The organism is Sphingobacterium hungaricum, assembly GCF_015210005.1.
Taxonomy (GTDB): Bacteria; Bacteroidota; Bacteroidia; order Sphingobacteriales; family Sphingobacteriaceae; genus Sphingobacterium; species Sphingobacterium hungaricum.
This window is the reverse complement of record NZ_MU158697.1, coordinates 346029-403699: the sequence shown is the minus strand read 5'-3', so window position 1 is coordinate 403699 and position 57671 is coordinate 346029. Positions and strand designations below refer to the sequence as shown.

Annotated in this window: 63 protein-coding genes (2 of these 63 cut by a window edge); 52 read left to right on the top strand and 11 right to left on the bottom strand. The window is 38.1% G+C overall.

Annotated elements, in window-relative coordinates; translation table 11 throughout:
* From pheS to groL, 15 genes are all read left to right on the top strand, one after another.
* Positions 1–471, top strand: partial view of a phenylalanine--tRNA ligase subunit alpha gene (gene pheS, locus C4F49_RS01720; RefSeq protein WP_196934098.1) — the 3' portion only. The gene continues 567 nt to the left of window position 1, outside the view; 471 of the gene's 1038 nt are visible here — the last part of the coding sequence; the start codon falls outside the window, past its left edge; it ends in the stop codon at positions 469–471.
* Complete coding sequence (locus tag C4F49_RS01715) at positions 471–893, top strand: hypothetical protein (protein WP_196934097.1); 423 nt, start codon at positions 471–473, stop codon at positions 891–893. Before pheS ends, C4F49_RS01715 begins: the two co-directional genes overlap by 1 nt.
* A 2-nt stretch (positions 894–895) precedes the next feature.
* Positions 896–1471: a TetR/AcrR family transcriptional regulator gene (locus tag C4F49_RS01710; RefSeq protein ID WP_196934096.1), complete on the top strand. Its 576-nt coding sequence runs from the start codon at positions 896–898 to the stop codon at positions 1469–1471.
* A 62-nt stretch (positions 1472–1533) separates the two neighbouring features.
* Positions 1534–2943 carry a 23S rRNA (uracil(1939)-C(5))-methyltransferase RlmD gene (gene rlmD / locus C4F49_RS01705; protein ID WP_196934095.1) on the top strand — a complete coding sequence of 470 codons (1410 nt, stop codon included), beginning with the start codon at positions 1534–1536 and terminating at the stop codon, positions 2941–2943.
* Between the two features lie 3 nt (positions 2944–2946).
* Positions 2947–3348, top strand: a complete 402-nt coding sequence (locus C4F49_RS01700; protein WP_196934094.1) for a hypothetical protein — start codon at positions 2947–2949, stop codon at positions 3346–3348.
* Between the two features lie 61 nt (positions 3349–3409).
* The gene (locus tag C4F49_RS01695) at positions 3410–4171 is read left to right on the top strand and encodes a hypothetical protein (RefSeq protein WP_196934093.1); all 762 of its coding nucleotides are present in this window, start codon (positions 3410–3412) and stop codon (positions 4169–4171) included.
* Between the two features lie 102 nt (positions 4172–4273).
* On the top strand, positions 4274–4966 hold the full coding sequence (locus C4F49_RS01690; protein WP_231388172.1) for a YiaD family glycine zipper/OmpA-like lipoprotein: 693 nt from the start codon (positions 4274–4276) through the stop codon (positions 4964–4966).
* Positions 4967–5166: 200 nt separating this feature from the next.
* Positions 5167–7677, top strand: coding sequence for a glutaminase family protein (locus C4F49_RS01685; protein ID WP_196934092.1), 2511 nt, complete (start codon positions 5167–5169; stop codon positions 7675–7677).
* Positions 7678–7853: 176 nt separating this feature from the next.
* Complete coding sequence (miaB, locus tag C4F49_RS01680; protein WP_196934091.1) at positions 7854–9278, top strand: tRNA (N6-isopentenyl adenosine(37)-C2)-methylthiotransferase MiaB; 1425 nt, start codon at positions 7854–7856, stop codon at positions 9276–9278.
* 15 nt (positions 9279–9293) lie between these two features.
* On the top strand, positions 9294–10562 hold the full coding sequence (locus C4F49_RS01675; RefSeq protein ID WP_196934090.1) for a sigma 54-interacting transcriptional regulator: 1269 nt from the start codon (positions 9294–9296) through the stop codon (positions 10560–10562).
* A gap of 10 nt (positions 10563–10572) precedes the next feature.
* A complete protein-coding gene (locus C4F49_RS01670) occupies positions 10573–11097 on the top strand; it encodes an LptE family protein (RefSeq protein WP_196934089.1) in 525 nt (174 codons plus the stop codon).
* A 10-nt stretch (positions 11098–11107) separates the two neighbouring features.
* Positions 11108–12127: a hypothetical protein gene (locus tag C4F49_RS01665; protein WP_196934088.1), complete on the top strand. Its 1020-nt coding sequence runs from the start codon at positions 11108–11110 to the stop codon at positions 12125–12127.
* Between the two features lie 15 nt (positions 12128–12142).
* Complete coding sequence (secG, locus tag C4F49_RS01660; protein ID WP_196934087.1) at positions 12143–12502, top strand: preprotein translocase subunit SecG; 360 nt, start codon at positions 12143–12145, stop codon at positions 12500–12502.
* 202 nt (positions 12503–12704) lie between these two features.
* The gene (locus tag C4F49_RS01655) at positions 12705–12980 is read left to right on the top strand and encodes a co-chaperone GroES (RefSeq protein WP_196934086.1); all 276 of its coding nucleotides are present in this window, start codon (positions 12705–12707) and stop codon (positions 12978–12980) included.
* A gap of 99 nt (positions 12981–13079) precedes the next feature.
* Positions 13080–14714: a chaperonin GroEL gene (gene groL, locus C4F49_RS01650; protein WP_196934085.1), complete on the top strand. Its 1635-nt coding sequence runs from the start codon at positions 13080–13082 to the stop codon at positions 14712–14714.
* A gap of 139 nt (positions 14715–14853) precedes the next feature.
* On the opposite strand, the gene C4F49_RS01645 is transcribed toward groL, so the two are convergent.
* Positions 14854–15573: a 3-keto-disaccharide hydrolase gene (locus C4F49_RS01645; RefSeq protein ID WP_196934084.1), complete on the bottom strand. Its 720-nt coding sequence runs from the start codon at positions 15571–15573 to the stop codon at positions 14854–14856.
* 98 nt (positions 15574–15671) lie between these two features.
* Between C4F49_RS01645 and C4F49_RS01640 the strand changes: the two genes are divergently transcribed.
* On the top strand, positions 15672–16502 hold the full coding sequence (locus C4F49_RS01640) for a UDP-2,3-diacylglucosamine diphosphatase (RefSeq protein ID WP_196934083.1): 831 nt from the start codon (positions 15672–15674) through the stop codon (positions 16500–16502).
* Here the strand turns inward: C4F49_RS01640 and C4F49_RS01635 are convergent.
* Complete coding sequence (locus tag C4F49_RS01635) at positions 16499–17020, bottom strand: NADPH-dependent FMN reductase (RefSeq protein ID WP_196934082.1); 522 nt, start codon at positions 17018–17020, stop codon at positions 16499–16501. The two genes, C4F49_RS01640 and C4F49_RS01635, sit on opposite strands and share 4 nt — an antisense overlap.
* Before the next feature lie 221 nt (positions 17021–17241).
* Between C4F49_RS01635 and C4F49_RS01630 the strand changes: the two genes are divergently transcribed.
* The 5 genes from C4F49_RS01630 to lepB all read left to right on the top strand — a co-directional run bounded on the left by C4F49_RS01630 (position 17242) and on the right by lepB (position 21986).
* A complete protein-coding gene (locus C4F49_RS01630; RefSeq protein WP_196934081.1) occupies positions 17242–18039 on the top strand; it encodes a ParA family protein in 798 nt (265 codons plus the stop codon).
* A gap of 2 nt (positions 18040–18041) precedes the next feature.
* Positions 18042–18974, top strand: a complete 933-nt coding sequence (locus C4F49_RS01625) for a ParB/RepB/Spo0J family partition protein (protein WP_196934080.1) — start codon at positions 18042–18044, stop codon at positions 18972–18974.
* A complete protein-coding gene (locus C4F49_RS01620; RefSeq protein WP_196934079.1) occupies positions 18974–19702 on the top strand; it encodes a DUF5683 domain-containing protein in 729 nt (242 codons plus the stop codon). Before C4F49_RS01625 ends, C4F49_RS01620 begins: the two co-directional genes overlap by 1 nt.
* A 49-nt stretch (positions 19703–19751) precedes the next feature.
* The gene (dapB, locus tag C4F49_RS01615) at positions 19752–20495 is read left to right on the top strand and encodes a 4-hydroxy-tetrahydrodipicolinate reductase (protein ID WP_196934078.1); all 744 of its coding nucleotides are present in this window, start codon (positions 19752–19754) and stop codon (positions 20493–20495) included.
* 84 nt (positions 20496–20579) lie between these two features.
* Positions 20580–21986, top strand: a complete 1407-nt coding sequence (lepB, locus tag C4F49_RS01610) for a signal peptidase I (RefSeq protein ID WP_196934077.1) — start codon at positions 20580–20582, stop codon at positions 21984–21986.
* Between the two features lie 134 nt (positions 21987–22120).
* Here the strand turns inward: lepB and C4F49_RS01605 are convergent, their stop codons facing one another.
* A complete protein-coding gene (locus C4F49_RS01605) occupies positions 22121–22837 on the bottom strand; it encodes a pyridoxine 5'-phosphate synthase (protein WP_196934076.1) in 717 nt (238 codons plus the stop codon).
* A 112-nt stretch (positions 22838–22949) separates the two neighbouring features.
* On the opposite strand from C4F49_RS01605, the gene cdaA reads away from it, so the two are divergent.
* From cdaA to C4F49_RS01585, 4 genes are all read left to right on the top strand, one after another.
* Positions 22950–23744, top strand: a complete 795-nt coding sequence (cdaA, locus tag C4F49_RS01600; RefSeq protein WP_196934075.1) for a diadenylate cyclase CdaA — start codon at positions 22950–22952, stop codon at positions 23742–23744.
* 122 nt (positions 23745–23866) lie between these two features.
* Entirely contained in the window at positions 23867–24775 is a 909-nt protein-coding gene (locus C4F49_RS01595) for a DUF1338 domain-containing protein (protein ID WP_196934074.1), read from the top strand.
* Positions 24776–24781: 6 nt separating this feature from the next.
* A complete protein-coding gene (locus C4F49_RS01590; protein ID WP_196934073.1) occupies positions 24782–27718 on the top strand; it encodes an FAD-binding and (Fe-S)-binding domain-containing protein in 2937 nt (978 codons plus the stop codon).
* Between the two features lie 123 nt (positions 27719–27841).
* On the top strand, positions 27842–28378 hold the full coding sequence (locus tag C4F49_RS01585) for a hypothetical protein (RefSeq protein ID WP_196934072.1): 537 nt from the start codon (positions 27842–27844) through the stop codon (positions 28376–28378).
* 171 nt (positions 28379–28549) lie between these two features.
* On the opposite strand, the gene C4F49_RS01580 is transcribed toward C4F49_RS01585, so the two are convergent.
* The 7 genes from C4F49_RS01580 to C4F49_RS01550 form a co-directional block, all read right to left on the bottom strand.
* Positions 28550–28870: a type II toxin-antitoxin system VapC family toxin gene (locus C4F49_RS01580; RefSeq protein ID WP_196934071.1), complete on the bottom strand. Its 321-nt coding sequence runs from the start codon at positions 28868–28870 to the stop codon at positions 28550–28552.
* The gene (locus tag C4F49_RS01575; RefSeq protein ID WP_196934070.1) at positions 28855–29070 is read right to left on the bottom strand and encodes a hypothetical protein; all 216 of its coding nucleotides are present in this window, start codon (positions 29068–29070) and stop codon (positions 28855–28857) included. The genes C4F49_RS01580 and C4F49_RS01575 overlap by 16 nt, the downstream gene beginning before the upstream one ends.
* 313 nt (positions 29071–29383) lie before the next feature.
* A complete protein-coding gene (locus tag C4F49_RS01570) occupies positions 29384–30229 on the bottom strand; it encodes a DUF2911 domain-containing protein (protein ID WP_196934069.1) in 846 nt (281 codons plus the stop codon).
* A 190-nt stretch (positions 30230–30419) separates the two neighbouring features.
* On the bottom strand, positions 30420–31700 hold the full coding sequence (locus tag C4F49_RS01565; protein WP_196934068.1) for a sugar MFS transporter: 1281 nt from the start codon (positions 31698–31700) through the stop codon (positions 30420–30422).
* Between the two features lie 277 nt (positions 31701–31977).
* Positions 31978–32394: a hotdog fold thioesterase gene (locus C4F49_RS01560; RefSeq protein WP_196934067.1), complete on the bottom strand. Its 417-nt coding sequence runs from the start codon at positions 32392–32394 to the stop codon at positions 31978–31980.
* Between the two features lies 1 nt (position 32395).
* Positions 32396–32920 carry a DinB family protein gene (locus tag C4F49_RS01555; RefSeq protein ID WP_196934066.1) on the bottom strand — a complete coding sequence of 175 codons (525 nt, stop codon included), beginning with the start codon at positions 32918–32920 and terminating at the stop codon, positions 32396–32398.
* Entirely contained in the window at positions 32901–34142 is a 1242-nt protein-coding gene (locus C4F49_RS01550; RefSeq protein ID WP_196934065.1) for a sensor histidine kinase, read from the bottom strand. The genes C4F49_RS01555 and C4F49_RS01550 overlap by 20 nt, the downstream gene beginning before the upstream one ends.
* 176 nt (positions 34143–34318) lie before the next feature.
* Here C4F49_RS01550 and gltX point away from each other — a divergent pair, with 176 nt between their 5' ends.
* Positions 34319–35845 (top strand): glutamate--tRNA ligase, encoded by a 1527-nt coding sequence (gene gltX / locus C4F49_RS01545; protein ID WP_196934064.1) that lies wholly within the window; start codon positions 34319–34321, stop codon positions 35843–35845.
* A 74-nt stretch (positions 35846–35919) separates the two neighbouring features.
* Positions 35920–36762: a sugar phosphate isomerase/epimerase family protein gene (locus C4F49_RS01540; protein WP_196934063.1), complete on the top strand. Its 843-nt coding sequence runs from the start codon at positions 35920–35922 to the stop codon at positions 36760–36762.
* Between the two features lie 700 nt (positions 36763–37462).
* Here the strand turns inward: C4F49_RS01540 and C4F49_RS01535 are convergent.
* The gene (locus tag C4F49_RS01535; RefSeq protein WP_196934062.1) at positions 37463–38704 is read right to left on the bottom strand and encodes an NAD(P)/FAD-dependent oxidoreductase; all 1242 of its coding nucleotides are present in this window, start codon (positions 38702–38704) and stop codon (positions 37463–37465) included.
* A 122-nt stretch (positions 38705–38826) separates the two neighbouring features.
* On the opposite strand from C4F49_RS01535, the gene flxA reads away from it, so the two are divergent.
* The 25 genes in view from flxA to C4F49_RS01410 are tightly spaced (at most 58 nt apart) and all read left to right on the top strand, a layout consistent with a single transcriptional unit that may run on beyond the window.
* On the top strand, positions 38827–40344 hold the full coding sequence (gene flxA / locus C4F49_RS01530; RefSeq protein ID WP_196934061.1) for a flexirubin biosynthesis tyrosine ammonia-lyase FlxA: 1518 nt from the start codon (positions 38827–38829) through the stop codon (positions 40342–40344).
* A 2-nt stretch (positions 40345–40346) separates the two neighbouring features.
* Positions 40347–41078 (top strand): flexirubin biosynthesis SDR family reductase FlxB, encoded by a 732-nt coding sequence (gene flxB, locus C4F49_RS01525; protein ID WP_196934060.1) that lies wholly within the window; start codon positions 40347–40349, stop codon positions 41076–41078.
* A gap of 5 nt (positions 41079–41083) precedes the next feature.
* A complete protein-coding gene (locus tag C4F49_RS01520; RefSeq protein ID WP_196934059.1) occupies positions 41084–42310 on the top strand; it encodes a beta-ketoacyl-[acyl-carrier-protein] synthase family protein in 1227 nt (408 codons plus the stop codon).
* Positions 42303–42554 carry a phosphopantetheine-binding protein gene (locus C4F49_RS01515; protein WP_196934058.1) on the top strand — a complete coding sequence of 84 codons (252 nt, stop codon included), beginning with the start codon at positions 42303–42305 and terminating at the stop codon, positions 42552–42554. The genes C4F49_RS01520 and C4F49_RS01515 overlap by 8 nt, the downstream gene beginning before the upstream one ends.
* Positions 42555–42559: 5 nt before the next feature.
* Complete coding sequence (locus C4F49_RS01510; protein ID WP_196934057.1) at positions 42560–43441, top strand: LpxL/LpxP family acyltransferase; 882 nt, start codon at positions 42560–42562, stop codon at positions 43439–43441.
* Between the two features lie 11 nt (positions 43442–43452).
* Positions 43453–44358: a flavodoxin family protein gene (locus C4F49_RS01505; protein ID WP_196934056.1), complete on the top strand. Its 906-nt coding sequence runs from the start codon at positions 43453–43455 to the stop codon at positions 44356–44358.
* Positions 44359–44361: 3 nt separating this feature from the next.
* Positions 44362–45495: a dialkylresorcinol biosynthesis protein DarB gene (darB, locus tag C4F49_RS01500; RefSeq protein WP_196934055.1), complete on the top strand. Its 1134-nt coding sequence runs from the start codon at positions 44362–44364 to the stop codon at positions 45493–45495.
* 6 nt (positions 45496–45501) lie between these two features.
* Positions 45502–45918, top strand: a complete 417-nt coding sequence (locus tag C4F49_RS01495; RefSeq protein ID WP_196934054.1) for a hotdog family protein — start codon at positions 45502–45504, stop codon at positions 45916–45918.
* Between the two features lie 2 nt (positions 45919–45920).
* On the top strand, positions 45921–46382 hold the full coding sequence (locus C4F49_RS01490) for a hotdog family protein (protein WP_196934053.1): 462 nt from the start codon (positions 45921–45923) through the stop codon (positions 46380–46382).
* Positions 46369–46773 carry a flexirubin biosynthesis protein DarG gene (gene DarG, locus C4F49_RS01485; protein WP_196934052.1) on the top strand — a complete coding sequence of 135 codons (405 nt, stop codon included), beginning with the start codon at positions 46369–46371 and terminating at the stop codon, positions 46771–46773. Before C4F49_RS01490 ends, DarG begins: the two co-directional genes overlap by 14 nt.
* Positions 46773–47768 (top strand): BtrH-related acyltransferase DarH, encoded by a 996-nt coding sequence (gene darH, locus C4F49_RS01480; RefSeq protein ID WP_196934051.1) that lies wholly within the window; start codon positions 46773–46775, stop codon positions 47766–47768. Before DarG ends, darH begins: the two co-directional genes overlap by 1 nt.
* 1 nt (position 47769) lies before the next feature.
* On the top strand, positions 47770–48522 hold the full coding sequence (locus tag C4F49_RS01475; RefSeq protein WP_196934050.1) for an ABC transporter ATP-binding protein: 753 nt from the start codon (positions 47770–47772) through the stop codon (positions 48520–48522).
* Complete coding sequence (locus C4F49_RS01470) at positions 48512–49795, top strand: ABC transporter permease (RefSeq protein WP_196934049.1); 1284 nt, start codon at positions 48512–48514, stop codon at positions 49793–49795. The genes C4F49_RS01475 and C4F49_RS01470 overlap by 11 nt, the downstream gene beginning before the upstream one ends.
* Positions 49770–50216: an acyl-CoA thioesterase gene (locus C4F49_RS01465; RefSeq protein WP_196934048.1), complete on the top strand. Its 447-nt coding sequence runs from the start codon at positions 49770–49772 to the stop codon at positions 50214–50216. Before C4F49_RS01470 ends, C4F49_RS01465 begins: the two co-directional genes overlap by 26 nt.
* Complete coding sequence (locus C4F49_RS01460; protein ID WP_196934047.1) at positions 50216–51325, top strand: beta-ketoacyl synthase N-terminal-like domain-containing protein; 1110 nt, start codon at positions 50216–50218, stop codon at positions 51323–51325. Before C4F49_RS01465 ends, C4F49_RS01460 begins: the two co-directional genes overlap by 1 nt.
* Positions 51326–51892 carry a hypothetical protein gene (locus C4F49_RS01455; RefSeq protein WP_196934046.1) on the top strand — a complete coding sequence of 189 codons (567 nt, stop codon included), beginning with the start codon at positions 51326–51328 and terminating at the stop codon, positions 51890–51892.
* Between the two features lie 58 nt (positions 51893–51950).
* Positions 51951–52535, top strand: coding sequence for a zeta toxin family protein (locus tag C4F49_RS01450; protein ID WP_231388171.1), 585 nt, complete (start codon positions 51951–51953; stop codon positions 52533–52535).
* Complete coding sequence (locus tag C4F49_RS01445) at positions 52522–52698, top strand: hypothetical protein (protein WP_196934045.1); 177 nt, start codon at positions 52522–52524, stop codon at positions 52696–52698. The genes C4F49_RS01450 and C4F49_RS01445 overlap by 14 nt, the downstream gene beginning before the upstream one ends.
* A gap of 50 nt (positions 52699–52748) precedes the next feature.
* Complete coding sequence (locus C4F49_RS01440) at positions 52749–53006, top strand: phosphopantetheine-binding protein (protein ID WP_196934044.1); 258 nt, start codon at positions 52749–52751, stop codon at positions 53004–53006.
* Between the two features lie 3 nt (positions 53007–53009).
* The gene (locus tag C4F49_RS01435) at positions 53010–54206 is read left to right on the top strand and encodes a beta-ketoacyl-[acyl-carrier-protein] synthase family protein (protein WP_196934043.1); all 1197 of its coding nucleotides are present in this window, start codon (positions 53010–53012) and stop codon (positions 54204–54206) included.
* Positions 54203–55270, top strand: coding sequence for a beta-ketoacyl synthase chain length factor (locus C4F49_RS01430; protein ID WP_196934042.1), 1068 nt, complete (start codon positions 54203–54205; stop codon positions 55268–55270). The genes C4F49_RS01435 and C4F49_RS01430 overlap by 4 nt, the downstream gene beginning before the upstream one ends.
* Positions 55221–56030: a polysaccharide deacetylase family protein gene (locus C4F49_RS01425; RefSeq protein ID WP_196934041.1), complete on the top strand. Its 810-nt coding sequence runs from the start codon at positions 55221–55223 to the stop codon at positions 56028–56030. Before C4F49_RS01430 ends, C4F49_RS01425 begins: the two co-directional genes overlap by 50 nt.
* Positions 56020–56649: a flexirubin biosynthesis/transport protein LolA2 gene (gene lolA2, locus C4F49_RS01420; RefSeq protein WP_196934040.1), complete on the top strand. Its 630-nt coding sequence runs from the start codon at positions 56020–56022 to the stop codon at positions 56647–56649. The genes C4F49_RS01425 and lolA2 overlap by 11 nt, the downstream gene beginning before the upstream one ends.
* Positions 56627–57250 (top strand): flexirubin biosynthesis protein LolB2, encoded by a 624-nt coding sequence (lolB2, locus tag C4F49_RS01415; protein ID WP_196934039.1) that lies wholly within the window; start codon positions 56627–56629, stop codon positions 57248–57250. Before lolA2 ends, lolB2 begins: the two co-directional genes overlap by 23 nt.
* A gap of 56 nt (positions 57251–57306) precedes the next feature.
* Positions 57307–57671, top strand: partial view of an ApeI family dehydratase gene (locus tag C4F49_RS01410; protein WP_196934038.1) — the 5' portion only. 10 nt of this gene lie beyond the right edge of the window; the window shows 365 of its 375 coding nt (coding positions 1–365); it begins with the start codon at positions 57307–57309; its stop codon lies off the right edge, out of view.

The window sequence follows — 57671 nt, the reverse complement described above, 5'->3', positions numbered from 1 at the left end:
ATTATGCCAGGAAGAGTATACAGAAATGAAGCAATTTCAGCTCGCGCTCACTGCTTCTTCCATCAGGTAGAAGGTTTGTATGTGGATGAAAACGTTTCTTTCGCTGATTTAAAGCAAACCTTGTATCACTTTGTGCAGGAATTATACGGCGAAGGAACGAAGGTTCGTTTCCGTCCATCTTATTTCCCGTTTACAGAACCTAGCGCAGAAATGGATATTTCCTGTACAATCTGTAAAGGAAAAGGATGTCAGTTGTGTAAATATTCCGGCTGGGTAGAAATTTTGGGCTGTGGTATGGTCGATCCAAACGTATTGGAAAACTGTGGAATCGACAGCAAGAAATATTCTGGATTTGCTTTCGGAATGGGTATTGAGCGAATCACGAATTTAAAGTATGAAATTCGGGATTTGAGGCTTTTCTCTGAAAACGACGTTCGCTTTCTGTCTCAATTTGAATCTGAATTGATTTAATGAATAAAGTACTGAACTATATATTGCTCTTTTCTTCGCTGATTTTCTTTAATTCTTGCGGAGACGGGAGTTGCAATGTGGTTCCAAGCGTTAGTGTTTATTCACAATTAAGCCAAGGGAGCAATCCTGAAGCCTTTGTTGTCGGTGGTTCAGCCACTTTGGCCGGAGGCGTTTCAGGTATACTTGTTTGTTGTTCTTCCATGACGGGCATCAATTACAATTTTATTGCCTACGATCGCTGCAGCACAGTGAATCCTGAGGAAAGAAATCAAGTGATTCTAAAAGATGCCTATACCATACAAGATCCCGTTTCGGGAGCAGAGTGGTTGCTCGTTGATGGTTCTCCTGCAAAAAATGCAACTTGTCCTTTAAAACCTTATATCGTGACAAGAGTTGGTAGTATTTATTACGTTCAAAATTAAAGATGGATTCTGATAAAACCGTACTATCAATTAAGAAAGCAGCTCGAGACTTGTTTAGGAGGTATGGATACAATAAAACAAGTGTCAATGAATTAGCTAAGCAAGCAAATATTGCCAAAGCAACATTCTACAAACATTTTTCGAGCAAAGAACTTATCCTCCACGCCGTTTTGATGGATTATATCCGTGAAAATGTAGAAGATATTCTGAATAAAAACATTAACAATGCAGATTTGCCAACCTTTTTGGCCAATACGATTTTGCGTGTAAGCAAAGTGACTTATACAGTTTGTAATGAATTTGTCGGCTGGGGATTTATCCGCGAATCAGCGAACGCGCAAGAATATCTAAAGATTCTTTCAGATGATCTAGAATTTCTCTTGTTGAGTTCATTTATCCAAAATAAAACAATCGGAGCTACGATTCCAGAAGAGAAATTGACGTTCCTGATTAAAACAAGCAAGAATATTGTTTTCTCTTTTGCGTTTACAGCGGTTTCGGATGCGGATGTCCGCAAAAATTTTATTTCCTTCCAAAAAGAAATATTGCCCTACTTAGTTCAGGCGACTTTACTGTAGTTAAAGTACCTGAATAAATTACTTTTTAAATTATTCTAGCTAAAAGCTTATTTTTGTGCCCAATGAGAAGAAAAATTCCACAAGATAAAAAGTTTATTTCTGACGTTTCTATTTTTGATATTGCCGAAGAGGGCAAAGGAGTGGGCAGACAAGATGAACTGGTCTTATTTATCGATAAAGCGATTCCCGGTGATGTTGTAGATGTTGAGCTAATGCGCAAAAAGAAAAATTTTGGCGAAGCGAGAGTTGTTGCTTTAAAAGAATCTTCTGCTTTTCGGGTTGAACCTTTTTGTCCTCATTTTGGTGTTTGCGGCGGATGTAAATGGCAACACATGTCGTACGATGCGCAATTGATTTACAAACAAAAATCGGTTGAAAACGCCTTGTCGAGAATCGGCAAAATAGATACTTCAGGCATGGATGCAATTTTGCCATCCAAAGAAACGGCCTATTATCGCAATAAATTGGAATTCACGTTTTCAAATAAACGCTGGTTAACATCCGTTGACGAAGAAATCAACCCTGAAGATATGAACGCTTTAGGTTTTCACGTACCTGGACGTTTTGATAAAATTTTGGCTATCGATCACTGTTTTCTACAGGCAGATCCTTCCAATACAATTCGCAATTCAGTCAAATTATTTGCGGATCAGCATGCATTCAGTTTTTACGATTTGAGAGCGCATGAGGGTGTTCTTCGTAACCTCATCATCCGTACATCGTCAACTGGTGAAGTTATGGTGATCGTTGTTTTCGCTTATCCGGAAGAAGGACAGGTCGAATTGCTGATGAACCATTTGAAATCTTCATTCCCTTCGATTACTTCTTTGCTGTATGTGATTAATCAGAAGAAAAACGATACGATTTTTGATCAGGAAATTGAAGTATTTCATGGACGCGATTTTATTTACGAAGAAATGGAAGGCCTTCAATTTAAAGTCGGAGCGAAATCATTTTATCAGACAAACTCAGCTCAAGCGTATGAATTGTATAAAATTACACGTGATTTTGCACAGTTAAAAGGCGATGAATTAGTTTATGATTTGTATACTGGAGCAGGAACAATTGCCAATTTTGTAGCAAAAAATGCGAAAGAAGTGATTGGTGTTGAATATGTGCCTACGGCAATTGAAGATGCTAAAATGAATTCTGAAATCAATAATATTACCAACACGAAATTCTATGCAGGTGATATGAAGGATGTGTTGAATGCATCATTTATTGCTGAACATGGCAATCCAGATGTGGTCATCACGGATCCTCCAAGAGCGGGGATGCATGTCGATGTTGTAAACCGATTATTGGAAATGGAATCTCCTAAAATTGTATATGTAAGCTGTAATGCGGCAACTCAGGCACGCGATTTGGAGTTAATGTCCGAAAAATATGCAGTTACAAAAATAAAACCTGTCGATATGTTTCCGCATACGCAACATGTTGAGAATGTCGTTTTATTGGAATTAAAGAAATAACAAATGGATTTTCAAGATTTACTTGCGGCACAAGCTGCCGGAAATAATGGGGAAAACAAGGCCAAAAGCCCGCTTTTAAGTTTGAAGCAGGATTTGGAGTTTTATTCGGAATCGATCAAAGAAGTGTCTGGCGAAATGCTTGCTGAAGAATACACCTCTTTTCCAATTTTTATTGCTTCGCAACAAGAAGTTAATTTGGGAGAGAAAATTTTGGATCAAGCAGAGTTAGGCACAGCGTGGACTATTTATGGAAGTTCTTTGGAAGAGTTTTTAGACCGAGGATTGATTAAAGATGACCGTAAGGATTTTTTCATTAAAAAATATAAAGATCCTAATGAGTTTATGTGTTTATTTGTAGTTGTTCCCGAGGGAGCAAATTATGTTTTTCACCCTTTTAAAGCCTAATTCGCTTTATTTTATCGTTTTTTAACACTTAACTGCAAAAAGTATTGTTACTTTTAATTTAATGAATATTTATCTAAAATATTTTCTGGGGACATTGCTATCGATCTGTTTACTAATGGTTTCGAATGCGTATTCGCAATATACACCGAGCAATGTTTCGGGTTTGGTCATGGAAAAAGGTACTAGCACACGCTTAGCTGAAGTCAGTGTTAAGAATCTCCGGACTTCGCGCATGGTTCAAACGAGTGTGTATGGTGTGTTTATGATTGAAGCTGCGGTAGGTGATAGTTTAGCTTTCAGTAAAGTGGGTTATGGACCGGTAAAAACGGTTATTCAGACTCTTGAAGATATTCTGATTGACATGCAAGCGGGTCTCGAAATCGAGACAGTCCTTGTCACGCGTAACACCAAAGAAGGTGAAATGAACAGCATACTTCGCGATTACGAGCGCAAAGGAATTTACAATGGTGGCAAGAATTCTGTAGGAACCTATTTAAGCAGTCCAGCAACAGCATTGTACAACTTGTTTGGAAAAGAAGCAAAGAATGCAAAGCGTTTTGAGCGGTATATGGATTTGGAATTGGAACAAACGAAAGTAGACCGCATATTCAATAAATCCATCGTCACGCAGTTGACTAAGCTGGAAGGCCAAGATTTGCAAGATTTTATGGAATATTATAGACCTTCTTATACGGCAATTCAAAACTGGGGGCAATACGATTTGATGAAATACATCAACACCTCTTTTGCTTCATGGGAAGCGAACGGAAGACCGAAACCACAACGGTTACCTAAGCTTGAGATTCCTGAGCAAGAAAGATAGTTATTCTTTAATGTTCTTATTTTTAACGTTTTAAACAATAAAATTTTCTTAGAAGATAGTTTGGCATTTGCTTTGATTCGTTACTACCTAAATTAAATTATTATGAAATTGAATAAAAAAGTCGCGGTATATGGATTAACATTAGCAACTTCTGCAATGTTGTTTGGAAGTTGTTCAACAATCCAAAATACGAACAATACTACTAAAGGTGCTGTTGTGGGTACAGCAGCGGGTGGTGCAGTTGGTGCGTTAATCGGTGGTAAAGCAGGTAATACTGCAATCGGTGCTATTGCAGGTGCTGTTATTGGTGGTGCTGCAGGTACACTGATCGGTAATAAAATGGATAAACAAGCTCGCGAGATTGAAAATACAGTGGCTGGTGCTGAAGTTATCAAAGCAGACGAAGGTATTATTGTGAAATTTGATCAAGGTATCTTATTTGACTTTAATAGTTCTACGCTAAGACCAGAAGCACAAAAAAGCATTGCAAACTTAGTAGAGACTTTAAACAAAGAGCCAGGAACAGATATTCTAGTTATTGGACATACAGATAATGTTGGTACGCTTTCTGCAAACCAAAAAGTATCAAACTCACGCGCAGCTGCAGTTAAATCTTTTGCAGTTTCTCAAGGATTGACAGGTAGCCGTGTTAAAACTGAAGGTAAAAACTATTCAGAACCAATTGCTTCAAATGATACAGAAACTGGCCGCGCAGAAAATCGTCGCGTAGAGATTGTAATCGTAGCGAGTAAAGAAATGCAAAAAGAAGCTCAAAAAGAAGCTGGCGCAAACTAGATTTTATTTTTGATTGCTATAGTAAAACGCCTCCCAATTTTGGGAGGCGTTTTTTCGTTTGTTGGAGCTTGCAGAAAAATGCCAATGGCATATTTGGATTAAGAAGTTTTTGATTACAACTGAATATTTTCTATATTTAAATCGTTTTAGCAAAAAATCTTGCTGAACAATCAATTACATAATAAACCAAATTCTAAACCATGAAATATTTTTTTCTAGTAGTTTCCACTTTTTTATGGCTGTCATTTGCTAATGGGCAAGACTTGTATCGTTCTGGCTATCAGACTGAGCTCAGGTCGCCTGCAGTTCCGTTAGTCACTTCAGATCCCTATTTTTCGATATGGTCGCCTTACAATGAACTGACTGAAGGAGCTACAGAACATTGGACAGGAACAAAACATCCTTTATTTGGCGCGATTCGAGTAGATGGGAAATCGTATCGGTTTTTAGGAAAAAATGAGCCTAATTTGGCGACAGTTATCCCGATGAGCGATGCAGAAAAGTGGAATGCGCAGTATACAGAAACGAAACCAGCAAGTTCATGGACAAGTCTTGACTTCAATGATGCTTCGTGGAAAAAGGGCAAAGCATCGTTCGGAACAAAAGGCACGAAAAATGTGCAAACTAACTGGGATTCCAAGAATATCTGGATCCGAAGAAGTTTCGAATTAAGCGACATCGATAAAGAAGCAAACTACATTTTAAAATACTCACATGATGATGTTTTTACATTGTATCTTAACGGTAAAGAATTATTAAAAACAGACTATTCTTGGAATGATAATTTGACTTGGACATTAACTGAGGAAGCAAAGAAATTGTTGAAGCCAGGGAAAAATGTCATTGCAGTACACTGCGAAAATCGTGCTGGCGGTGCTTATGTAGATTTTGGATTGTATAAGCAGGAAAAAGGCGTTCAGGACTTCGAATTAGCGAAACAAACTTCAGTGAATGTGATGCCGACTCAAAGTTATTATACATTTACTTGTGGTCCCGTAGAAGTGAATTTAGTCTTTACTTCACCGTTATTATTGGACGATTTGGATTTGATTTCTACTCCGATTTCTTACATTTCGTATCAGGTAAAATCGTTGGACAAAAAACAGCATGATGTTCAGGTGTATTTCGAAACTACACCAGAATTGGCAGTTAATGATAATACACAGCCAATCGTTACCGAAAAATTTGAGAAAAATAATTTTAGCTATGTCAAGACCGGCACCGTTGATCAGCCCTACACAAAGCGAGTAGGTGATGGTGTGCGGATTGATTGGGGATATGCATATCTTTCCTCTCCGAAACAAAAAGATAAAGTGATCAGCTTTGGAAATTATTTTGATCTGAAAGATCAGTTCCAAAAAAGTGGGGTCATTGCTTCTGGCACTGCAACTAAAACAGGCATTGAAACTATTCCGAATCAACGAACTGCTTTAGCATACAGCCACGAATTGAAATCGGTCGGGACAGAAGGAAAGGGCGACTTTCTGATGATTGGTTATGATGATGAGTTTGCCATTGAATATTTCTACAAACGTAAAACTGCGTATTGGAAACACGATGGTAAAGTCTCGATGACCGATGCTTTTGAAAAAGCTTATTCAAACTATGCGTCGACGATGAAAAAGGCAAAAGCTTTTGACGCACAATTATTCCAAGATGCAACGAAAGCGGGTGGGAAAGAGTATGCGGAATTATGTGCTTTGGCATATAGGCAATCAATTTCTGCTCATAAGTTGATTCAGGACGATCAAGGAAATCTATTGTTTCTTTCGAAAGAAAATCACAGCAATGGCTGTATCAATACAGTCGATATTACCTATCCTTCAGCTCCGCTGTATTTAATTTATAATCCAGATTTGCTGAAAGGAATGCTAACTGGAATTTTTTACTACAGTGAAAGCGGACGCTGGAATAAGCCATATCCGGCGCATGATTTGGGAACTTATCCAGTTGCGAATGGACAATTGTATGGCGAAGATATGCCGATTGAAGAAGCTGGAAATATGTTGTTGTTGACGACAGCCATCAGTATCTTGGAAAAAAACACAAAGTATGCAGACAAGCATTGGGAAACATTGACCATTTGGGCAAATTATTTGGTCGAGAATGGGTTGGATCCTGAAAACCAATTGTGTACAGATGATTTTGCTGGACATTTGGCCCACAATGCAAATTTGTCCATCAAAGCAATTATGGGAATTGCTGGATATGGTAAAATGGCCGAATTGAAAGGCGATCAAGCGACAGCTACGAAATATACTAACCTTGCCAAAGAAATGGCGCTAGAATGGAAAAAGTTAGCATTCAATCAAGACCACTACAAACTAGCTTTCGATAAAGAAGGTTCTTGGAGCCAGAAATATAATTTAGTTTGGGATAAACTTTTTGACTTAAATATTTTCCCAAAAGATATTTATGAAACTGAGGTGAATTTTTATTTAACGAAACAAAATAAATATGGATTGCCATTAGATTCTAGAGAAACATATACCAAATCGGATTGGGTGTTATGGTCAGCATGTTTGACCGACAGTGATGAAGATTTTCTAAAATTTGTGAAGCCGATGTATCAATATGCGAATGAAACGACTTCCCGTGTTGCGATAAGTGATTGGCATGATACGCATTCTGGAAAAATGATGAATTTCAAAGCGCGTTCCGTTGTGGGCGGTTATTTTATGAAGCAATTATTCGATAAGTTGGGGAAATAATAGGTGAAAGAAAACCTTTAACAAATCAATCATTTAGTTTTATAATTTTAATAAAATGCGTCTAAATCTCAGGATTTAGGCGCATTGTTTATTTTGTATTAATATTATCCCGTTCTGACAAACTGTCATTCTTTCTTAAAATTTATTATTAACTTTGTAATCTTTGAAAATAGATTATGTTAGAGTTATCACATACAACAAAAACGCACGATGAAAGCCGCCAAGGCGAGGCTTTGGATTTAATTCCTACAGGTAATTCTACCGGCAGGAAATTATATATCGAGAGTTATGGTTGTCAAATGAATTTTTCTGATAGCGAGATTGTCGCGTCCATTTTGGTAGATAATGGATTCGAAACGACACGCGATTATAAAGAGGCAGATGTTGTCTTTATTAATACCTGTTCAATCCGTGAAAATGCGGAAGTTCGCGTTCGTAATCGACTGAAAGAATTCGAACATGCAAAAGCTAAAAATCCGGGAATGATCGTCGGAGTTTTAGGTTGTATGGCCGAGCGTTTGAAATCTAAATTTTTAGAAGAAGAAAAACTAGTTGATGTTGTTGTTGGTCCGGATGCTTATCGTGACCTTCCGAATCTAATCAACAAAGTTGACGATGGAAACAAGGCAGTGAATGTGTTGCTTTCCCGCGAAGAAACCTATGCAGACATCAGTCCAGTTCGATTAAATTCAAATGGAATCTCTGCGTTTATTTCGATTATGCGTGGCTGTGATAACATGTGTTCGTTCTGTGTTGTTCCTTTCACGAGAGGGAGAGAACGTAGCCGCGATGCGGAATCTATTGTCAAAGAAGCTGAAGATTTATTCAATAGAGGATATAAAGAAGTAACGCTTTTAGGTCAAAATGTTGACTCCTACAAATATAAAATCGGCAAAGAGGAAGACGCATCGATAATCAATTTCGCTCAATTGCTGGAAATGGTTGCCAAAGTAAGTCCTGAATTGCGCGTGCGTTTTTCAACCTCACATCCGAAAGATATTACGGATGAAGTATTGCATACGATGGCGAGTTATGAGAACATCTGTAACTACATCCACCTGCCGGTTCAATCTGGAAATTCAAGAGTTTTGGATTTGATGAACAGAACCTATGACAGAGAATGGTACATGGAGCGTGTAGAAGCAATTCGTAGGATACTTCCGACCTGCAGCATTTCTACCGATGTGATTACTGGATTCTGTACGGAAACTGAAGAAGAGCATCAGGAAACCTTGTCGATGATGGACTTTGTCCAATATGATTTTGCATACATGTTTGCCTATTCAGAAAGACCAGGAACATTGGCTGCAAAACGTTACGCAGATGATATTCCGGAAGAAGTAAAAAAACGCCGCTTGACTGAAGTCGTTGACAAACAAAGGGAGCACAGTTTGCTTCGTTTGCAAAATTACGTCGGCAAGACCCAGAAAGTCTTAATCGAAGGTTTCTCAAAGCGTTCGGATTTCGATTATTGCGGCCGCAATGACCAAAATACAATGGTTGTTTTTCCTGTGGACCCTAGGTATAAAGTGGGAGACTATGTACAAGTTTTAGGTGAATCTTGCACATCAGCAACATTAAAAGGTCGAATAGTAGATTAATTAATTCGGATTACTGTGGACAATCAAGATATAAAAAATAGGTTTGGTATTATTGGGAATTCTCCCTTGCTTAATCGAGCGATTGATATTGCCCGACAGGTAGCGCCGACGGATATTTCGGTTTTGATACAAGGTGAAAGCGGTTCTGGTAAAGAAGTTTTTTCACACATCATTCATCAGCTGAGCGCCCGAAAACACGGGCCTTTTATTGCGGTAAACTGTGGAGCTATTCCTGAAGGAACAATTGATTCTGAGTTATTCGGGCACGAAAAAGGGTCTTTTACCGGTGCGCATGAAGCACGTAAAGGTTATTTTGAAGTGGTTGATGGCGGAACGATATTTCTGGATGAAGTAGGTGAATTGCCTTTGGGTACGCAAGCGCGTTTATTGCGTGTCTTGGAGTCTGGCGAATACATTCGCGTGGGTTCTTCCAAAGTTCAGAAAACGAATGTTCGGGTAGTCGCGGCAACAAACGTCGATGTATTTGATGCGGTTCTTAAAGGAAAATTCCGCGAGGACTTGTATTACCGTTTGAATACCGTTCCCTTGAAAATTCCTTCGCTACGTGAACGTAAAGAAGATATTAATTTGTTGTTCAGAAAATTCATTGTTGATTTTTCAGACAAATACCGCTCACCGAGCATACAATTAACACCGGATGCACAAGAAGCATTAGCCAATTATTCTTGGCCAGGAAATGTGCGCCAGTTAAAAAATATTGCGGAGCAAATTGCTGTTCTCGAAACAGAGCGTGTAGTAGACGCCGACACACTGGCGAACTATTTGCCAAAAGAAAATAAAAACTTCCTGCCTGTTTTCGTAAAGGATGGAGGGAAGGAAGATTTTTCAGAACGTGATATTCTCTACAAAGTTCTTTTTGACATGAAAAAGGATATGGGCGATTTGAAAAAATTAGTGGTTGAATTAATTCAAAACGGCGTAAACAACAATACGTTTGAAGAAAATTCTCCCTACATCAATCAATTGTATCAAGAAGTTCGTCCTTCATCTGGAAATTTGCTGGGTGATGAGTCCATGAATTCTTCACCGACATTAACGATTCGCAATCCATCTAATAACAATTCCGATAATTCGGATTATTTGTCTTACGATACGCAAGATGCGGAAGAAGTTGAAGAGTCTTTGTCTTTAGTGGAGAAAGAATCTGATTTGATTAAAAAGGCATTGAAAAAACACAAAGGAAAACGGAAATCCGCTGCTCAGGAGTTGGGTATTTCAGAACGGACTTTGTATAGAAAAATTAAAGACTTAAATTTAGATTAGTAAGATTAGAATGAGAAAATTAAAGTCTATAGCACTCTACTTTATTTTTATTGGTAGCACGAGTTTTCTGTTTCAAGGCTGTGGCGTTTCCTATAGTTTGAGTGGCGGTACTATTCCCGATAATATGAAAACCGTTACGGTTTTGTATTTTGAGAACATCGCACCGATGGTATTCAACACCTTGGCTCAGAATTTTACAGAGGGTTTAAAAGAGCGTATTCGTACACAATCCAGATTAAGTCAAGTCTCTCAAGACGGCGACGCTATTTTCGAAGGCGTAATTACAAATTATGTGATTGCTCCTGCTGCAGTAGATGCAACGACGGACCGTGCAGCATTAAACAGATTGAGCATCACGGTAAAAGTTAAATACACAAACCGGATCGATCAAACGGGAGAAAGTGATTTTGAACAGTCATTTACTCAATTTAAAGAATTTTCTGGTGACATTCAAGCGCAGGAAGCACAGTTGAATCTCGATATTATCAAGATGCTCACCGAAGATATTTACAATAGAGCTTTTGCAAACTGGTAAACAATTACGTATGTCAAATTTTAATCAGGACTTCCTAAAGGCATCTTTTCGTCAGGCATTAGCAAATCCAGCGGAGGTGGATCATGACGCTTTTTTGCATTTGTTGCAAAAATATGCGTATTCACAGCCTTTGCAGTTGTCTTACCAGCGAAAACAATTCTTAGAAGGAAATGCGGAGGGCATGTCAAAAACATTGCTGTATTCGTCCTCGGTTGCTTGGTTAAAAGAGTTTGTCGAAAGTGAAGTAAAACATACGCCTAAAGCGAAAGAAGAACCGATTGCTGAAACTATTGTCGAACAAGAGGAAGAAGTTATTGAAATTCTGGAAACTCCCGCAGAAATCGAAGAAGCGGAAGATTTTTCTTCAGAAAATCAAGATAGAGAAGACGAAGCTTTAGAGAAATTCATACAAGAAGGAATAGGAAGTTCAAATTATTTTGAACTAACAGACCATAAAGAAAATGGTTCTGCAGAAATCCAATTGGCGCAAGACGAAAAGGAAGATATCAGTTTGTACAATGATGAACTGATGCCTTACAGTTTCAGATGGTGGCTTCACAAAACACGTTTGGAACATGCAGAAACTTATCAGCCATTTGCGAGTCCACATTTGCCAAAACCTCCTGCCTCGAAATTTGATTCCGGCAAATTGGAAGCTGCATTATTGGATCAGCAAATCCGCGAAAATATTTTCCATCTTCAAAATCCAGAAGACAAATTAAGTGATGCGGTCAAACAAAAGACCGTTGAATTCACGCAAGTGAAAAAATCGGATGAGGTGATTGAAAAATTCATTCGTGAAGAACCTCAAATTCATCCGCCATCTCCGAATGCATTGAATACGGAGAACAAAGCGCGCAAGAGTTCCGAAGAACAATATACCTTTGTGACAGAGACTTTGGCGAACATTTATATTGAACAGGGCTTGTACCCAAAAGCGATTGAGGTTTTCAAAAAATTAATTTTGAGGTTTCCAGAAAAAAAATCGTATTTTGCGCACCGAATTCAAGAAACAGAAGAAAAATTTTAAAATAAGTATATCAGAATGACAACGTTATTAATTATCCTAATTATTGCAACAAGTGTGTTATTATCCTTTTTTGTATTAATACAGAATCCAAAAGGTGGTGGTTTATCATCGGGTTTTGCAGGTGGATCTAACATTATGGGCGTAAAACGCACAAGTGATTTTTTAGAAAAAGGAACATGGGCATTAGTTATTGCATTAATGGTTTTCTGTTTAGCAATTAACATCGTTGGCCCTTCAGGCAGTTCAACTACAGGCGGTGGTTTAGGAGATCAAATCGAAGCTCCTCAACAAGTACCTAACTTGAATTTGAACAATACAGCTCCAGGAACAACATCTCCTGCGCCGGCTCAAACGCCTGCTGATACAGCAAACTAATTTGAATAAAAATATAAAGAAAGCTTCTTGGGTACCAAGAGGCTTTTTTTATGTGCTGACATCCTGACACATCATCAGCAGATGTCGTGACAATCAGAAAATATTCGATGAAATATTGTCAAGAATAGCAAGCTATTTTTCTTTGGCATAATTGGTGAGGAGTGAAGTATATAAACATTTAAATAATAACAATTAAATAATTATGGCATTAAGTATTAAACCTATTGGAGACAGAGTGGTAGTTGAAGCTGCCCCTGCAGAAGAAAAAACGGCGTCAGGTATTTATATTCCCGATACGGCTAAAGAAAAACCATCTCAAGGAACAATTGTTGCGGTTGGAACTGGAAGACCAGAAGAGCCTCTAACTGTACAAGTTGGTGATAAAGTTTTGTATGGTAAATATGCAGGAACAGAAATCACTTACGAAGGTAAAGAGTATTTAATTATGCGTGAGTCTGATATTTACGCAGTTCTGTAGTTCAAAAACTAAAGTTTAATCATTTAAAATATAGAAAGGTTATCGCGTTAGGTTAAACATTTAACGAAAATAGCTTTCAGTATATATCATAAATAAACCATGGCAAAACAAGTAAAATATAACGTTGAAGCGCGTGACGCGCTCAAAAAAGGAGTTGATACTCTTGCAAACGCAGTAAAAGTAACATTAGGCCCTAAAGGTCGTAATGTGATTATTGAGAAAAAATTCGGTGCACCTTCAATCACAAAAGATGGTGTTACTGTTGCTAAAGAAATCGATTTAAAAGATCCTTTAGAAAATATGGGTGCTCAAATGGTAAAAGAAGTTGCTTCTAAAACTGCTGACCAAGCTGGTGATGGAACAACAACTGCAACTGTTTTAGCTCAAGCAATTATTGCTCCTGGTATTAAATCGGTTGCTGCCGGTGCAAATCCCATGGATTTGAAACGCGGTATCGACAAAGCTGTTGCAGCTGTTGTTGCTGATTTAAAATCACAATCTCAAGTTGTTGGTCAAGACATCAACAAAATCAAACAAGTTGCTTCCATCTCTGCAAACAATGACGATATAATCGGTTCATTGATTGCTGAAGCAATGCAAAAAGTTGGAAATGATGGTGTTATCACCGTTGAGGAAGCAAAAGGTACTGAAACTGAAGTGAAAACTGTGGAAGGTATGCAATTCGACCGTGGATATTTATCTCCATATTTCGTAACGAATTCTGACAAAATGGAAGCGGAATTAGAAAACCCTTACATTTTAATCTACGACAAAAAAATCAGCAACATGAAAGAATTGTTGCCAATTTTGGAAAAACAAGTTCAAACTGGAAAACCACTTGTAATTATTGCTGAAGATTTAGACGGAGAAGCATTAGCAACTTTAGTTGTTAATAAAATCCGCGGATCTCTGAAAGTTGCTGCTGTTAAAGCGCCAGGTTTCGGTGACCGTCGTAAAGCAATGTTGGAAGATATCGCTATCTTAACTGGCGGTACAGTTATTTCTGAAGAAAGAGGTTACAAATTAGAGAACGCTGAATTAGAGTACTTAGGTCAAGCTGAAAAAGTTGTTATCGACAAAGATAATACTACAGTGATCAATGGTGCTGGAAGCAGCGATGATATCAAAGCACGCGTTTCTCAAATCCGTACGCAAATCGAATCTACTACTTCTGATTACGATCGCGAGAAATTACAAGAGCGTTTAGCTAAATTATCTGGTGGTGTCGCTGTATTGTATGTTGGCGCAACAACAGAAGTTGAAATGAAAGAGAAAAAAGACCGCGTTGATGATGCATTGCATGCAACTCGCGCTGCGGTTGAAGAAGGTATCGTTGCTGGTGGTGGAGTTGCTTTTATCCGCGCTTCCAATGCATTGCAAGGTGTCAAAGGTGACAACGAAGATGAAACGATCGGTATCGAAATCATCAGACGTGCGATCGAAGAGCCTTTGCGTCAAATCTGTAACAATGCAGGTATCGAAGGAGCAGTTGTTGTTCAGAAGGTTAAAGAAGGAACGGCTGATTTCGGTTACAATGCACGTACAGATGTTTACGAAAACTTAATTGGAGCAGGTGTTATTGACCCAACTAAAGTTTCTCGCGTAGCATTAGAAAATGCAGCTTCTGTAGCTTCGATGTTGTTAACTACTGAATGTGTACTAGCTGACGAGCCAGAAGAAAATGCTGGTGCTGGTGCTCCTCCAATGGGTGGTGGCATGGGTGGCATGATGTAATGCTAGCTAAGTAAAAATTAAAAATTCAAAATAGGAAGGGGCGAAATTTTCGCCCCTTTTTTATGATCAATAAAATTGTGTTTTAGAAAATTATTTTCTTTTAGGGTCTTGGTTTTCAAATACCTAAGAGATTTCTATTTTAAATTTCCCTAATCTTAATATTGCGAAACGCAATAAAATCGGTGTGGTTTTGCAAAGCGATTTTGCCAGAAGAAAATGTGCCGAATGCAGGGTAATTTTTCATATTGGTGGATTTAACAAAATCGGCCCATTCCTGAGTTCCTGTAGTTCCTTCAAATGTTAAAGCACCGTTTAGCCAGAAACTAACTTGGTTATTTTTTTGAACGATTTTTGATTCATTCCATTCTCCGAAAGGCTTTGGTTTTGAGTTTGTTCCATAGCAAGAAACCGCATACAAGCATCCAGCCCAATGCGTGGAATCGATTTGATGGCGATGTTCGGAATTCGTGTTATCTAATAACTGCATTTCCAGGCCTGTCGCAAATGTTGCTGCATATTCCGGAGATTCATTCACGTTGATCAATACGCCACTATTCCCGCCCTTGCTCACTTTCCAATCGATCAGCAGTTCAAAATCTTTGTATTCTTTATCCGTAATAATATCTCCAAAAACACCTTTGTTTTTTGGATCGCACACCAATTCTCCATCACGTGCTTCCCATTTTGACAGCGTATCGCCAAGGTTATACACATGCCAGCCTGTTAAAGTTTTTCCGTCGAATAAAAGTTCCCAGCCTTCTTCTTTCTCTGCATCTGACAAAGTATTAATTTCTGTTTTTGGTGAGGAACAGGATGCGATCAATGCCGCAAAACCAAGGATGATTACGCTATATTTCATGGAATAAAATTTTTATCAAATTAAGTAAAATTTATTAATTTGTTAACTACCTGAAAATGATAAGTTAACATGATTTCCGTTAGTTTGAAAAAACGAATATGAAGAGAAATGTTGATGTTGTAGTACTTTCAGATATTCATTTAGGAACCTATGGATGTCATGCGCAGGAGCTGCTCCACTATTTGAAATCTGTAAATCCTGGGAAGTTGATTTTGAATGGCGATATCATTGATATTTGGCAATTCAAAAAAAGCTATTTTCCAGACAGTCACTTTGCTGTTTTAAAGCAGCTTTTGGACATGGCTTATCAAGGCTGTGAAATCGTTTACATAACGGGAAACCATGATGAGCTGTTGCGGAAATTTAACCATGTCAAATTCGGGAACATTCAATTGGCGAATAAGCTATTGCTAAATCTGGGTGGAAAAAGTACCTGGATTTTTCATGGTGATGTGTTTGATGCTTCGATCCAACATTCAAAATGGTTAGCAAAATTGGGTGGCTGGGGTTACGACCGATTGATCCAATTGAACAACGTAATCAATTGGGCACTTTTAAAAATGGGAAGAGAAAGGTATTCACTATCGAAGAAAATAAAAAACACCGTAAAAAAAGCGGTAAAATTTATTTCGGATTTTGAAGAAACGGCCTCAGAATTAGCAATAGAAAGCAAATACGATTATGTGATTTGCGGACATATTCACAACCCTCAAATTCGGGAAGTTGTTACGAAAAAAGGGTCATGTATTTATATGAATTCAGGCGATTGGGTGGAAAATTTAACTGCCTTAGAATACAATCGCGGAGCGTGGGAAATCTTTTATTATGAGCTAAAGAAAGGTGAGATGGGGAAATATCCGGTAGAAGAAATCCGTTTCAAAAATTCAATCGAAGACCTGTTAGAAAATATTATCAAAGGGAATAATTAGAAGCGAATAATTTCCTCAATCTGCTCCTGAACAAACCGTAGGGTTATCGGATCTACCAACTCCAAATCTTGGTTGATTTCATGCTGAATTTGTGGAATATGGATCTTTAGCGGAAGCACATGCATTCGTAAATAATTGCAGACTCCTGTAAAATGATCAACACCGCGAATATTTCCATATTTGCCGGTCGAAATGCCAACTAAAGCTACTTTTTTATGCGTGAATGAAATCGGAAAAGCACAAGCATCAATAAATAATTTTAGAATCCCTGGATAACTGCCATTGTATTCGGGAATAATGAATATAAATTTCTGAGCCAACGAAACCTTATCTTGAATTTTTGAGAATTCCTCCGATCTTTTTCCATACAGATCCGTTTCAATAATATCCGATGGAAGATCGGTCAGCGATAGAATTTCCCAGTCTTCATTTCGGAGTTTTAATTCTTCCTGATAGTAGCGTGCTATTTTTAAGGAGTTGCTAGGCTGTCTGTTTGTACCTGAAATAATTAAATTCATTGTTCTTATGTAACTTATCAAAAGCAAAGATTTAGGATACAAATAGGTGCTTCATTTTTTGTATCTTAGCATCAAATTGTATTCTTCGACGCACAGGTCAAAAATAGCAATTTTAACATCATTTAAGCATTTACTATACGAATGATTTTAAAATTTTAAGTTAATTTTAACGAGAATCTAATTTTTTATTTTTTGTAGAGCAAGCAAGGTATTTCAAGACAATGGGAAAAATTATAGCAATAGCCAATCAAAAAGGCGGTGTAGGAAAAACAACAACTTCCATTAATTTAGCGGCAAGTTTGGCTGTTTTAGAGTATAAGACATTGCTAATCGATGCTGACCCGCAGGCGAACTCCACATCAGGAATCGGATTCGACCCTAGATCCATCAAGGCTAGTATTTATGAATGTTTAGTCAATGATTTGGATCCTTTGGAAGCCATTCAACAGACTGAAACGCCTAATTTAGATTTACTGCCAGCACATATCGATTTGGTGGGTGCGGAAATTGAAATGATCAACCTGAACGAGCGCGAGTACAAGATGAAGAAAATGCTCGATCAGATTAAGGATAATTATGATTTTATCATTATCGATTGTTCACCTTCTTTGGGATTGATCACGATCAATGCGTTGACAGCAGCAAGCTCGGTTATTATTCCTGTTCAGTGTGAATATTTCGCATTGGAAGGTCTAGGCAAATTATTGAACACGATTAAAATCGTTCAAAGCCGTTTGAATACAGCCTTAGAGATTGAAGGGATTTTATTGACCATGTATGATGTGCGTTTGCGTTTATCGAATCAGGTCGTCGAAGAAGTGCGCACGCATTTCAGCGAATTGGTTTTTGATACGATTATTCAGCGCAATACACGTTTAAGCGAAGCGCCTAGCTTCGGTATTTCTGTGATTATGCATGATGCGTCTTGCAAAGGGGCGATAAATTATCTAAACTTAGCGAGAGAAATCTTGCAGAAAAATGGATTATTAGAAGAAAATATCCAATCAGTATCCGTATAAATATGGCAGCACAACAACGAAAAACAGGACTGGGAAAGGGATTAGGTGCTCTATTACAAGAGGAGGACATTCAGGTTTCGAGAACCTCTATTCATAATTCTTCAGGCACAACAAAAAATTTAGAAACTTCTCCGGCAGGAAGCATAAATTTTATCCAAGTAGATCAAATTAATGTCAATCCATTTCAGCCGAGAACGGATTTTGATCCGCAAGCATTAGCAGAATTAGCCGATTCGATTAAGCTTCAAGGTTTGATTCAGCCGATCACCGTTCGTCAGATTAGCAAAAACGAATATCAGCTAATTTCTGGTGAGCGACGATTGCGCGCTTCGAAATTAGCGGGAATAAAAGAAATTCCAGCTTATGTTCGCACAGCGAATGACCAGCAAATGCTGGAAATGGCGCTTATCGAAAATATTCAGCGTGAAAACCTAAATGCGATTGAAGTAGCCTTGAGTTTTCAGCGGATGATTGAAGAATGTAATCTAAAGCAAGAGGAATTGGGTGATCGAGTTTCTAAAAATAGATCGACCGTCACAAATTACCTTCGTTTACTGAAGCTTCCTCCCGTTATCCAAGCGGCTATCCGTGATGGTCAGTTATCAATGGGACATGCACGTGCTTTGGTCAATGTTGCTGAAATTGATGTTCAGTTATTTATTTTCAAAGAAGTTATAGAAAAATCATTATCTGTCCGTAAAACAGAAGAATTGGTTCGCATCATGCAGGAGCAATCGGCCAATTCTGATCAAAAAAATAAGAGGAAATCAAACCCAATGAGTTTTCAATTTCAAAAGATTGAGGATGATTTGGCTTCAAAATTTGCAACACGAGTAAAACTTAACATGAAGTCTGCTAAAGGAAAAGGAGCGATAGAAATTCCTTTCGATTCGGAAGATGATTTAAGCCGTATTCTCGAACTATTGGATTGGTAATGCATAAATTAAGCATCATATTATTTCTTTTACTTTTCGTTAACTTTTCTTATGCTCAGGTTGTAGATACCATTCCGGCGACGAAAACTATTCAAACTGATTCTATTGCAAAAGCTGCACAGGATACGGTGAAAGAGACTAGAAAAGAACGTCGCGAAAGAGAGAAAGCCGAAAAAGAACGCGAGAAATATTACTTTAAAGACATCAAAAAAGATTCAGCAAGATTGCACATTGAAGAATTGTCCAGAAAAGCTTGGAGAAGATCATTGGTTTTGCCAGGATGGGGACAATATACCAACGGCGGTTTGTGGTGGGTTAAAGTTCCTGTCATTTACGGTGGACTTGTAGCTGGTTATTTCACTTTTGATTATTGGCAATTTTATTACAGAACATATTTAACTGAGTTGCAGTATCGTTCTGCAAACAATGGGGAAACAGATCCAAATGGTCCATGGGCAGAAATTAGCTACAGTACAGATGGATTGATTCGCGCGAAAGACAATGTTCGGCGAAACCGTGATTTGGTCATACTAGCTACAGTTGGCTGGTATGGGTTGAATGTATTAGAAGCCTATGTCAATTCGATGTTGAAATATCGATGGGACATGAGCGATAATTTATCGTTTAAGGTTTCTCCAACATTTCTGCCGACCTATGGAACAACAACCAATATTTTTCAAGGAAATATGATGGCTCCAGGAATTAAATTTACAATGAACTTAAAATAATAATTGTATAAGATATTTGTTAAATTAGCCAATTATAATACGCAAACAGATGAAAATAGTACTATTAGGTTATGGCAAAATGGGCCAGCTAATTGAAAAATTTGTGCTTAAACGAGGGCATGAAATAGCACTAATAGTGGATGAAAATAACCGGGGAAATCTTCTACCTTCTGATTTAGAAAACGCGGATATCGCAATCGATTTTAGCACTCCACATGCTGCATTGGAAAACATCAGTCTTTGTTTCGAAGCTCATTTGCCGCTAGTTGTGGGTACGACGGGCTGGTATGAACATTTGGACGAAGTGAAGGAAATGTGTTTAGCCGAAGACCAAAGCATTTTATATGGCTCTAATTTTAGCATTGGTGTCAATGTTTTTTTTCATGTCAATAAATTGTTGGCGCAAGCCATGAATCCATATAAACAATACGAAGTTCAGGTTGAAGAAATTCACCACATCCATAAATTGGATGCGCCTAGCGGAACAGCGATTACAATTGCCGAAGGCATCATTGATAATTTTGATCAGAAAAAATCTTGGGTCAATGACTTGGTAGACGATTCGAAAGAAGTGATTACAAAACCTGAAGAATTGCTGATTGAGAGCTTACGTATTGAAGAAGTTCCAGGAACGCATACCGTACTTTATAGTTCAGAAGTTGATCAGATTGAATTTAAACATACGGCGCACAGCCGAGAAGGTTTTGCCTTGGGAGCTGTGATTGCAGCGGAGTGGCTTTATGGTAAAAAAGGCTTTTATCAAGTAACAGAAATGTTCGATTTTAATAAGTAAACAGCATTAGTTGTAACAAAATTTAAAAATAAGCGACTTACACTGAGGTCGATTATTCAGTAAAATAGTTTTAAAGAAAATCCTATGTGGTATATCATTTTTGGAATAGTAACAGTAATTTCTTTATACGGTTTATGGCTGCTTTTTAAGAAGGCGGGTAAACAAGGTTGGGAATCTATTATTCCATTTTATAGAGAATACGTAATGGCGCAATTGACGGCTAGGCCTACTTGGTGGGTTTTCTTGCTGTTGGTTCCAATTGTCAATATTTTTATTTTCTACGGATTGTATTTTGATTTGCTTAAATCATTTGGAAAACGTCGTTTTTGGGAAACAGCAGCGGCCGTTTTGGTGCCGTTTATCGTGTTGCCGATGTGGGGTAGAGATCCATTGGTCAAATATTTAGGTCCCTCAAATACGGAAGAATTTAAAAAGAAATATCCTTATAAAAAGACAGCGGCTCGTGAATGGGCAGATGCAATTATTTTTGCTACAATTGCTGCATCGTTAATCCGTGGGTTTCTTATAGAAGCTTACATGATTCCGACAGGGTCAATGGAAAGAAGTTTGTTGGTTGGAGATTTTCTGTTTGTAAGCAAATTAAATTACGGGCCACGAATTCCAATGACGCCACTTGCATTTCCATTTGCACACCATACCATGCCAATTACGGGGGGCAAGGCTTATTCAGAAATTATTCATATTCCATACAAACGCCTTCCAGGATTTCAGGAAATCAAACGTTATGACGTGATAGTTTTTAATTTGCCTACAGAAGCTGATGCGCCTTACAACCGTCCTGTAGATAAACGTGAAAATTATATCAAGCGTTGTATCGGTATTCCGGGCGATGTGGTTGAGATGAAATCTGGAAAGCTTTTTGTCAACGGAGAAAATGGGTTTGATTCTCCTGATGTGCAGCACGGTTATTTCGTCTACACAGATGGTACAGGATTGAATAAACAGCGATTGATTGACAAACGCTATGAATTTAATGAAAGTTTTGTTGAACCTTATCTATTGCATATCACAGCTGAAGAAGAAAAAGACGTAGCTTCTTGGGGAAATGTGAAGCGAATAATTCCTTACGAAGTAAGCGGCTCCGCTTTTCCACATGAGCATCCTTATAATTGGGATTTCCATAATTTCGGGCCTTTAAACGTGCCAAAAAGCGGAGATGTCGTAACCTTAGATAGCTTGACACTACCAATTTATACACGGATTATTACGGTATATGAAGGAAATACGTTAGAGAAAAAAGCCGATGGCATATACATCAATGGACTAAAAACCGAGACCTACACCGTAAAAATGAATTATTACTGGATGATGGGTGATAATAGAGATAATTCATTGGATTCTAGAGAATTCGGATTTGTCCCTGAAGATCATATCGTTGGTAAAGCCTTGTTTACTTGGTTGAGCTGGGATAAAGACGGAACTTTCTTATCGAAAATTCGATGGAATAGAATCTTTAGAGGAATTGAATAACACTGTGGAAATTCAAAAAATGTAGAAAGGCTTTAAGAGTCGAAGGTTAATAAAAGCCACAAAGAATGATTTATGATCTTATCTCTGTGGCTTTTTCGGTAAATTCTCTATATTTCTAAAGGGATATTTACTTTTTACTTTAATGCAGCTAGGTAACGCTTGATGGTTTCTTCTAAGCCTAAGTAAAGCGCATCGGCAATCAAGGCATGACCTATGCTGACTTCCAATAAGTCGGGAATATGTTGATTGAAATAGGCCAAGTTATTCAAATCTAAATCATGGCCTGCATTTACGCCTAATCCTACTTCTCTTGCTTTAATCGCCGCTCTGAAATAAGGACGAATAGCTTCATCTTTTCTTGAGTTAAAAGCTTCTGCATAGGCTTCGGTGTATAATTCTATTCGGTCAGTTCCAGTTTCGGCTGCCGCTTCAACCATGTCTTCATCAGGATCGACAAAAATCGAAACGCGGATGCCCTGATCTTTGAAAAGTTTGCACATTTCAGTCAAGTAATCTTTATGTTTTATCGTGTCCCAGCCATGGTTTGACGTGATTTGTCCCAATTCATCAGGAACTAAGGTAACTTGAGTTGGTTTATTGGCTAATACCAAATCCACAAATTTCTGCTCCCTGCAATTTCCTTCGATATTAAACTCTGTTTTGATTGCCGCTTTTAGATCGAAGACATCCTGATAACGTATATGGCGTTCGTCAGGACGTGGATGAACTGTGATTCCCTGCGCTCCAAATCGTTCGCAAGCCAATGCTGCCGCAACAACATTAGGCACGTTTCCACCCCGAGAATTTCTTAGTGTCGCAATCTTATTGATGTTCACTGATAACTTTGTCATTTCCATAGTTTCTTTGAATTTAACACTGTAAAAATGCGAATTATTAGGCGCATTATGGCTTTTTAGGAATAATTAACAATTTCTTTTAGGAATTTAATTAAATTGCATTCAAATGAATGGAATAGATTTCAGTTTTCTTAGTGAATTTCGCCTGCTCGATTTTATCGATATTATCCTTGTGGCTATCATTATCTATTACGTTTACAGCCTGATTAAAGGAACGATTGCTGTGAATATTCTGATAGGAGTAGGTTTGTTTTACGGAATATACCTAGTCGTAAAGCAATTGGAAATGAAACTATTAACTGAAATTTTTGGCGGTTTTATTTCTGTCGGCTCGATTGCATTGATTGTGGTTTTTCAGCAAGAAATCAGGCGGTTTTTATTGCATATCGGGAAAAATATTTCCATGCGAAGAAAGAAATACCTTTGGTCTTTCTTCGGAAGTAAAAAATCTGTCGAAAATAGCAACGCCGATAGTATTAAACCAATCATAGAAGCGTGCAGGAGCATGTCAAAAACCAAAACAGGTGCCTTATTGATCTTCTCTAAATATTTTGACGAAGAATATTATCAATCTAGCGGTGTACCCATCGATGCGCCAGTTTCGAAAGCTTTGATCGAATCCATTTTCTTTAAAAACAGTCCTCTGCATGATGGAGCTGTTGTAATAGTGGATTATCGGGTAATGACTGCAAGCTCGATTTTGCCCATTTCCGACAGCGAGGATTTGCCTCCGCAATTTGGTTTGCGCCACCGGGCCGCAATTGGTGTAACGGAAATTTCCGAAGCGATTGCGGTTGTGGTTTCTGAAGAAACAGGCGAGATTTCTTTTGCTAAGGATGGGAATGTAAATATTGATTTGACTCCAGAAGAGCTGGAGAAAATTCTTATCGAAGAATTATAATTTTCAGAATATTATTTGCCAATCGCTTGATGTTGCTGAATTATTTTCAATAATATCCACTTTTTCACTTTCCTATATTGCTAATAAATCGTTAAATTTACTTTAGTGTAAAACGTAAATATATGCAGTTTCAAGAAAATTCTCCCTTAGCTATTGTATTGAATGATTTGTTTGATCATTATAAGAAAAATGTTTCTGATGTCAGTAAGATAACCGATGCATTGGTTGAAAAGGATGTGATTCAATCGGAAGCGGAAATTGTCAATGACCATATAGCTTTTAGAACTTTGGGCGTACCGAATTTGGGGATTGCTTCATTTGAAGAAATATTTATTGCTTACGGCTATTCCAAACGCGATCATTATTATTTTGAAGGAAAGAAATTGGATGCCTATTGGTTTTCGCCTCCTTCGCCAGAATTTCCTAGAATTTTTGTTTCTGAATTGATTGTCTCTGCTTTATCAAAAGAAGCACAGGACATTATTTATAAATATACCAGTCCCATTTCTAATGATCCTGTGGATACATTGGATTTGCAGAATGGCGAAGAAGTGGCTGCTTTTCTTCAAAAACCTTTATGGGATTTGCCAACTTCAGTAGAATATGAAGCGTTGCTGTCCGAGTCTGAATATGCAGCTTGGGTAATTTATAACCGCTATTATTTGAATCATTATACCATCAGTATTCATGAACTGAAAGATGGATACAATACATTGGAAGAATTCAATGCATTTCTGGAAAGTATTGGTGTCAAATTGAATACTTCTGGAGGAAAAATAAAAACAAGCGACGATGGTTTATTAAGACAGAGCAGTACGGTTTCTGCTTTGTACGATGCAAGTTTTGCTGATGGAAAGACGTTAAAAATTGCTGGAAGCTATGTGGAATTTGCAGAGCGAAGCGTCCTGCCGGAATACAAGCATCTTCCTAAAGAAAGCATTGAAGTGAAACATCGTCGTGACGGTTTTGAAACAAACAATGCCGATAAAATATTCGAAAGCACCTACATCACACAGATCAAAAATTCGTAATTATCCATGGAAGCCTTATTAGCGGAGCTAAAAAATCAGCTTTCGGGCGAACTTTTCTGGGATGAAAAAATGCGTATTCTCTACGCTACGGATGCTTCTGCTTATCGGGAACTGCCATTGGCGGTCGCTTTTCCAAAAGACGAAGAAGACCTTAAAAAACTCATTGCGTTTGCTACGAACTATGAAACTTCCTTAATCCCTAGAACTGCTGGTACTTCGCTGGCCGGACAGGTTGTTGGAGCCGGAATAGTCGTCGATGTTTCTAAATATTTTACCAATATTATCGAACTTAATCCAAACGAAAAATGGATTCGATTGCAACCTGGAGTTGTTCGTGATGAGCTAAATGCCTATTTGAAAACCTTTGATCTATATTTCGGTCCAGAAACTTCGACTGCAAATCGCGCAATGATTGGAGGTATGGTTGGCAACAATTCCTGCGGTTCGAATTCCTTGATTTTTGGAAGCACAAGGGAGCATACTTTATCGATTACGGCTTTGTTGTCGGATGGTTCGAAAGCCGAATTTCAGGATTTATCTTTTGATGACTTCATTGCAAAATGCCAATTGGATACGTTAGAAGGGCAGTTGTATACACAAATTCGAAGCATTCTAGGGAACTATGAAAATCAGCAAGAAATCAATACGCAATTTCCCAAATCGTCTATTCCTAGAAGAAACACAGGTTACGCGATTGACTTATTATTGCGAAGCAACCCATTTCATACGGAAGGAGCGAATTTCAATTTTAGCAAATTGCTCTGTGGCTCCGAAGGTACGTTGGCATTTATAACCGAAATCAAGCTTAATCTTGCTGATTTATCCAAAAAGCCAACTGGACTTTTGTGTGTTCATTTTTCTTCAATTGATGAGGCTTTAAAAGCAAATTTGATTGCCTTGCAACATAAGCCCTTGGTTTCCGAACTGATGGATAAGTACATTTTGGACTGTACAGAAAGTAACATCGAACAAAAGAAAAATCGATTTTTTGTCCAAGGAAATCCAGAAGCCATTCTGATTATTGAGTACGAAGCAACATCGCTTGAAGAAATCGAGCAGAAAGTGGCATTAGTCGAAAATGATATGCGGAAAGCCGAATTGGGTTATTATTTTCCATTGATTACTGGTGCTGATAAAAAGAAAGTTTGGGATTTGCGGAAAGCTGGTTTAGGACTTTTGAGCAATATGCCTGGCGACGAAAAGCCCGTCGCGGTGATTGAGGACACGGCAGTCGCTGTCAATGATCTTCCAGCTTATATCCATGAGTTTAACCAACTGCTAGCTAAATACAACCTGTATTCGGTGCATTACGCACATGTCGCGACAGGAGAATTGCACCTTCGGCCAATTTTAAATCTGAAAACCGAAGAGGGTACCCAATTATTTCGCGAAATAGCCATTGAGGTAGCAAAATTGGTCAAGAAATATAAAGGATCATTAAGCGGCGAGCATGGCGACGGCCGATTGAGAGGGGAATTTATTTCCATGATGATTGGCGATAAGAATTATCAATTGCTAAAAGATATTAAACAAGCATGGGATCCAAAAGGTATTTTCAATCCTGGAAAAATTGTGGACAGCCCAGCTATGAATACACACTTGCGCTATGATTACAAGCAGAAGAGCCCAGTCATAAAATCCGTTTTTCGTTATGCAAACCAAACCATTCTTCAGCATGCTGAGCAATGCAATGGTTCTGGGGATTGCCGGAAATCTGCGGGATCGGGCGGTACGATGTGCCCTTCATACATGGTCACCAAAAACGAGCAAGATACGACGCGTGCGCGCGCAAATATATTGAGGGAACTCTTGACGCAGTCAACGAAAAACAATCCATTTGACCATGTCGAAATCAAAGAAGTCATGGATCTGTGCCTTTCTTGCAAAGGTTGCAAATCAGAATGTCCGTCTTCGGTCGATATGGCAAAATTGAAAGCTGACTTTTTGCAGCAGTATTACGACGCGAATGGAATTCCATTTCGAGCGAATATGATTGGCCATGTGGATCGATTAACGAAATTGGCTTCGGCTTTTCCTGCATTCTACAACTGGACAATCGGAAACGCATTTACTGGAAAGTTGATTAAAAAAGCAATGGGTTTTTCGACAATGCGTCCCCTTCCTGAAATCGCCAGCCAATCCTTGCGTCAATGGTTTTTGAAAAGAAATAAACCTGATCTTCGAAACTCGAAAATCAAATCAGTTTATTTTTTCTGCGATGAATTCACCAATTACAATGATGTAGAAATAGGAAAAAAGACCATCGAGCTTTTAGAAGCCTTGCATTACGAAGTGTTGATTATTCCGCATGCGTTTAGTGGCCGGGCTTTGATGTCAAAGGGGTTATTGCGCGAAGCGAAAAAATTGGCGAATAAAAATGTAGAATTATTCTCTTCCCGATTGAACGAAGAAACTTTGCTGGTTGGCGTTGAACCTTCAACTATTTTATCATTTCGGGATGAGTATGTTGATTTGGTGGATGAAAATCTCATTGCGGCAGCAAAAAAAATCGCTCCGTTAGCCGTTACAATTGAAGAATTTCTGCTGAAAGAATTTGAGTTGGGCAATATTCTTTCCAATCAATTTTTGGATGATAAAAAAGAGATTTTGGTTCATGGACATTGCCAGCAGAAAGCTTGGGGATTAGAAGATTCGATTAGCCAAGTTCTGTCAATTCCAGAAAATTTTAAGGTTAAAAAAATTCCTTCCGGTTGCTGTGGAATGGCGGGGTCTTTTGGCTATGAAAAGGAACATTATGATATCTCGATGAAAATCGGAGAATTAGTTTTATTCCCAACGATTCGAAATAAAAAGGAACATACAATTGTAGTAGCCCCGGGCTCTAGTTGCCGACATCAAATTGAACATGGCGTCATGGAAAAGGCGAAACATCCTGTGGAGGTTTTGTACAATTCTTTAAATATAGTCGAGCCGTCTAATTAAATTTAACTTTTAAACCTCATGGATCCTTATATCAACAAGTATAAAACTTATAGAGCTGTTGTATGTATGGGAGTTCTTTTTTTACTAATCAGTTGTTCTACTCAGCGCCTAAATTGTCAGAAATTGAACTACTTATCGTTATCCGAAGTTAGCAATAGCGAGCAATATATCATTGCTTCTTATCCTTCAAAAAATCAAGATAATGAATTCTTAGAGGATCGGTTCTTATTCAGACGAAGCAACTTAAGCAAGCCAGATGCAATAGAGGCACTTGAAGAATATTTTTGTTTTTACAAAAACCAGACTGTGAGCAATAGGACCTATTCTTACAGATACGGAAGAATTGAAAACAGAATGAAATTGATAAATGAGAACATCAAATTTTCTGTAGAAGTAGAAGCATTATACACATTAACCAGCATGATTTTTGACGATCCAGTTTACATTTCACCAGTTCTAATCAATAAAAATACCGGACAAATATGCAATTTTAGTAGAGAAGATATGGATGTAGTCTATAGAATTTATAAGGATTGGTTTAGAAGAATGAGGAAAGATGGATTTTCATCGATTTCTTGGCCATTGAAGAATTCAAACTACATGTGGCTAGGGGAAAATAGTGTGGAAGATATAGAAACTTTAATTAGTAAAGAAATGTGAAATTTTAATTGATGTTTAAGCTATTAAGGTTTTTGCTAAATGAAATTGAGAATCTTGGACTTTTATTACATACTTAATTCGATATTTTGAACATCATTTCTTTTGACTTACAGGATGTGCGGGTTTATGACTTTTAAATCCCCAATGTTTTTAAAATCATGTGTGTTTCTGCTAATTAAAAATTAAGTTATTTACCATAGCAGTGGCTGCAATAATAGCATCAGGTAATTTGATTTTTTTTTCTTTTCTCAAAACTACACACTGTGTAATTACACCAGGGGTAATATCTAATACGACACTATCAACAATAAAATTGTGAACATTTTGAGAAGTGATTTTATCTGTATTCCAGCAAAGGAGTTCAATTTGAGTAATTATGGAAAGGTTAGGTACTGCATCAATTACTACATCCAAAAAGACCATACCTAGGGAGGGCAAGGAAGCCGAAAGATAATCGGAAACCACATTAGTGTCAATCAGATATTGTTCCATTCGTTCCGCATCTGCTTAATATGTTCATTTAATTCTTCCGCTAGTTCTTTGCTTATGCTACCTCTGTATTTATCAGATAATTTTGTTTTTGCGGGATTCGTATTTCTTTTCAACACCTTTATTAGCTTCAACTCTTCCAACTCGTGTAGAATCCCCAGAGCTTTTTGGTTGGTTATTTCTATAAGAATAGTATTTTCCATGATATAAAACTTATTTAGTAAGCCAATTTTTGTTATAACCTAAAGCTTTCAACTTTCATAAAGTAACAAGTCAAAACGGTATGTTTGACTTTGAGACTCAGATTTCTTTTGCAGAGATACTTTTAATCTGTCTGCTAAAACCTAGCTTTGTCAAGCTTTAGTGCAAATCATAAAGTAAATTTACCTTAAATAGTGAAGATTGTCAAGTTGCTTGGACGAGAGGGGTGGGGACGGATTAGGAATACTAGTTTGATAGCAAAGTCGTAAAAGCAATTTGATAAAATTGCTTTTACGACGTATTCCTTAAGTAGTTTTATTTTTTCGCTTGTTCAATAACTTGCGTATTCAATTTAATGTATTCGCCGTTATTTGCTTTTTTCGCGATATCAACGCCCTCTTCAGCAGTTTTGATAGCAGCAGCTTTATTTCCTGATTTTAATAAAGCGCGAGCTTTCCAATATTTTATGTAAGGCATGTTTGTGTTGCCTTGATCAGCAATATTCATCCATTCAACAGCCTTATTGATGTCTAGATCATTTAGGTAATAATATTGAGCAGATTGGAAATATGGTTTTTTCTCACCTTTCATTGCTTCGTCAATCGATGCAAGAATTTCTTTAGTTTGGTCTGCCACAATTGTGAATTTGACTTTTGCTAAATCCCAAGCCAAGGAAACATTTGTAGATTTTGTCGTTACATCATCAAAGCTGATTGTAAATGTTTCTACTTTATTTGTTAAGGTCTCAGCCTTTACATTAAAGCGCAAGAAATCTTCTTCTTTTTTGTATTCGTAAGCTCCCCATTGTTTCACATTCGTCGAAAGAATAATGGTCCATTCATCTTTGTTTGGAATAGTAAAAATTCCATAAGTTCCTGCTGGAACAACATTTCCTTGAATGCTTACCTGTTCCTCAAATGTAATCGAAGGAATATTATTTGCTCCTGTACGCCATACTTCTCCGTATGGTACTAAGTCACCGAAAATCGTACGGCCATTGGTATTTGGACGTTGATAGGTCAGTTCAATGTTTTTAATTCCTAAACCTTGTTTTAAAGTTTGTGTACTGCTCGCGGGAGGTAATTTTACCTGTGCCATAGCATTCTGGCAAGTAAAAAATAATGCTGTTGCAGCGAATAGACTTAATACTGTTGTTTTCATTTACAATTGATTTTTTATCGATGTGAAATTACTAAAGATTTCATGATTATACAATGAACGAGATAAATCATTCTAGAGATACAATGGAATTTCAGATGTGGGAACATTTTAATTCAAATCCTCTAGAAATTTCACACAAAAAAAGAACTCCAATTGGAGTTCTTTTTTGTGTATATATGTAATTCTACTACTAAGCTTTTCCAACTTTATGTCCTGCAATGGCATAATAGAGAATGAATAAATAACATGGTAAAGCAATCCAGTATGCCGTGTGTGAACCAACGTGTTCAGCAAGCTGACCATAAAGCAAAGGGATAACTGCTCCACCCGCAATACCCATAACCAATAATCCAGATGCAGCGCTAGTGAATTTACCGACCCCTTTTAATGCTAATGGCCAAATGGCCGGCCAAATCAATGAATTTGCTAAACCCAATAAACCAACGAATATGAGTGAGATCATTCCAGAAGTTGAAACAATTCCGAATGTAAAAATTATTCCAAGAATACCGCAACCCTTCAAAGCGGTTTCTTGCTTCAAAAACCTTGGAATCGTAAGGATACCAATGATGTACCCAAGAACCATAGCCAACATAGTAAACATGGTAAAGTTTTTAGCAGTTTCCAATCCGATTCCTTGTGAAACTCCATAGGAGATGATGGTATCCCCAGCTAAAACCTCAACGCCGACATAAAGAAATAAGGTAATAAACCCCAATACAACATGAGGAAATTGGAAAATACTTGTTTTATTTTCGCTTACTTTATGATGGTCTGCCGTCTCTTCTTCATTTCCTTGGACATCAGGAAGATTAGACCTTGAAATCCAAAATGCTAAAATCAGTAAAACGATAACAATTCCAATGTAAGGATTAACAACTTGAAGCGCAATTCCATCTAGAGCTTTGCTATATTCCTCTGGAGATAAGGTTTCTACTTGTTTAGAAATTTTATCTGCTTCTCCTAAATTTAAAAATAACCCAAGAATAATTGGCGCTAGGCCGCCCGCCAATTTATTACATATCCCCATAATACTAATCCTTTTGGCAGCAGTTTCTACAGGTCCAAGAATTGTAATGTAAGGATTTGAGGCTGTCTGGAGAATTGCCAATCCACCGCCCATCGTAAACAATCCAATTAAAAAGATTAAATATGTTCGTGAATATGCTGCCGGAATAAACAATAAAGCGCCAAATGCCATTATGCCCAGAGCGATCCCCATTCCCTTTTTAAACCCATATTTATTCAGAACCCAAGTTGATACTGGGGCCATAACTAAATATGCAATGTAAAACGCGAAAGTGACTAAATAGGATTGAAATTCTGTTAAATCACATGCGATTCTTAAATATGGAATAAGTAGGGAATTCAGCCAGGTTACAAATCCGAAGATAAAAAATAAGGAGCCTATAATAATCATTGGGCCGGTCGTCGATTGACCTTCTTTTAAATACGCTTGTTTTGAATCCATTTTTGGAATTTTAGATTAATATTTTTTACATAAAAAGATTACACAAGGCTAATAAAATAATATGAGAAAAACGACATGAAATTTAAGTCAATCGATTGTGTTCTTATAGTAAAGCATATAAAATAGCCTGTATCGCTTCAATACATTGCTCAAAAGGTCATAAAAAAGTAGAGAGATTCCGTTGGGCGCAATCTCTCTACATTAAACCGTATCATAAAACCAAAAATGGTATTATATTGATAAAACAAACCTATTGAATAAAGGTTTGTCATATTTGTTATTTTCCGATAATCGCAATCGTCAATCTTGAGATACAAACCAATGCTTTCTTCTCATTGTGGATTTTAATATCCCATACATGGGTCTTCCCGCCAATATGCAGTGCGGTACATGTCGCATATACGTATCCTGAATTCACAGGGCGCAAATGATTTGCATTGATTTCAAGGCCGACTCCCATCTGTCTGTCCATATCTACCATCAAGTTCGATGCGACGCTGCCGACGGATTCGGCTAAAACCACGGATGCTCCGCCATGTAAAATTCCAAAAGGTTGCATGACTTTTTCAGTGACAGGCATGCGCGCTACGATAGAAGAAGATGTGATTTCAGTCGCTTCAATTTCTAGATAACCAGTCATGTTTTTAGCAAAAATCTGATTGACTTCTTCCAATGAATATTCTCTAAACCACATCCTAGTTTGTTTCTTGATTTATTAAATAACGCGATTGCAAAATCAATCGATGATGATTTAAATGCCCTGCAATAATGTAGATAAATGCGCGAACGCTGATTAGACGGTCAGAGGCCATGCCTTTGCGCTGCAATTCGACTTCATTTAGCGAGTTGAAGAAAATTAGATTCGATTTCCTCAGATGGATAAATTCCTCGATGATGCTCTCAAATTCGCGTTCGTTATGTCTGCCATTCGCAACAAATTCATCTTGTTCAAATGAAGCCAATGAAGTCATGTCATTTCGCGCGAAGCGCAATGCTCGATAAGCCATGACACGTTCTGCATCCAAAATATGGCAAAGCACTTCTTTTATTGTCCATTTCCCTTCAGCATAAGAATAAGTGCCCAAATCTGCTGGTATCGTTCGGATAAATTCCGGAAACGTGGTCACTTGATTCTCTAATTCCACCATCACATCGCCTACTATGGTTTCAATGTAATCACTATAAATTGCTGGATATTCGTCAGATTTGAGTGGGTTCATATTTTAAATTGCTTTTTAGTATGATTCTAAATGTACTGCCTTTGCCGATTTCTGATTCTTTCACAAAGATATGTCCTTTATGGTAATGCACCATCCGTTTCGTAAGACTCAATCCCAATCCCCAGCCACGCTTACGTGTGGTGAATCCAGGTTGGAAAATAGTCTCAAAATCAGATTTTGGAATGCCTTTGCCTGTATCGCTAATGTCTATAAAAATTTCTTCTTTTGCAATATTTTCAGAAATGTTAACCGAGATTTTGCCTTCTGAACTGATTGCATTAACGGCATTTTTCAATAAATTTTCGATGATCCAGTCAAACAATTGAACATTGATCATTGCTTCAACTTGCTGATCTCCTTTTAATTCAAACGTAATCTTGTCACTTGTTCGTATTCGGAAATAATTCATGTAATCCCTAACCCGGTCGTAGACTACATGGCTGGAAAGCGAAGGGATTGAGCCGATTTTTGAAAAGCGATCGGCGACAATTTCTAAACGCTTGACATCATTTTCCATTTCATCCAGTACCGAATCGTCCTCAGCTTCATACTTTATGCGGACTAATTCCAACCAGCCCATCAAGGAGGAAATCGGCGTGCCCAATTGATGCGCCGCCTCTTTGGCCATCCCGACCCAAACTAGATTTTGTTCGGATTTCCGGATGGAATTAAAGACCGTATAGGCAATAATCAGAAATAAACCTATCAGCGAAAGCTGAACGTATGGAAATACCCTTAAATTCTGAAGCGCTTGAGAATCCTTGTAATACACGAGCCATTCCTCTCCGGTATCGAGCGGAAGAATAATCGGCTTATGCCTTTTTTTCATGATATTCAGCTGTTTTTCGAAATATTCTGGATCATAGGTCAATTTCGAATGGCTTGTATCTGATTCAATAGGAGCAATGTTTGTTTTCGTTGAATCTAAATCCCGCCAAAAAATCACATGATTTTGTTCGTCAGTAATAATTGCTGGAAGAGAAAGGCTGTCACGCACCGCGTAGATAAAACTAATAAATTGATCATCGACATCGGGCATGGTGATAATGCTTCTCGTGCTCATTGCCCAAACTTCTGCTTTCGTACGTTCGGATTTTGAAAGACTTTTTACCAAATAGTTCGTGTAAATCAATGATGCGGCCGCAATAAGGGCTGCGAAGAGAAACAAAAATGCTTTCCACTGCTGTTGATTATACCGATAAGGATTTTTTCTTGATAACATATCTTGTCGCAAATTAGATAATTTCTTTTATTCATCATATAAACAAGGCTTCATTTCTGTTATTCTTAATGATTACAAAGTAGAACCATAAAGGTCTATGATTTAGCGTATAGCTAAAAAGCTTGTTTCTGTGGTTAAAAAATAACAGTTCCAGAAAAAATAGGTAATTTTGCGCCATGAATTCACAACAAAAAGTGAGGGTGCGCTTTGCACCGAGTCCTACCGGAGGATTACATTTAGGAGGCGTACGAACTGCCTTGTTTAATTACTTATTCGCGCGTCATCACGGCGGAGATTTTATTTTACGAATTGAAGATACGGACCAGACACGCTTTGTTCCGGGAGCAGAAGAATATATTTTAGAATGTTTAGCTTGGTGCGGAATTAAGATTGACGAAAGTCCGGTCAATGAAGGCAATTTCGGTCCATACAGACAGAGCGAGCGAAAACCTTCGTATCGTGCTTATGCGGAAGAGTTGGTCAAAAAGGGACACGCTTTCTATGCATTCGACAGCACTGAAGAATTAGAAGAACAGCGGAAATTATTTCCGAATTTCAAATATAACTTTGAGAATAGACTTTCTTTGCGAAATTCGTTAAGCCTGTCGGAAGAAGAGACGCAAAAATTGTTAGCAGAAAATCATCCGCATACAATCCGCATTAAAATGCCAGACAATGAATCGGTTTATTTTGATGATTTGATCCGTGGCCGAGTTTCATTTGAAACAAGTCTATTGGACGATAAAGTATTATTAAAAGCGGATGGCATGCCGACTTACCATTTGGCAGTTGTTGTTGATGACAAAGCCATGGAAATTTCACATGTTTTTCGAGGTGAAGAATGGTTGCCATCATCCCCGATACATATTTTGTTATGGACTTATTTTGGATGGAAAGAACAAATGCCTCAATGGGCCCATCTTCCTTTAATTTTAAAGCCTGATGGGAATGGAAAATTGAGCAAACGCGATGGCGACCGATTGGGATTTCCGGTGTATGCAATGAATTGGCAAGATCCGAAAACAGGCGATTTAACAAAAGGTTTCCGTGAACTTGGATTTTTGCCCGAAGCTTTCGTCAATATGCTAGGTGTGTTGGGATGGAATGATGGAACAGAGCAAGAAATTTTCTCGATGGAAGAATTGATTGCTAAGTTCTCAGTAGAGCGCATTCATAAAGCTGGAGCAAAATTCGATTTTGAAAAAGCAAAATGGTTCAACCACGAATGGATTAAAAATACAGCAGACGAAGACCTGTTGCCACAAATTAAAGCCGTTTTAACAGAAAATTCAGTGAACGATGGTCAATTTTCTGATGAATATGTTTTGCAAATCATTTCCTTGGTGAAAGAGCGATTGACATTTGTCGAAGATTTTTGGGAGCAAGCGAATTTCTTTTTTACTGCGCCAAAAGATTTCGATGTTTCGGCGATTAAGCCAAAATGGACTGCTGAAAAAACACAGTTTTTCAACGAAGTAATTGCTGAATTTTCAGGCTTAGCCGAATGGAACGCTTCAGGATTGGAAAGTCATTTCAAAAATAAAATCAACGGAGCAGGTTTGAAAATAGGTGAGTTTATGATGCCATTGAGAATCATGCTTGTTGGAGGAAAGTTTGGTCCAGATGTTTTTCAGATTGTCGAAAAGCTGGGAAAACAGGAAGTAATTTCCAGAATTCAATACGGATTGGACTTATTAAATTAAAATAATATTTAATGCATTCTCAAGGTAATTATCTTTTTAATCTTTATCTTGGAGGATTATAAATCAACTGAAATATGACTAGAAGAAACCTATTACTTGCACTTTTTGCATGTACAATTTGTTTGCTTTCTTTTGCTCCGCAAAAAAAGGTAAAACAACCAGAGAAAAAATTCGGATGGCATTTAGGTGCTCAAGCTTACACGTTTAGGTTATTTACTTTCGCAGAGGCATTGGACAAAATCGATAGCGCAGGATTAACGTATGTAGAGGCTTTCCCGGGACAAACTGTTGGGGCGGGAAGTACTGAAAAGTTAAATTATACACTTTCTCCCGAAGGGAAAAAGTTAGTTAAGGATTTATTGAAAAAGAAAAAAATCACTTTGCACGCTTTTGGTGTGACTGGCGCTAAAGATGCAGAAGAATGGGAGAAGGTTTTTCAATTTGCACAAGAAATGGGCATCAAAGTTATTAATTCAGAGCCTCAAGAAAACCAGCTTCAATTGGTTTCTGATTTGTGCGATAAATACAAAATCAAAGTTGCTTTGCATAACCATCCAGAACCGACATTTTATTGGAATCCCGATAAAGTATTGTCTTTGCTAGAAGGCAAAAGCCAGTATTTAGGAGTTTGTGCAGATGTTGGCCATTGGGCGCGCTCGGGTCTTGACCCAGTTGCTTCTTTGCAAAAATTACAAGGCAAGGTTTTTCATTTACATTTCAAAGATTTGAATGAATTTGGAAAAAAGAATGCGCATGACGTGCATTGGGGAACTGGAATTATTGGTATGGATAAAATCATCGCAGAATTGAAAAGACAAAAATTCAAAGGCATGCTTTCTGCAGAATACGAATACAACTGGGAAAACAACATGAATGATGTTAAAATCAGTGCAGAAAATTTTAGGAAAGCGCTGTAAAAAGTAAAAATTAAAAAGTAAAAATTCAAAAACCTTTCTAGCGACTAGAAAGGTTTTTGAATTTTTATCCTTTTTTGAGCATGTCTAAAAGGGTCTTTATTAGAAAAGGAAATGATTTGTTGTAGTCAAAAGCGCATGTTATTAGTTTGTGCCAGATTTATCAAATTAGCCTTAGCGAAGAGAACGATTTTTTAATTTTATATTGAATGTGATGTTGCGAACCTACGGCTCGCTATCGTATAGGCTGATGTCTTGCTACAAACATTTTGCTCCTACGGAGCAAGGCTAAATTTTGATAGGTCATTGATATAAAATAGTCCTTAGCGAAGAAAGCGATTTTTTAATTTTATATTAAATGTGATGTTGCGAACCTACAGCTCGCTATCGTATAGGCTGATGTCTTGCTACGAACATTTTGCTCCTACGGAGCAAGCCTAAATTTTGATTAGGTCATTGATATAAAACATTTTTATCAAATTAACCTTAGCGAAGAGAACGATTTTTTAATTTGATATTTAATGTGTGAGTTTGCGAATCTACGGCTCGCTATCGTATAGGCTGATGTCTTGCTACAAATATTTTGCTCCTACGGAGCAAGACTAAATTTTGATTAGGTCATAGATATAAAACATTTTTATCAAATTAACCTTAGCGTACAGAACGATTTTTGAATTTTTAATTTTGAATTTTTACTTTTAATTTAATCAATCATCTTTTGCTGAAGCAAATATGCCATGCTTTTAATAACGCGGTCGTGCTTTTTAACAAAAGGATTTTCCTCGTTCCAAACATAACCGGCTAAGACCGAACAGATTTTTCGTTTGACATCCAGATTTTCTGGCTGATGAAAAAATAGGGTTTGCAGATTTCCGGTGTACCATTCTTTGACATAAGTCGTGAACACGTCAATTCCTCGTTGCATGTAGTCTGCAAATTCCACTTGCCAATCCACATTCTCGCCATGGACTTCTCGATAGGCTAATTTTGCAGCAAGAATGCCAGATTCCGTTGCGAAGCAAACCCCCGAAGAAAATACGGGGTCCAAAAATTCAGAACTGTTTCCTGTTAATGCAAATCCATCTCCGAACATTTTAGTCACAGCCGCAGAATAATTTTTTAAATGAACAGGCTCGAAAAGAAATTCAGTTCCAGCAAATCGCTTGATGTAGAAATCCGAAAGATTAATTGCTTTTTCGAGCGCACGTGCTGTACTTCCGTTTTCTTTGAGTTCCTCAATAAAATCTGTATTCGCAACAATGCCTAAGCTGGTATTTCCATTGGAAAAAGGAATCACCCAAAGCCATACTTCGGTATCCAGCACATCAAATGAGATTTGCGTTCCTTCAATGCCTTCTGGACGATTGATGTCGACAACATGAGAAAAAATAGCAGAATGCGGATTCAATTGAGAAGGTTTGTCCAACTGAAGCAACCTTGGCAATACACGGCCATAACCACTGCAGTCAATCACAAATTTGGCTTTGATTTGACGCTCGTTTCCGTCTTTATCGATTAGCGTTGTTACAGATTCCGAACCATCAAATTCAATCGCCGTGACAGTAGTTTCAAATTGGATATCCACACCTTTTCGCTCTAGTTCCTGCGTCATCGCATAATCGAAATCGGCTCTTGGGATTTGCCAAGTCCAATCTCTGCCTTCGCCGAATTTGTCGCTAAAGTCGAAAATATTAATCACATCGCCTTTGATAAAACGTGCGCCTGGTTTAATTTGAAAATTGTACGAGTTTAGTGCGTCTAATAATCCTGCTTCGTCAAAATGGTCCATAACGCGAGGAATCAAGCTTTCGCCAACAACCAATCTAGGGAATTTAGATTTTTCTACGACTTTAATGGACGATCCCATCTTGTGAAGATACCCAGCTGCGACACAACCCGAAGGGCCGGCACCGATAATTAATATTTCTACTTCCTCTAACGCCATGCTGAATAGTGATTATTATGGTAAAATATATTACTTTTGCAAAAATAAATTTGCGCAACAAATGTACTGTTTAATCCGTTGCATAAGTTTAATATTCTTAAAATTAAATAGCTTAAAATAGAATGATTTCTATACTTGATAAATTGGATCTCGCACAAATGTATAATGTATTGTTTGAGCTCGAGTCAATCCAAATTGCACCAGAAACTTTAAAAGTAGTCAATGATTCACACCTCTTTTTAAAGGAATTCTCTAAAAACAAAGTGATTTATGGTGTAAATACTGGTTTTGGGCCAATGGCTCAATACCGTATTCAAGATCAAGATACCGTCCAATTGCAATACAATTTGATTCGAAGCCACGCTGCGGGAACGGGTGACTTATTGTCTCCTGCAATCGTAAAAGCTTCGATGCTCGTTCGTCTGGCAAATCTTGCTCAGGGCAAATCAGGCGTTCATGAGTCGGTGTTGAAATTATTGGTTGAATTTATCAATCGAAACATTACACCGGTGATTTTTGCGCATGGCGGAGTAGGTGCGAGTGGCGATTTAGTTCAGTTAGCGCATTTAGCGTTGGTGTTGATTGGAGAAGGTGAAGTAATCTACAAAGGTGAGCGCAGAGCAACTGCTGAAGTTTTTGAATTAGAAAATTTAAAGCCTATTGATGTGGTCGTTCGCGAAGGCCTTTCATTAATCAATGGGACTTCGGTAATGACTGGTGCTGGGATTGTGAATGTTCTTTTGGCAAAGAAATTATATAAGATATCATTGGAATTGTCTTGTGCAATGAATGAAATAGTCAAAGCACATGACGATCATTTTTCAGCTACGCTGAATGAAGTGAAAAAACACCAAGGTCAGCAACAAGTTGCAGAACAAATGCGCGCCTATTTAAAAGATAGCCAATTGATCCGCAAGCGTGAAGAAGATTTATATTCTGGCAATAATTTAGAGGAGATTTTCAAAGACAAAGTGCAGGAGTATTATTCGTTGCGCTGTGTTCCTCAAATTTTGGGGCCTATCTTGGACACCATTAACCAAACCGCTGAAGTTTTAGAAAATGAAGCGAATTCGGTGAGTGATAATCCGATTATTTCGGTCGAAGACCAAAATGTATACCATGGCGGAAATTTCCACGGAGATTATATTTCGTTAGAAATGGATAAGCTTAAGCTTGCGATTACGCGTTTAACGATGTTGTCTGAACGACAATTGAATTATTTGATGAATAGCAAAATCAATGAAATTTTGCCTCCATTTGTCAACATGGGAAAATTGGGTTTCAACTTTGGTATGCAAGGTGCGCAGTTTACGGCAACGTCTACAACTGCTGAAAATCAAACTTTGTCCACATCGATGTATGTGCACAGTATCCCGAATAACAATGACAATCAAGATATTGTGAGCATGGGTACCAATGCGGCGATGTTGACGAATAAAGTCATTACAAATGCATTTGAAGTGTTGGCGATTCAATTAATTTCAATAGTTCAGGCAATTGATATCTTGAATGTTAAAAATTTAGTATCTTCAAATACGAAACGAGTGTATGACGACGTAAGGTCGATTATCCCGACTTTTTCGGATGACAAACCATTATATCCGGCAATCAAATCGGTGAAAGAATATTTAATGAAATAGAAATGAAGTGTGCTTTAATAACTGGGGGATCTCGAGGAATCGGGCGCGCAATTTGTTTGAAGTTGGCGCAGGAAAGCGATTATCATATTCTAATTAATTTTCAAGGAAATCAGGTTGCTGCGCAAGAAACTTTAGCGCAGGTAGAGGCTTTAGGCAAAACAGCCGAGCTTATTCAATTCAATGTTGCGAATAGCGACGATACGCAAGCGGCATTAAACGCTTGGGTTGAACAGAATCCCGAAGCCAAAGTGGAAGTGATTGTCAACAATGCCGGAATGGCAAAAGACGGTCTTTTTATGTGGATGCAGAAGGAAGATTGGCAATCCGTGCTGGATGTTTCTTTGAACGGATTTTTTAACGTAACCAATTTTTTTATTCAAAAAATGTTACGAAACCGCTATGGGCGGATTATTAATGTTGTTTCAGTTTCTGGGGTCAAAGGTACAGCTGGTCAAACGAATTATTCAGCCGCGAAAGCGGGTGTAATTGGTGCGACTAAAGCCTTGGCGCAAGAAGTTGCCAAACGTAATATTACTGTAAACGCAGTTGCACCTGGATTTATCAAAACCGATATGACAGCGGAGCTGGATGAAAAAGAATTAGTAAAAATGATTCCTGCGAATCGTTTTGGCGAAGCGGAAGAAGTTGCCGATTTGGTTTCTTTTCTGGCTTCCAAAAAATCTGGCTATATTACTGGTGAAGTAATCAATATTAATGGAGGGATTTATTCTTAATAGCTATGGATAGGCGCGTCGTCATCACGGGTATGGGGATTTATTCCTGCATTGGACTTAATTCCAAAGAGGTTGCTCAATCTTTATTTGAAGGCAAATCGGGAATTACTGTCGATACAGAACGTGGCGCATTTGGTTTTCAATCGCCGCTAACGGGTAAAGTTCCTTTGCCTGATTTGAAAAAAGCATTAACCCGAAGGCAGCGCATCAGCATGGGCGAAGAGTCCGAATATGCCTATGTTGCGACGATGGAAGCCTTCGAACAAGCCAATTTATCAGAAGAGTTTTTGAAATCCAATGAAATTGGAATTCTATACGGCAATGATAGTGTTGCTCAATCTGTTGTAGAGTCTACGGATATTGTGCGCGAGAAAAAGGACACGCAATTGATTGGTTCGGGAGCGATTTTCAAATCGATGAATTCGACCGTGACGATGAATCTGGCGACCATTTTAGAATTAAAAGGAATCAACATGACCATTAGCGCGGCTTGCGCGAGCGGTTCTCATGCGATTGGGCTTGGATTTATGTTCATAAAGCAAGGTCTTCAGGACATGATTATTTGCGGTGGGGCGCAAGAGATTAATCCATACGCGATGGCAAGTTTTGATGGATTAGGCGTTTTCGCGACGGATATCGAGCATCCTGAAAAAGCTTCTCGTCCTTTCGATACAAAACGTACAGGTCTGGTGCCAAGCGGTGGCGCGGCGACATTGATTTTAGAAAGTTACGAATCTGCGGTAAAAAGAGGAGCGACCATTTTAGCTGAAGTGGCTGGGTACGGTTTCTCTTCGAACGGTGGACATATTTCGACACCCAACATGGAAGGGCCAAAAATTGCAATGCAGCGTGCTTTGGACCAAGCTGGAGTTCGTGCCGAAGATGTGGATTACATCAACGCGCATGCAACATCGACACAAATCGGAGATGTGAACGAAGGAAAAGCCATTTTGGATGTTTTCGGAAGCAAACCTTATGTCAGTTCAACAAAGTCCATGACGGGGCATGAATGCTGGATGGCAGGTGCATCAGAAATTGTATATTCAACCTTGATGATGCAACATAATTTTATTGCGCCAAATATTAATTTGGAGCAAGTAGATGAGGAAATTAGAGAATTAAATTTGGTATCGAAGACAATAGAAAAAGAATTTGATATATATTTGTCTAATTCTTTCGGATTTGGAGGTACCAATTCGGCGATTGTTGTGAAGAAATTTAAACATGAATAACGTGCGTATAGCTCATCAAATTAATGCTATTTTGATGGATGAATTTGAGATAGATGAAGAGGTTATCGAAGCTGGAGCTCCTTTAAAAGAGTCTTTGGATTTGGATAGTTTGGATTACGTGGATTTGGTGGTCATCATAGAATCGAATTTCGGAGTGAAATTGACGGAGCATGATTTTGCCAACATGCAGACTTTTCAGGACTTTTACGATATTATCGAACGAAAGATTGAGGAGAAAAAATAATTCGCATGAGCCAATGGGACGGAAAATCAAAAGGCACACTTCTCGGCTATAAAATTTTTGTCTTTTTAATAGAAAAATTAGGCATCCGAACAGCCTATTGCTTGCTTATTTTTGTCGCTTTTTATTATTTCGTTTTTTATCCTCGAAATTTTAGGGATATATTTTATTATCTGCATCAGCGCCAGAAATTCTCAAAAATCAGCTCTTTTTTCAAAGTCTATCAAACTTATTTCGTATTTGGACAGACCATTATTGATAAAGTAGCGATTTCAGCGGGGCTAAGAAACCGATTTACGTACGATTTCGACGGCATCGACGTTTTACAAGAAACTTTAGCGAATGGCAAAGGCGGGATTTTAATTTCAGCCCATGTCGGCAATTTCGAAATTGCTGAAAAATTTTTGGCAGATATTAATAAAGATTTAAAAATCAATTTGGTTACTGTAGACCGCGAGGTATCGGTCATTAAAAATTATCTCGAAGAAATTTCTGAAAAGACCAACATCAAGCTCATTCATATTCAAGAGGATTTATCCCATATTTTTCGAATCAATGAGGCTTTATCGGAGAATGAATTGATTTGTTTTACAGGAGACCGCTATTTTGAGGGTTCAAAAACGTTGAGCATAGATTTCTTAGGTAAAGAAGCTGTTTTTCCGGCAGGACCATTTCACTTGGCTTCTCGTTTGGGAGTGCCTGTGATATTTGTGTACGTCATGAAGGAGAAAAATCTCCATTATCATCTGTATGCACGGAGAGCGGAGGATGTCAAGCATCGAAACCCCCAAACGGTTTTGGAAGCTTACGCGAAGAGTTTGGCTCAAATAGTATCCCGTTATCCTTTACAATGGTTTAATTTTTTTGATTTTTGGAAAAATTATAGTTAGTTTAAGTTAAAATGAAAAAAGTTTTAGTAGTCTATTATACGCAGTCAGGTCAATTACTCGAAATTGCTCAACAAATTGCTAAACCTTTTATCGAGGATGATGCTTTTCAATTGGATTATCATCAAATCAAAATGAAAAATGATTTTCCATTTCCATGGAATGGCGATGAGTTTTTTGATACTTTTCCTGAAACTTTCAAGCAGATTCCGCAAGAACTTCAGCCAGTAAATCCAGAAATACTGTCCACGGATTATGATTTGATTTTATTTCATTATCAAGTCTGGTATTTGACACCTTCCATTCCGATTAATTCCTTTTTGAAATCTGAAGAAGCGAAACAAATCTTATCTGGAAAACCCGTCGTCACAATCAGCGGTTCTCGGAATATGTGGGCTTATGCACAAGAAAAAATGAAGGTGTTGCTGAAGGAAAATGAAGCATCGCTAGTGGGCAATATCGCATTGACCGACCGTCATAATAACCTGATTTCGGTGATTACGATTGTCGATTGGCTTTTTTCAGGCATCAAAAAGCGAGCTTTTGGCATATTTCCTTTGCCTGGAGTTGCTCAAGAAGAAATCGAAAGTTCGGATAAATTCGGAAAAATAATTAAGTCTTACTTAAAAAATGGTAATTTTATAGGCATGCAAGAAGAGCTTGTTGCTAATGGTGCGGTAGAATTTAAGTTTTTCTTAGTTTCCATGGACCAAAAAGGGAATCGGATGTTCAACATCTGGTCGAATTTAATTTTGTCCAATCCAAAAAAGAGAAAATTATTGGTACAATTATTTAAGTACTATGTGATTTGTGCGATTTACATTTTGTCTCCGATTGTCAACATTATTGAGTTGATTCTTTACCCCTTGCTTTGGGTGTTGAAGATTAAAAGACAAAAGAAATATTTTCAAGGCGTTTAATACATGAAAGAAGTATATATAAATAAGTTAGCGAAATTTTTACCTAATGAAGTCGTTTCAAATGATGAAATGGAAAGTTATTTAGGTAAAATCAACGATAAAGAGTCCAAAGCGCGCAGAATTGTTTTGCGAAATAATGGCATTGAACAGCGTTATTATGCATTGACCAAAGAGGGAAAGCCGACGCATACCAATGTGCAATTGACCGCGGAGGCAATCCGTCAATTGTATGATGCCGATTTTAAACCGGAAGATATGGAACTGCTTTCTTGCGGAACTTCTTCGCCGGATTACCTAATGCCTTCCCACGCGGTGATGGTTCACGGTGAATTAAAAAGTGGACAAACGGAGATAAATTCGTCTGCTGGAAATTGCTGTGCAGGTATGAATGCAATGAAATTTGCTTACTTGTCTGTCAAATCTGGAAGTACTAGCAATGCCGTCTGTACAGGCTCCGAACGCATGTCCTCATGGATGATTGCCGACCATTTTAATAAGGAAGTCGACAATTTAAAAGAATTGGAAGAACAGCCTATCATTGCTTTCAATAAAGATTTTTTGCGCTGGATGTTATCCGATGGTGCTGGCGCAATGTTGTTGGAAAATGAGCCTAAAGGCGATTTGCCATTAAAAATAGAATTTATGGAAGGGTATTCCTTCGCCCATGAAATCGAAACCTGCATGTATGCGGGTGGGGATAAACTGGAAGATGGAACGTTGAAATCGTTCAGCGATTATACATCGGAAGAATGGCTGACAAAATCGATTTTTGCGGTAAAGCAAGACACAAAATTGCTGGATAAATACATTTTGGATAAAGGTGTTGAAGGAATTCAAATGGCAATGGCGAAACATAACATTACGCCTGATGACATCGATTTTCTTTTGCCCCATGTTTCTTCACACTATTTTGTGGAAGAATTATATCAGAAATTAATTGTAGCCGGAATTGAATTCAGCAGAGAGAAATGGTTTTTAAATTTAAAAACGATTGGAAATGTTGGCGCAGGTTCTGTGTACATCATGTTGCAGGAATTGGTTGCATCTGGAAAATTGAAAAAAGGACAGCACATCATGCTATGCGTTCCTGAAAGCGCTCGTTTTACCTATGCTTACGCTTATTTAACTGTTTGTTAATCCAACATGCTTTTCGAAGGAGATATTACGACATTGATTCCCCAGCGCCAACCTATGGTTATGGTCGATTCGATTGTGGAGTACAGCGAGAAGCAAGTCATTTCATCATTTAAGCTAGTAGAAGGCAATTTATTTATTCAAAATAATCATTTTCTTGAATCAGGGTTAATTGAACACATGGCTCAATCCGTTGCTTTGCATACTGGTTATTTTTATTTCTTTAAAAACGAAACTCCGCCTACAGGCTATATCGGGACTGTTCAAAGTCTTGACATTTTTCATCTCCCGAAACTTCATTCTTCACTTCGGACAACGGTTGATATTGTGGAAGAATTTATGGGTGTCACTTTGGTGGAAATATCCGTTAAAGTTGATAACTTGCTTATTGCTAAAGGAAAAATGAAAACTGTCATCGCCAAATAATCATGGAACTAGATAACTTGATTGAAATAGAACCTTATCTGCCTCACCGCAAACCCATGTTGATGGTCGATGCGATTGTGGAGATTTCCGCCGAGCGAGTTGTCTGTGTATTTAAGATTGAAGAGGAATGTGTTTTTGTACAAAATAATCAGCTTCAAGAAGCAGGTTTGATTGAACATATGGCACAGACTTGTTCGTCCATTATGGGACAGACTTATTTCGAAAATAAGCAGACTGATTCTTCAAGGCCGATTGGCTTTATTTCCGCCATCAAGAGTCTTACAATCAATCATCTGCCTGAAGTCGGAAAGCTGATGCGTACGGAATCGGTATTGGAAAACAAGTTTTATGGCGATGATTACACATTGAGCACGATGTTGGTCAACGTAGTTGTTGACAATGAAGTGATAGCAGAAGGAACAATCAATTTATTTTTACAGGAGAATCGAAATGAAAAAATCTGAAGTCCCGCAAGATAAAGGCAGTGTGTCTGAAAAAGGCTCTCGTGAATTGTATTACGCATTGGATGAAAATGGAGAATACACAACTGAATTGAGCACAGGTTGGGAACCTAAGCAAATCGTGCAGAACCATACGTTAAGTGAGTTGGAAGAACGAATAAATCAGGCCCAGCAAGATGTGAAAAACGGATTGGCGAGTCCAATTGTTTATTTTATGGAGTTGAAGCGAATGGATTGGCAGATTGTTGCTGATTATTCAGGAATTTGGAAATGGCGTGTGAAACTTCATGCTAATCCAAGCAGATTTCAAAAATTAAGCGATAAAACCTTGTCAAAATATGCGGAAGCGTTTGAAATTTCGTTAGAAGAACTAAAGAATTATAAAGGAGATTAATGCAACAAGAATTTAAACATCACATCACAGCCCATTGCGAAAATGGCGTTGCATCTAATCTTTTAAAAAATAAAGGCCTTGATATCAGTGAACCGATGGTTTTCGGTATCGGTGCCGGACTATTCTATGTGTATTTGCCATTTATCAAAGTCAATCATGCGCCAGGAATCAGTTACAGACCGATGCCAGGATGGATTTTCAATGGCTTGGCAAAACGTTTAGGAATCAAAATCAAAAGACAAAAATTTTCTACTCCAGAAAAAGCAAAAGCTGTTTTGGATGAAAATTTAAAAAATAATAATCCTGCAGGCCTTCAGGTCGGCGTATATCATTTGCCTTATTTTCCTGACGACTATCGTTTTCATTTCAACGCCCATAATCTAGTGGTGTATGGAAAAGAAGATGGCCAATATTTAGTTAGCGACCCAACGATGGAAACCATCCACAAAATGACGGATGCTGAGTTGGAGAAAGTTCGTTTTGCAAAAGGATTTTTAGCGCCAAAAGGACATATTTACTACCCGATTTATATTCCAGAGAAAATTGATTGGGAAACAGCCATTCGCAAAGGAATTCAAAAAGTATGTAGCAACATGCTGGCTCCTGTGCCAATTATTGGCGTTAAAGGAATTCGTATGGTTGCGCGAGCTATTGCAAAATGGCCGACGAAATATGGCGTCAAAAAAGCAAATTATTACTTGGCACAAATGGTGCGCATGCAAGAAGAGATTGGAACTGGCGGTGGCGGATTTCGCTATATCTATTCTGCCTTTTTGCAGGAAGCAGGGAAAAAAATCAACAATCCTCAATTAGTTTCACTTTCAGAAGAAATGACAAAAATTGGCGACTTGTGGCGTGACTTTGCGGTGAAAGCGTCACGTGTGTATAAGCAACGCAGTAACGAAGAAGATGTGTATAGCTCTTTATCCAACGATTTGTTACACTTAGCTGATTTAGAAGAGGATTTTTTTAAAAAATTGAAAAAAGCAATATAGATTGAGTTCTCCTATTATTCATATCGAAAAATTGTACAAAAGGTATCGCCATGCAGATTTTTATTCTGTTGAAGATATCAATTTAGACGTCCATGAAAAGGAAGTGTTCGGTTTGCTTGGGCCAAATGGCGCTGGTAAAACGACATTAATTTCTCTGTTATGTGGGTTAATCCAGCCTACTTCGGGAAGTTTTACGATTAATGGATTCAATTATTCAGAATCTCCGATGGATTTAAAAAAGTCAATTGGAGTTGTTTCTCAGGAATATGCCTTGTATCCAACATTAACCGCCCGCGAAAATCTGGTGTATTTTGGGAGCATGAACGGACTTCGAGGAGATTATCTGTACCGTTTGGTTGATGAATCTTTGGAACGGATGGATTTGGGACGTTTTGCTAAAAAGCAAGTCGAGACATTTTCAGGAGGAATGAAAAGGCGCGTGAATCTATTGGCAGGGACGTTGCACAATCCGAAAGTTTTGTTTTTGGATGAGCCAACAGTGGGTGTGGATGTAAAATCCAAAAACACCATCATTACTTATTTAAAAGAGTTGAACCAACAAGGCACAACCTTAATTTATACTTCGCATCACATGGTGGAAGCACAAGAATTGTGTACGCGAATTGCTTTTATCGAGTCGGGAAAATTGGTAAAACAAGGGACGCCATCAGATTTGATTGCTTCAGTTGATGATGCCCGGAATTTAGAAGATGTATTTATTGACGTCATGAATAAAGGTGAGCATGTGGTATAAATTAATGATGTCCATCCGAAAGGAATTTTTATTGCTTTTCAGAGATGTGGGCGGTATAGTCATTTTGTTTGTGATGCCCATTATTTTGCTCATCACGATTACGATGGTTCAGAAAACGTCCTACGATTCGATTACTGGAACGCGGGTGAAGATTTTGTTTGTCGATAACGACAAAGGAGAAATTTCCAAGACGGTTCGGAACGAAATTGATTCGATTGATGTTTTCGAACTTGTTGAGACTTTGGACAACAAAGCCCTTGATGAGAACATGGCAAAAGAAGCCGTTTCTCGAGGAGATTATCAGCTGGCTGTCGTGTTGCCACAGGATTTGAGCACTGATTTGGCGGAGCACATCAAACAAAATGTGGATAAAATCCTAGTCGAGTTTGATTACTCTCAGGATTCTATCATTCCAGCGCTTACCCCAATTGAACCGAAGGAAATCAACTTATATTTTGACCCAGCAACTCAGGGAGCTTTTAAATCGGCTATTAAGAACACCATCGACAAACTAATTGCGACGGTAGAAAACAAACAGATTTACGCTACCTTCCAGAAAGAACTGGGTGTTGAATCGGGCGAAGTTTTTTCAAAGCAGAATTTTATCCGTTTTAAAGATATTGCTCCGCAAGAAGAAGGCAAAGAGATTATTCCAAATGCCGTGCAGCATAATGTGCCAGCATGGGCTTTATTCGCCATATTTTTTATTATCGTTCCGCTTTCCATCAACATTGTGAAAGAGAAATCACAGGGTACCATGGTGCGCTTAATCACGAATCCCGTTCCGTATTCCTTCTTTTTAATCAGTAAAACAATTACCTATTCGATTATCAGTGGCATCCAATTTTATTTAATGCTTTTGGTCGGTGTTTTTGTGTTTCCGGTTTTGGGATTGCCTCAATTTGTGGTAGGCGATAATTTTATTTTGTTGAGTCTGATGGCTTTTTTCTCTGGGCTAGCGGCCATAGGATTGGGTATTGTCATCGGTACTTTATGTTCTACACAAGAACAATCTGCTCCTTTTGGCGCAACCTTTGTTGTTATTTTGGCAGCCTTGGGCGGTGTGTGGGTACCCGTATTTATTATGCCACCCATCATGCAAAAGCTTTCCGTTCTGTCACCCATGAATTGGGGATTGAACGGTTTCTATGATATTGTGCTTCGCAAAGGCGGATTGCTGGACATCGCTCCGGAAATTATTTTGCTATTTTTGTTTTTCGGGCTAACGCTCCTGATTGCCATTCTCTATGATAAAAAGAAAAGAACTATATAATGAAGCGACTTTGCTGACAGTTTTGACGGATTTTCAAGCTCGTTTTAACGAGGTGGATTCGTTAGGAATTGTTTGGCATGGCCATTACATTGCATATTTCGAAGAAGGGCGTGAAGCTTTTGGACGAAAACACGGCATCGGCTATTTGGATGTGCAGCGCGAAGGATTTACAACGCCAATCGTCAAATCGTCCTGCGAGCATAAATTGCCCCTTCGCTACGGTGAATTAGCGCAGATTGAAACGACTTATGTCGATACGCTTAGCGCAAAAATGATTTTTCGCTATAAAATATACAACGAACAAAAGCAGGTAATCTGTACAGGGGAAACCATTCAAGTCTTTTTGGACAAAGATAATAATCTGGTGTTGAACAGTCCAGAATTTTTCTTGCGCTGGAAAGAGAAAGTAGGTTTAGTCTAATGTTCGAGCCCATTTATATTGCCGATTTCAATGTAGTTACGCCTATAGGATTTGACTTGGATTCCAATTGGAATGCTTTGATGTTGAATCAATCGGGCATTGCGCGGCATACAATCGGAAAGATAAATGAGGTGTATGTCAGCAAAATTGATGATTATAAGCTAGCGGAACAGCTCGGCAACGAATCTATTCCGTCGGATTTCTCTCGATTGGAGAAATTACTTTATTTGGCGGGAAAGCCTTTGCTTGAGAAGATTGAACTTACCGATAGGACGGCTTTTATTTTGTCAACAACCAAAGGGAATGTTTCAAATTTGAGCGAGGGGTTGACTGATGATGCCTATTTATTTTTCTCTGCGAATAAAATTGCACAGGTTTATGGTTTTAAAAGCAAGGCAATAGTCGTTTCGAACGCTTGTGTGTCTGGTTTATCAGCTGTCGCTTTAGCAAAGCGATTAATCCAAATGGGTCAATTTGATGATGCTGTAATTTTCGCAGGAGATGAGGTTTCGGAATTTGTGCTGTCTGGTTTCCAGTCCTTTCAAGCGGTAAGCGACGAGCCCTGCAAACCATTTGACCTGAATCGAAAAGGCGTTACACTAGGCGAAGCAACTGCAGCCATGTACATCAGCAAGAAAAAAAGTAGTCTTGAAATTTTGGGTGAATCGTCCATCAGCGATGCCAATCACATTTCCGGTCCCTCACGTACAGGAGAAGGATTATATAGAAGCATTTTAGGCGCTTTGAAAGAAGCAACTATAGATTCTTCTCAAATCGATTTTATTTCTGCGCACGGAACCGCTACGCTGTTCAATGACGAAATGGAAGCGATTGCTTTTAATCGTGCTTCATTAGCCCAAGTGCCCGTCAATAGTCTGAAGGGTTTTTATGGACACACCTTGGGTGCTTCAGGTTTATTGGAATTGATACTTTCTTGTCAATCCTTGCTAAAAAATAAACTGATTGTTTCCAAAGGATTTGAAGAGCTGGGTGTTTCACAATCCATAAATATCATCCAAGAAACCGGCGACAAAAATTTAGAAATTATTTTAAAAACAGCTTCAGGTTTTGGCGGAAGCAATTCAGCCATGCTAGTGAAGAAAATATAAATGCAAAACAAGTTTAACATAATTGCAAAGGCGAAAATTGAAAATAACGCGCTGTATCGAAATGATGAGGCGGTCTTTTCTGTTTATGCACTTGATTTTGCTGATTTTGTAAAGCAATCTTACAAAGAGCTAAATATCAATTATCCAAAATTTTATAAAATGGATAATTTAAGCAAACTTGGGATTTTGTGTGCTGAATTGGTTTTGGGCGAGACCTACGACCATCAGGATGTAGCTTTGGTTTTGTCGAATAAATCAGGGAGTTTAGATACGGATGTCCGTCATCAGGAAAGTATTCAGGATGCGGATGCTTTTTATCCGAGCCCAGCAGTTTTTGTGTACACGCTGGCCAATATTTGTTTGGGAGAGATAAGTATTCGCCATGATTTTAAGTCAGAAAATATATTTCTAGTTTCCGAAGAATTTGATGCAGACACCGTTTATGCACAAGCAACTTATTTGCTCGAATCGAAGAAAGCAACTTATGTGCTTTGCGGTTGGGTTGAACTTTTTGAAGAAAAATACCAATCGGTTTTGTATCTTGTTGGCAACAGGAATGATGTTTAGATTTATTTTGAAAGAAATCGTCCGTTCTAGATAGAAACAAATTGGTAAATTTACCTCGGTGAATGATAAAAAACTTTACATACTAGCAGGATGCAATGGAGCTGGTAAAACTACAGCTTCGTTTACAATTTTGCCTGAAATTTTAGATTGTAAAGAGTTTGTCAATGCGGATGAAATAGCTAAAGGATTATCACCGTTTCAGCCAGAATCAGTTTCTATAGAAGCAGGTAGGATAATGATAAACAGAATCGATGATTTAATTTCACAAGGAATAAACTTTGCTTTTGAAACTACATTATCTGCAAAAAGTTATAAAAACAAAATAATAAAAGCCAAAGAGGAAGGTTACAATGTCATACTGTTATTCTTTTGGCTTCAAACAGTAAATTTGGCAAAAGAAAGAGTGAAATCTAGAGTTTTACACGGTGGACATAACATTCCTGAAGGTGTTATTGAAAGAAGATATATAAAAGGAATTGCAAATTTATTTACTATTTATATGCCACTAGTTGATGGCGCAATAATTTTTGATAACTCCGAAGGTCAGCATGAGATAATTGCGGAGAAGAGAATAGATTCTTCTTTCAATGTTTTAAATGACTTAAAGTTTAATTCATTTAAGGCTTACTATGATAACAATTGAATCGCAACTAGAAGAGAGGGACAAAATCGTCAAAGGACTTGCTTTGGCTTTTGAAAGACTTTTAGAATCTAAAAGAGCAAACAATAGTGAATTAGTTATAATTCGCGATGGTAAGATTGTGAAAGTGAAGCCTGCGGATTTTGAAAAGTACAATTTAAAATAATACACGATTGTGTAAGTTGAACAAGATTAAATATAATAGGGATATAAAAAATGGAAGAATTAAAAGCAGAATTAAAAGCAAAAATCATTCAAGTTCTTAATTTAGAAGATACTACAGTTGACGATATTCAGGATGATGATTCTTTGTTTGGTGACGGATTGGGATTGGATTCCATTGATGCATTGGAATTAATCGTGTTGATGGACAAAGAATATGGCATTAAATTAAGCGACCCAAAGCAAGGGAAAGCTATTTTTGAATCTGTGAATACCATGGCGGAATTTATCGCTGCTAATCGCACAAAATAAGCTATGAGCAAAGGCGTAGCCATTACGGGAATGGGAATTGTTTCGTCCATCGGTTTGTCGGTGGAAGAAAATCTGCAATCGTTGGTATCAAAAAGGAATGGAATTTCGCGCATTGAAAATGTGGAAACCGTTCACCGCGATGCGATTAAAGTCGGTGAAATCAAAAAATCAAACGACGAACTTATTGCCCAGCTGAACCTTCCCGAATTCAATAATTTTACCCGAACAGCGCTGTTAGGTGCAGTTGCTGCGCAACAAGCACTGGAAAATGCAGGCATATCAGATATTAATGCATTTCGTACAGGATTAATTTCTTCGACCAGTGTGGGAGGAATGGACAAAACGGAAAACTATTTTTACGAATATTTTCAAAATGAGTCCATCCAAAAATATATTCCTAGCCATGATGCGGGTGATTCTTCAGAAAAAATCGCAGATTATCTTGGGTTAAAAGGTTTTGTTTCGACAATCAGTACGGCTTGTTCTTCTGCGGCCAATGCGATTATGTTGGGAGCGAAGTTGATTAAATCGGGCCGTTTGGACCGAGTAATCGTTGGCGGAACGGATGCGCTTTGCAAGTTCACAATTAACGGTTTCAATACTTTAATGATTTTATCCGATACCGATTGCCAGCCATTCGATAATGAACGCAAGGGATTGAATTTAGGAGAAGCGGCGGCTTATTTGGTTTTGGAATCTGATGAATTGGTTGAAAAAGAACAGAAGAAAGTTTTGGCTTATTTAGCTGGCTATGGAAATGCAAATGATGCTTTTCATCAGACTGCCTCTTCTGAGACAGGAGAAGGCGCATTTTTGGCGATGCAAAAGGCATTGTCTGTCGCTGGACTTGTTGCTAACCAAATTGATTACATCAATGTTCATGGTACGGCAACACCTAATAATGACTTATCTGAAGGCCGTGCAATGGTTCGGGTTTTCGGAGAAGCTACGCCTGACTTTAGCTCGACGAAGGCATTTACCGGACACACATTAGCTGCGGCAGCAGCGATTGAATCGGTGTACAGCATTCTTGCTTTGCAAGAAAATGTCGTTTTTGCGAACCTGAATTTTAAAACGCCAATGGCAGAATTTGACCTGATTCCGCAAACAGAAAACAAGTCAAAAGAATTGAACCATGTGCTGTCGAATTCTTTTGGGTTTGGGGGCAATTGTTCGACTTTAATTTTTTCGAAAGCATGAAACAAAAAGTCTATATCAACGGAATAGGGGCTGTAACGGCGCAAGGAATCTGGCGCAAAGAGATTTTTGATGAAGCGCAAGAAATCTGTTCGAATACTGCTTTAGCTCAACAGCCAGGATATAAAGAACTAATTGCGCCTGCAATGATTCGACGAATGTCAAAAGGAATTAAAATGGGCATTTTTGCTTCGCAACAAGCCTTAGACAATGCCGAAATCTCTCAACCCGATGCGGTAATCACCGGTACAGGATTAGGCTGTTTGGAGGATTCTGAAAAATTTCTTAAAGCCATTTTGGCAAATGACGAACAGTTTCTAACGCCTACAAATTTTATACAATCTACACACAATACTGTCGGTGCTCAAATCGCTTTGCGATTGGCTTGCAAAGGCTATAATTTTACCTATGTCAATGGTGCGGTTTCTTTTGAATCCGCTATGTTAGATGCATTATTGCAATTGGAGTCTGCAGAATCTTCGGCTATTTTATTGGGGGGAATGGACGAAATCGCTGACCATACAGTTTCTTTATTGAAGTTGATTGATTACATCAAACCCGATGAAGTCCATGAAACAATCAAAGAATCAACGACAAAAGGGGTAAATACATCGGAAGGGGCAGTTTTCTTCGGTTTATCAAGCGATTTGAATCCGCACACGAAAGCAGAAATAGCTGATGTAGAAATTAAAAATCTAGTCGAAAAGTCCGCAATTTCCGATTGGACAAATGAATTTCTCGAACGCAATCACAGCACGATTTCAGACATAGATGCAGTAGTTTTAGGAGTGAATGGAGATGTAGAATTTGATTCGTATTACGAAGAATTTGCGTCTGCTTTTACAGAAATTCCTCAGCTTTATTACAAACACCTGTCTGGGGAATACGATACGGCTTCAGCATTTGGCTTAGCGACAGCGGTCAAGGTGCTTGATGAACAGGTAGTTCCGCAAATTATTTCTTGGAATACTATCCAAGCTTCAAAAATAAAAACTATCTTAGTATATAATCAATACCGTGGACGAGACCACAGTTTGGTTTTACTGCATCATGTGGAAACACCATAATATAAAACCTATTTTTTGGAGCGTTTGGTTTGTTTTAGCCATATTAACGCTGGTTACCTCATTATCTTCGACCTACCTGTTAATCTGGACAGTCCTGTTTTTTCTGGTATTAATCTACGCTTCTTTCGATATCCGTTTGGGCTATTTTCTCAAATCTTATTATCGAAATAAGAATGAACAATCCAGAAGAGTCGCCATTACATTTGACGATGGGCCAAGCGAGTTTACCCCGGAAGTTTTGGATTTACTTAGAACATACAATGCAAAGGCGACCTTTTTCCTTATCGGCAAACAGATTCAAAAGTTTCCAAACCTAGCAAAGCAATTGCTTGCCGAAGGCCATAGCATTGGAAACCATACCATGAATCATTCGAATCGATTTGGATTTTTGAATGCCGAACAAGTCTTGCAAGAAATCAATAGCTGTGATGCGGTAATTTATGAAACGCTATTGCTAAAAACACGTTTTTTCAGGCCTCCATTTGGCGTGACTAATCCTTCGGTGGCGGTGGCAGTCAAAGACTCTGGAGATTTGATGATAGGCTGGAGCATTCGTTCGTTAGACACCGTGTTAAGTCATGGCGAATCCATTTACCAGCGGATTATCAAAAAGCTGAAACCAGGTGATGTGATTTTGCTTCACGATACATCAGAAAAGTCGATTTTTGCATTGAAAAAATTACTTGATTATTTAGCAAAAGAAAAATATACCTGCGTGACTGTTGATGAATTGCTAAATTTGCAAGCGTATGAGTTTTAAGAGTATTCTAAGTATTTTCTTTCTATTGATTTCCGTGCAACTCTTTGCGCAAGATAGGGCAATGACTGCAACAGAAATCGCTCCCTTCAAGAAGGTGGTCAGCAATGCCGTAAAAGTTAAAACATTATCCGCTGATTTTACTCAATATAAAAAATTAGGATTCGTTGATAAAGAAATTATCTCTTCGGGAAAAATCTATGTCGTACATCCCGAAAAAATGAGCTGGGTGTATTCGTCTCCGACGAATTATTCCATGATTTTCAAGAACAATAAGATTTTTATCAATGACCAGGGCAAAAAGAATACGGTGGACGTTGGAAAGAATAAGCAGTTCGAGAAAATCAGCCAAATGATTGCAAACGGCATTGCCGGCGAATTGGACTCTTCGAAAGACTACAGTATTTCCTATTTTCAAAATACGGGGTTCAACATTGTTCAGGTAACGCCAAAAGCGAAGGACGCACAAAAGTATATTCAGCAAATTATTTTAAGTTTTGATAAGAAGGATAATCAAGTTGCTGAGATAAAATTGCTTGAGCCTTCAAAGAATTATACGCGCTTTGTGCTAAAAAACATAAAAACGAATCAAACAATCAATGAACAGGTTTTTGCCAATTAGTGTTTTCCTCCTAATTTTTTCTGCTTGTGCGACTAGCAAATATCCAAACACTACAGGTGGAAAAGCTATCCAAGAAATTGAAGTCAACAGTTTGTTTCTTGATACTGGGACTGTAGTTTCTTATCGTGCAAACATTGAAATTGGAAAAGAACAGCTTTCTGGGACACTCGTTATGCGAACGTTCAATGCAGACCTGCGTCGTTTCGCTCTTCTGTCTGATTTAGGACAAACGCTCATTGATATTTCCATTTTTAAAGATTACCATGTGCTGAATTCTGTTATCCCAGCAATGGATAAAAAGATTGTCATTAAGGAAGTGGCGAGTTTGTTTCGAACGATGACACAGCCCTATGTCTCAACCAAGGAAGTGATTAGTTCAAATCAAGATTTGCGTATCTATGAAATTGAAAGAGGAGCGAATAGAACTTTCTATTCGTATTCGAGCATCGATTTAAAGGAAATTGCCCATTATGGCAAACATAAGGAGCGATTTAAAATTAGCTTCGAATCTTCTGATAATCAATATCCGTCTAGTATATTCTTGTTACACAGCCGTTTTCCTCTTCGGATTTCATTAAAGCAACAGAACGACAATTTATAAATTTTGAAAAACCCTAATTTTAATACCTTATATTTGCGCAAAGCTTAAAATTCAAGATGTTATTAGAAGATTTTTATCAAGTAAATCAGTTTACACAAGAAGCAGAAACAAAATATTCCATTGAGATACAATTGAATAAATTGCATGCGATTTTCAAAGGACATTTTCCAGGAAATCCCATTACGCCAGGTGTTTGCATGATACAGATGATTAAAGAGCTTTGTGAGCGCATAACGGAACAAGAATTGTTTATGCATCAGGTGAATATGATTAAATTTATGGCTTTGATAAATCCTGAGCTCAATCCGAATTTGAGGTTGGAAATTGACATTCAGCCTTCGGATGAGTCAAACCTAAAAGTTAAAAACAACATCTACATGGATGACGTTTTAGCAATGAAGTTTTCGGGCTCTTTTAAACT

Excerpts from the sequence above, each read along its gene's own strand:
- C4F49_RS01715 (WP_196934097.1), top strand. The coding sequence starts at position 471 with ATGAATAAAGTACTGAACTATATATTGCTCTTTTCTTCGCTGATTTTC.
- C4F49_RS01710 (WP_196934096.1), top strand. The coding sequence starts at position 896 with ATGGATTCTGATAAAACCGTACTATCAATTAAGAAAGCAGCTCGAGAC.
- rlmD (WP_196934095.1), top strand. The coding sequence starts at position 1,534 with ATGAGAAGAAAAATTCCACAAGATAAAAAGTTTATTTCTGACGTTTCT.
- C4F49_RS01700 (WP_196934094.1), top strand. The coding sequence starts at position 2,947 with ATGGATTTTCAAGATTTACTTGCGGCACAAGCTGCCGGAAATAATGGG.
- C4F49_RS01695 (WP_196934093.1), top strand. The coding sequence starts at position 3,410 with ATGAATATTTATCTAAAATATTTTCTGGGGACATTGCTATCGATCTGT.
- C4F49_RS01690 (WP_231388172.1), top strand. The coding sequence starts at position 4,274 with ATGAAATTGAATAAAAAAGTCGCGGTATATGGATTAACATTAGCAACT.
- C4F49_RS01685 (WP_196934092.1), top strand. The coding sequence starts at position 5,167 with ATGAAATATTTTTTTCTAGTAGTTTCCACTTTTTTATGGCTGTCATTT.
- miaB (WP_196934091.1), top strand. The coding sequence starts at position 7,854 with ATGTTAGAGTTATCACATACAACAAAAACGCACGATGAAAGCCGCCAA.
- C4F49_RS01670 (WP_196934089.1), top strand. The coding sequence starts at position 10,573 with ATGAGAAAATTAAAGTCTATAGCACTCTACTTTATTTTTATTGGTAGC.
- C4F49_RS01665 (WP_196934088.1), top strand. The coding sequence starts at position 11,108 with ATGTCAAATTTTAATCAGGACTTCCTAAAGGCATCTTTTCGTCAGGCA.
- secG (WP_196934087.1), top strand. The coding sequence starts at position 12,143 with ATGACAACGTTATTAATTATCCTAATTATTGCAACAAGTGTGTTATTA.
- C4F49_RS01655 (WP_196934086.1), top strand. The coding sequence starts at position 12,705 with ATGGCATTAAGTATTAAACCTATTGGAGACAGAGTGGTAGTTGAAGCT.
- groL (WP_196934085.1), top strand. The coding sequence starts at position 13,080 with ATGGCAAAACAAGTAAAATATAACGTTGAAGCGCGTGACGCGCTCAAA.
- C4F49_RS01645 (WP_196934084.1), bottom strand. The coding sequence starts at position 15,573 with ATGAAATATAGCGTAATCATCCTTGGTTTTGCGGCATTGATCGCATCC.
- C4F49_RS01640 (WP_196934083.1), top strand. The coding sequence starts at position 15,672 with ATGAAGAGAAATGTTGATGTTGTAGTACTTTCAGATATTCATTTAGGA.
- C4F49_RS01635 (WP_196934082.1), bottom strand. The coding sequence starts at position 17,020 with ATGAATTTAATTATTTCAGGTACAAACAGACAGCCTAGCAACTCCTTA.
- C4F49_RS01630 (WP_196934081.1), top strand. The coding sequence starts at position 17,242 with ATGGGAAAAATTATAGCAATAGCCAATCAAAAAGGCGGTGTAGGAAAA.
- C4F49_RS01625 (WP_196934080.1), top strand. The coding sequence starts at position 18,042 with ATGGCAGCACAACAACGAAAAACAGGACTGGGAAAGGGATTAGGTGCT.
- C4F49_RS01620 (WP_196934079.1), top strand. The coding sequence starts at position 18,974 with ATGCATAAATTAAGCATCATATTATTTCTTTTACTTTTCGTTAACTTT.
- dapB (WP_196934078.1), top strand. The coding sequence starts at position 19,752 with ATGAAAATAGTACTATTAGGTTATGGCAAAATGGGCCAGCTAATTGAA.
- lepB (WP_196934077.1), top strand. The coding sequence starts at position 20,580 with ATGTGGTATATCATTTTTGGAATAGTAACAGTAATTTCTTTATACGGT.
- C4F49_RS01605 (WP_196934076.1), bottom strand. The coding sequence starts at position 22,837 with ATGACAAAGTTATCAGTGAACATCAATAAGATTGCGACACTAAGAAAT.
- cdaA (WP_196934075.1), top strand. The coding sequence starts at position 22,950 with ATGAATGGAATAGATTTCAGTTTTCTTAGTGAATTTCGCCTGCTCGAT.
- C4F49_RS01595 (WP_196934074.1), top strand. The coding sequence starts at position 23,867 with ATGCAGTTTCAAGAAAATTCTCCCTTAGCTATTGTATTGAATGATTTG.
- C4F49_RS01590 (WP_196934073.1), top strand. The coding sequence starts at position 24,782 with ATGGAAGCCTTATTAGCGGAGCTAAAAAATCAGCTTTCGGGCGAACTT.
- C4F49_RS01580 (WP_196934071.1), bottom strand. The coding sequence starts at position 28,870 with ATGGAACAATATCTGATTGACACTAATGTGGTTTCCGATTATCTTTCG.
- C4F49_RS01575 (WP_196934070.1), bottom strand. The coding sequence starts at position 29,070 with ATGGAAAATACTATTCTTATAGAAATAACCAACCAAAAAGCTCTGGGG.
- C4F49_RS01570 (WP_196934069.1), bottom strand. The coding sequence starts at position 30,229 with ATGAAAACAACAGTATTAAGTCTATTCGCTGCAACAGCATTATTTTTT.
- C4F49_RS01565 (WP_196934068.1), bottom strand. The coding sequence starts at position 31,700 with ATGGATTCAAAACAAGCGTATTTAAAAGAAGGTCAATCGACGACCGGC.
- C4F49_RS01560 (WP_196934067.1), bottom strand. The coding sequence starts at position 32,394 with ATGTGGTTTAGAGAATATTCATTGGAAGAAGTCAATCAGATTTTTGCT.
- C4F49_RS01555 (WP_196934066.1), bottom strand. The coding sequence starts at position 32,920 with ATGAACCCACTCAAATCTGACGAATATCCAGCAATTTATAGTGATTAC.
- C4F49_RS01550 (WP_196934065.1), bottom strand. The coding sequence starts at position 34,142 with ATGTTATCAAGAAAAAATCCTTATCGGTATAATCAACAGCAGTGGAAA.
- gltX (WP_196934064.1), top strand. The coding sequence starts at position 34,319 with ATGAATTCACAACAAAAAGTGAGGGTGCGCTTTGCACCGAGTCCTACC.
- C4F49_RS01540 (WP_196934063.1), top strand. The coding sequence starts at position 35,920 with ATGACTAGAAGAAACCTATTACTTGCACTTTTTGCATGTACAATTTGT.
- C4F49_RS01535 (WP_196934062.1), bottom strand. The coding sequence starts at position 38,704 with ATGGCGTTAGAGGAAGTAGAAATATTAATTATCGGTGCCGGCCCTTCG.
- flxA (WP_196934061.1), top strand. The coding sequence starts at position 38,827 with ATGATTTCTATACTTGATAAATTGGATCTCGCACAAATGTATAATGTA.
- flxB (WP_196934060.1), top strand. The coding sequence starts at position 40,347 with ATGAAGTGTGCTTTAATAACTGGGGGATCTCGAGGAATCGGGCGCGCA.
- C4F49_RS01520 (WP_196934059.1), top strand. The coding sequence starts at position 41,084 with ATGGATAGGCGCGTCGTCATCACGGGTATGGGGATTTATTCCTGCATT.
- C4F49_RS01515 (WP_196934058.1), top strand. The coding sequence starts at position 42,303 with ATGAATAACGTGCGTATAGCTCATCAAATTAATGCTATTTTGATGGAT.
- C4F49_RS01510 (WP_196934057.1), top strand. The coding sequence starts at position 42,560 with ATGAGCCAATGGGACGGAAAATCAAAAGGCACACTTCTCGGCTATAAA.
- C4F49_RS01505 (WP_196934056.1), top strand. The coding sequence starts at position 43,453 with ATGAAAAAAGTTTTAGTAGTCTATTATACGCAGTCAGGTCAATTACTC.
- darB (WP_196934055.1), top strand. The coding sequence starts at position 44,362 with ATGAAAGAAGTATATATAAATAAGTTAGCGAAATTTTTACCTAATGAA.
- C4F49_RS01495 (WP_196934054.1), top strand. The coding sequence starts at position 45,502 with ATGCTTTTCGAAGGAGATATTACGACATTGATTCCCCAGCGCCAACCT.
- C4F49_RS01490 (WP_196934053.1), top strand. The coding sequence starts at position 45,921 with ATGGAACTAGATAACTTGATTGAAATAGAACCTTATCTGCCTCACCGC.
- DarG (WP_196934052.1), top strand. The coding sequence starts at position 46,369 with ATGAAAAAATCTGAAGTCCCGCAAGATAAAGGCAGTGTGTCTGAAAAA.
- darH (WP_196934051.1), top strand. The coding sequence starts at position 46,773 with ATGCAACAAGAATTTAAACATCACATCACAGCCCATTGCGAAAATGGC.
- C4F49_RS01470 (WP_196934049.1), top strand. The coding sequence starts at position 48,512 with ATGTGGTATAAATTAATGATGTCCATCCGAAAGGAATTTTTATTGCTT.
- C4F49_RS01465 (WP_196934048.1), top strand. The coding sequence starts at position 49,770 with ATGATAAAAAGAAAAGAACTATATAATGAAGCGACTTTGCTGACAGTT.
- C4F49_RS01460 (WP_196934047.1), top strand. The coding sequence starts at position 50,216 with ATGTTCGAGCCCATTTATATTGCCGATTTCAATGTAGTTACGCCTATA.
- C4F49_RS01455 (WP_196934046.1), top strand. The coding sequence starts at position 51,326 with ATGCAAAACAAGTTTAACATAATTGCAAAGGCGAAAATTGAAAATAAC.
- C4F49_RS01445 (WP_196934045.1), top strand. The coding sequence starts at position 52,522 with ATGATAACAATTGAATCGCAACTAGAAGAGAGGGACAAAATCGTCAAA.
- C4F49_RS01440 (WP_196934044.1), top strand. The coding sequence starts at position 52,749 with ATGGAAGAATTAAAAGCAGAATTAAAAGCAAAAATCATTCAAGTTCTT.
- C4F49_RS01435 (WP_196934043.1), top strand. The coding sequence starts at position 53,010 with ATGAGCAAAGGCGTAGCCATTACGGGAATGGGAATTGTTTCGTCCATC.
- C4F49_RS01430 (WP_196934042.1), top strand. The coding sequence starts at position 54,203 with ATGAAACAAAAAGTCTATATCAACGGAATAGGGGCTGTAACGGCGCAA.
- lolA2 (WP_196934040.1), top strand. The coding sequence starts at position 56,020 with ATGAGTTTTAAGAGTATTCTAAGTATTTTCTTTCTATTGATTTCCGTG.
- lolB2 (WP_196934039.1), top strand. The coding sequence starts at position 56,627 with ATGAACAGGTTTTTGCCAATTAGTGTTTTCCTCCTAATTTTTTCTGCT.